This window comes from Vicinamibacterales bacterium (genome assembly GCA_036496585.1).
Taxonomy (GTDB): Bacteria; Acidobacteriota; Vicinamibacteria; order Vicinamibacterales; family 2-12-FULL-66-21; genus JAICSD01.
Genome location: DASXLB010000039.1, coordinates 1 through 57,671 on the forward strand (window position 1 = coordinate 1; position 57,671 = coordinate 57,671).

Here is a 57,671-nt window from a genome sequence, read left to right on the forward strand (position 1 = left end):
GCCTCCGCCTCCTGAGGACGATTGGTCGCGCGCAGCAGCACGCCGAGATTGCTGTGAGCCGCGACGTGCGACGGGTTGAGCGCAATGGCCCGCTGATAGGCGGCGATCGCCTCGTCGAACCGCGACGCCCGCTGCAGCACGATCGCGAGGTTGTTGTGCCAGTCGGCGCGGCTGCCGTCGAGTGCCAGGCTCTGCGCGATCAAATCGACGGCCTCGCCGCTGCGGCCCTGCTGGTGCGCCAGCACGCCGGCATAGTGCATCGCCCGGACATCGCTCGGCGCGACGGTGCGAATCTCGCGAAACATGATCGCGGCCGCGTCGAAGTCCCCTTGCCGCTGCAACTGGATCGCCAGATCAATCGCCTCCTCGACGGTCAGCTCGCGCGTTGGCTCCTCGGGCTGGTCGCCGAGGGGTTCGCCGAGCACGTCCTGCATGCGGTTGCCCATCGCCGACTCATTCGAACCGGTACTCGAAATCGCCGTTCGCGACCTTGAGCTGGATCCCCTTCAGCGACTGGCCTTCCAGCGTCCGCTTCAAGTACTCCTGGCTGATCTCCGGGAGCACCGTATTGGTGAGGATGGCGTCGATCATGCGGCCGCCGCTCTCGACCTCGGTGCAGCGGCTGACGATCAGCTTGATCGCGTCTTCGTCGTAGGTGAACGGAATCTTGTGGTGATCCGTCACCCGCCTGGCGATCCGCCCGAGCTGCAGCCGGACGATGTTCGCGAGCATCGCGTCGCTGAGCGGATAGTAGGGAATGACCACCAGCCGTCCGAGCAGCGCCGCGGGGAATTTCTTGAGCAGCGGCTCGCGCAGCGCCTTGGCGATGCCCTCGGGATTCGGCATCAGCTCGGGGTCCTTGCACATGCTGGCGATGAGCTCGGTGCCGACGTTCGAGGTCAGCAGGATCACCGTGTTCTTGAAGTCGATGTAGCGCCCCTCCGCGTCCTCCATCCAGCCCTTGTCGAAGACCTGGAAGAACAGCTCGTGCACGTCGGAATGCGCTTTCTCGATCTCGTCGAGCAGCACGACGCTGTAGGGGCGGCGGCGCACCGCCTCGGTCAGGATGCCGCCTTCGCCGTAGCCGACGTATCCGGGCGGCGAGCCCTTGAGCGTCGAAACGGTGTGCTTCTCCTGGAACTCGCTCATGTTGATGGTGATGACGTTCTGCTCGCCGCCGTAGAGCGCTTCGGCCAGCGTCAGCGCCGTCTCGGTCTTGCCGACACCCGACGGTCCGCAGAGCATGAACACGCCGATCGGCTTGTTGGGGTTGTCGAGTTTGGCGCGCGAGGTCTGGATGCGCCGCGCGATGATGTCGAGCGCATGCCGCTGGCCGATGACGCGCTGGTTCAGCGTCTCGGCGAGGTGCAGCAGCGAGCCGACCTCGTTCTTGACCATGCGGCCGACGGGAACGCCGGTCCAGTCCTGGACGACCGACGCCACCGCCTGTTCGTCGACGCTCGGCAGGATCAGCGGCGACTCTCCCTGCAGCGTCGTGAGCTGCGACTGGAGATCACGCAGCTCGGCGAGCAGCGTGGCGCGCTGCTCCGGCGCCAACGCCGGCGCGAGGCCTGCCGATGCCGGCGCCGCGTCTGCGGCAGCCGGTGCGGCAGCGCCCGGCGTCACCGGTGGTGCCGGTGCCGCCGCGGCTGTCGCGCCCGCCTTCGCGGCCTCTTTCGCCGCCGCCGCGCTGCCGTCGGCGGCGGCGCGCAGGGTGGCGCGAATCTCGAGGACCCGATCGGCGAGCTTGCGCTCCGCTTCCCAGCGCGCTTCCAGCTCGACGCGCCTGGCGTTCGCCGCCGTCAGCTTGTCCTCGCACGCCTTGCGGCGCGCCTCGACCTCGACACCGACCGACTCCTCGCGGTTGATGATCCCGCGCTCGATCTCGAGCCCTTCGATCGTGCGCCGGCAGTCTTCGAGCTGCGCCGGCACCGCGTGCTGGCTGATCGCGACGCGCGCGCAGACCGTGTCGAGCAGGCTCACCGCCTTGTCGGGCAGCTGGCGCGCCGGAATGTAGCGGTGCGACAGCCGCACAGCCGCCTCGAGGGCTTCGTCCAGCAACTGCACCCGGTGATGCTTTTCGAGCGTCGACGCCACGCCGCGCACCATGAGCGTCGCCTTCTCCTCGCTCGGCTCCGACACCTGGACGACCTGGAAGCGGCGGGTGAGCGCCGGGTCCTTCTCGATGTACTTCTTGTATTCCGCCCAGGTCGTCGCCGCGATCGTGCGCAAGGTGCCGCGCGCCAGCGCCGGCTTCAGCAGATTCGCCGCGTCGCCCGTGCCGGCCGATCCGCCGGCGCCGATCAGGGTGTGGGCCTCGTCGACGAACAGGATGATCGGGACGGGCGAGGCCTGTACTTCGTCGATCACCTGGCGCAGGCGGTTCTCGAACTCGCCCTTCATGCTGGCACCGGCCTGCAGCAACCCGATGTCGAGCGTGTAGAGCTGCACGTTCTTCAATGGCGGCGGGACGTCGCCGGCGGCGATCCGCGCGGCGAAGCCCTCGACCACCGCGGTCTTGCCGACGCCGGCCTCGCCGGTCAGGATCGGGTTGTTCTGGCGGCGCCGCATCAGGATGTCGACGATCTGACGGATCTCCTCGTCGCGCCCGCTCACCGGATCGAGCTGCCCCTTCTTCGCCCGTTCGGTGAGGTTGGTGGCGTAGCGCTTGAGCGCTTCCTGCTTGCCGAGCTGTGCCGGCGCCATCGCGCCGCTGGCTTCGCCGGGCGCCGCCGTCGACGAGGCGTCGGTCGCCCCCAGCGCGTCCTCCGGCGAGCCGCCGACGATCTTGGCGAAGCCGTCGGTCAGCGCGTCCGACTTGATCGCGTCGAAGTGCTTCGAGATCGCGAGCAGCGCGTTGCGCAGCGACGGCGTCTTGATCATCCCGACCATCAGATGGCCGGTCCGGATCCTCGACTCGCCGAACATCAGCGACGCGTAGACCCAGCCGCGCTCGACGGTGTTCTCGATGTGGGTCGAGAGATCCGAGATCGCCGTCGCGCCGCGCGGCAGGCGATCGAGCGCCTCGGTCAGATCCTTGGCGAGCCGCGACGAATCCACCTCGAAGTGGCGGATGATGCGGTGCAAGTCGGAATCCTGTGCGTTCAGGATCTGCTGGATCCAGTGCACCAGCTCCACGTAGGGGTTGCCGCGCAGCTTGCAGACGACGGTCGCCCCCTCGATGGCCTTGTAGGCGAGGCTGTTCAACTTGCCAAATGACGCAGATCGATTGATTTCACTCATGCAGCGGCTCGATTGTCACCAACACACCATTCACCATCGAGGATCAGATCGGCGGCATCTTCGCGGCCGCGCCGTCTGCCCAACCACGTCGTCCAGCCCAGCTGCCCGGCGCGGCCCAATTGCAGGACCGGTACTTCGCCGGGCTTCAGATGGAGCCGCACGTCCCAATCCAGTTCGAAACTGAGGTAGAAACGCACCCAGTCGACCAATTCGCGCAGGCGCTTGCCGCCGCGCGCCACATGGCCGCCGCGAATCGTCGACGGCAGAAAGGATTCGTACTCCGCGAGGGTCAACGGCCCGAGATGAATCCTGAACTTGCCCTGGCGATCCCAGACGCGGGGGCCGAGCACGGCGCCGTCGCCGAGCGACGATCCGGGACGACCGAGCCGGGTGCGGGTCGGCGCCTCCAGTACGAGCCAGTGCGCCACGAACTCCTCGATGCGGGCCTCGACCCCGAAGAACTCGGCGACGATCTGCGCCAGCCCCTCGGCGTTGCGGACCTGTCGAATGAGCGTGCCGGTGTGAAACAGGCGCGCCAGGTCGGACACGCTGTCGCGATCGCGCAGCGCGTCGGGGGCGATGCCGACGAACGAGCCGACGTAGACGCGGAACCGATCGCGGCCGGGGCGATCGCGGTTGACGTGCGGCTGCGCCTGGGCCCAGGCCCGATAGAAGAAAGCGATGAACCGGTGGTGGAACAGGTCGAGGAAGTTGCACAGCGCCCGGTCGCCGGCGTGGCGCAGCCGCTCGCGCGCGTACTCCGTGATGTGGAGCGGAAGCGGGCCGTTCGGCCCGAGCAGGCCGAAGAGCCGGACCTGCAGCCGCGGCGGCGCGCCGTCGCGGCCGAACTCGAGCGCGGCGATCGGCGCGGGCGGAAACGTCAGCTCCGGCGGCTGGCCGAACCGGATCGCTTCGTCGATCGGACGCAGCGCCGTCCCCCACAGCGGCTTGTCGGCGTACAGACACTCGAGCCGCCGCAGCGCCTGGTAGAAGTCGTAGCGGTACGGCTCCTTCGACAGGGCGTCCAGAAAGCTCAGAGTGTCGGCCTGGTTCCCCAGTTTGGCATCCATCGATTGATCTCGCCCCGGCTCTGCGAGCGGAGCACCGTTTCCGTCACGGCGTTGATCGATACGTAGCGCGCGAAGTAGCGGTCGAGCACTGCGCCGAGGAGAAAGGCGCTGCTCCCCTCGAACGCCATTTCGTCCACTTCCACGCTGACCTGCACGCCGCGTCCGAAGGCGATCGGCCCGCGGCCCGGCAGCCGCCGCACCACGCGGTTGGCGTTCACCGAGAGGATGCCTTCGATCTGGCGACGCGCCGAGACGTCGGTCGTGGTCGCGTACAGCTCGAGCAGATCGCGAAGCGCCTTGGCTCCCTGCTGTCCGGTCGCCCCGACGAGGGACAGATAGTTGAGCGACAGGTGGCTGATCGCACGCCAGGCGATCGCGCCGTCCGCCACCGGTGAGAATGGCCGGCTCGGACCGCTGATCACGCGCACCGAGGTGACCGGCGCGGCGATGTTCAGCGAAAAATCGGTCTGGCCGAGGCCGAGCGGCATCTGGAGCGCCAGGTCGCGATTCGTGCAAAGGGCGCGGATCGACAGCTGCCGGAGATCGGCGCTGAACGGCGCCTGCTTGGAATCGACCAGCGACAGGAACACCTCGCTGCCGACGTAGCCCGAGCGCGTGCGGCGCCGCTGGTCGGGCGGAATCACCCGCAGCTGCCGCCGCGTCGTGAAGTACGCCGATTCGTCTCGGACATCGCGGCTCGACGACTCGTAGAACGGCAGGAACTGCTGTTCGCTGTCGTCTCCCGTACCGTGGCCGATCACCTCGGTGATCTGATAGATCTCGAAATCGAGCGGCCGCGTGCGGTCGGCCACGACGTGGAACTCGTAGGTGGAATCGCTGACGTGGACGCGATCGATGCGTGACTTCTCGAACAGGTTGACGGCCGGCGTACAGAACAGCCGCAGGTTCGACGCGTCCATCACGCTCTCGAGCGTCGGATCGCCGCGGCCGAGCAACACGACGATTTCCACCTCGCCGCCGCCGGCCCGCCGCAGGCTCGCGTCAAGTCCGGTCAGCTCGACGAAGCGGAAACGCTGCGGCAGCGCGAAGTATTCCTGCAGCAGCCGATAACCCTGGAACGACCGCAGCCCGAGCGGCAGCAGCGCCTCGTCGTCGGCGAACCCGACCGGACGAATGGTCGAGGGCGGCAGCAGCGTGAAATCCTGCGGCCGGCCCCCGACCGGCCGGACCAGCACGCCGAGGCCGCTCGACAGCAGGAGCTCCAGCAGCTTGTAGGCCACGTCGTCGCGGCCGCCCAGATAGAAGCCGAGGCGCTGGATCGACGTCTGCTCGAACTTGAGGCCTGCCGTCGTCTTGAGCCGGATACGGACACCGCCCCGAATCGGCTGCGACAGCGACAGCGCGTTGAGGGGCAGATCCGGGGCGTAGGAGAAATAGGTCGCCGAGGCGACTTCGACCGGCAGCAGCGGCACGTCGTGCGCGGTTCGGAACTCGCACGCCGTGGCGTCGTCGGGCCCCTGGATCGAGAACAAGGTGGTGCCGCGCGGCACGACACGGTTGCCGTCGGCGAGCGTCGGCTCGTTCTTGTCCGGCTGCAGCTGGGCGACGAGCATCGACGGCGTCGGCGCCAGATAGTGCGGGTAGATGATCTCGAGCAGCGCCTGGGTGAAGCGCGGAAACTCCGCGTCGAGCTTCAGTTGCACGCGTGCCGCGAGGAACGCCGCTCCCTCGAGCAGCCGTTCGACGTACGGGTCGTCGACGATATCGACCCCGCGGATGCCGAGTCGCGCCGCGATCTTCGGCGACTGCGCCGCGAACTCGGCGCCCATCTCGCGCAAATGCTGGAGCTCGAATTCGTAGAGCTGGAGCAGGCGCGGGTTCATGGCGAGGCCCGCGTCTCGGCTACGTCGGCGATCTCCACCTTGCCCGTCTCGAGGTCGATCTCCGTGCGCACCAGCAGATCGATGGGGATCGGCTGCGCCCACAGCTGCCCCGAGATCTCGATGCCGATGACGTTGTGATTCTCGAACTCGCCGACCTCGATCGCCTTGACGCGCAGCGATGACGCCAGCAGGCGCGGTTCGTAGTCGAGGATGGCCTGGCGGATGCCGCGCTCGAGGTCCGAGACTTCGATCGAGGTAGCGGTCTCGCCCGACAGCGCCGGCAGCCCGTAGTTGATGACCGATCGCCGCGCCAGCGGAAACACGGCCGCGTCCATGTTGGCGTCGAGCCGCGTCGAGTTGAGCAGCCAGGCGAGATCGCGGAGGACGGCCTGTCGCAGCTGGCGCTTGCTGATGACGCGCTGCGCCCGGGGCTCGAGCTTCTGTTCGGGTTCTTCGTCCGTCAACCGATCCAGCAGCGCGGGCTGCAGCTGGTCTTCCGGACTACGCGGGTCAGGCATGGTCGGCGGTGGCCGCGGCGTCGGCGGCTGCGCCGTCGTGCCGCAGCGAGATCGCGCGGATCTCAAGCATCGGCACTTCGCCGGCGTCTGTCGCGAACACTCGCTGGCCGACTCCGGCGTATGCATCGTCGGCAAACGGCTCCCAGATCGTCTTGCGCGCCAGGGCGACCGCGCCGTCGGCGGACGACTCCGATCCGGGGTAGCGGGTCGGAATCAGCGCGAGCGATTCGCCGCCGTTTGCGAAGTCGACGTGGGCCGGCATCCAGATCAGATCGCGTAGGTCTTCCGGCTTCTCGAACGCGATCATCTTGATGCGCGAAAACGGCACCCAGTAATAGCGTCCGTTGACGATCGCCTCGACGACCGGCCCCAGTCGCGAATCCGCGTCGGCAATCCACTCGAACGGCGTGCCGTCGATGTCGCCGCTCGAGCCGGGCGCCTGCTCGAACGCGCGGCCCCGCAGATCCTCGGCCTGCGCGGTCTCGCCGCGGCCGGCGCGAAGCCGCGATTCGATGAGCAGCGCGAGCCATTCGTCGGGCTCGCCGAGAATCATCGGCGACTTGCGTCCCGCGAAGACCTCCTGGCGGACCGCCTCGCACCGCACCGCCTCGCCGTACATCTGCGCCATCGGCAGGGCGAGCGGGTCCATCTCCGACGACACTTTCAGCTGATTGAGCGCGCGCTCCCAGTCGCCGAGCACGCACAGGAGCTGGAACAGAAACACCCGCAGCTTGGCGTCGGACGGCCGCGCGCGGACGTCCTCCTGCAGCCGCGCCAGCGCGGCGTGAGGGTCGCCGTCCTTCAGAGCCCGCTCGGCAGCGCCAGACAATGTCATGATCTAGCTCGTCTCGCTCCACTGGTCTTCGAACGAGGTCGCCCCGAGCGGCAGGCCGTCGCCACCCTGAGGCGTGTACTCCACGGCGATCTTGTTGAACGAGAAGCTCACCCGCTCGATCAGCGTCGAGCTTCCCGAGGCATCTCCCGCGTCGACGTCCAGCGACATCACGCGGCCGTCATTGATCGTGATCTTCAGGTACTCGATCTTCGAGCCGCCGGTCTTCCTGAGCGTCAGGATGCCCTCCTTGATCGGCTCGTTGCCGCGCAGCGCAGACATCAGGGCGGTGGAGGCCTTGTCGACTTTCTTGACGATGCGCAGCTCGCGCATCGTCGCCTTGCCGGTGGCAGGCCCGCCGCCAAGCGAAGACTTGCCCTGCATGCCCCAGGACCAGCTGAGCACTTCGATTTCGTTCTTGTGCTTCTGATCCTGGGACTCGCCCTGAATATCGCCGTGCTTGGCCCCTTTGACCTTGAAGAACATGTCACCGGTGCCGAGCTGCTCCTTCGTGGGTGCCACGCGAGTACTCCTGCTGGCTTACGCTTCCTTCTGGGCCTTCAGGTCGTACTTGAAGTGGATCCCGGCATCGAGCGAGCCATCCGCCTTCTGCGGCTTGTACTCGACCGCCACCTTGGCGAACGCCAGCGTCACGGTCTCCGTCGCGCCGCCGTCGCCGCTGTGGCCGGGCAGCACGCTGGTGACGATGAGGTCGTTCATCTTGATGACTAGGAACTCCTGCTGTCCCTTGCCCGACTTGCGGTGGGTGACCGTGCCCTCCTTGAGGTGCACGCCGGTCGCGCAGGACTGCATCAGGATCGGCGACGCCTTGTCGACCTTGTGCACGAACGACAGATCGTGGAAGGACGCCTTGCCCTCGCCGCCGCCGCTGCCGAACGCCATCGATCCCCGGTTGTCGACACCCCAGGAGAACGACACGACTTCGATCTCGTCCTTGTGCTTGTCGTCGAGCGATTCGCCCTTGATGTCGCCGAGCTTTGCGAAGATGTCCGATGCCATGGTTTCAACGCTCCTTCACGTGAATAACGGTCTCCCGGGTGGATCCGAACAGCGCCTGTCCCTTGCTCGAGTCGTCGGGCTCTAACCGGCCTTCGCCGACGGGAGCTTGGAGACGAGGCGCAGCGAAACGGTGAGTCCTTCCAGCTGATAGTGCGGGCGCAGGAAGAACTTCGCCGCATAGTAGCCGGGATTGCCTTCGATCTCGGTGACCTGCACTTCGGCGGCGGCCAGCGGCTTCTGTGCCTTGGTCGTCTCCGACGAGTGCGCCGGATCGCCGTCGACGTAGTTCATGATCCACTTCTGCAGCCACACCTGCATGTCGTCGCGTTCCTTGAACGACCCGATCTTGTCGCGCACGATGCACTTGAGGTAGTGCGCGAAGCGGCAGCATGCAAACAGATACGGCAGCCGCGCCGCGAGGTTCGCATTCGCGGTGGCGTCGGGATCGGTGTACTCCGCCGGCTTCTGCACCGACTGCGCGCCGATGAACGCCGCGAAATCGGAGTTCTTGCGGTGCAGCAGCGGCATGAAGCCGTTCTTGGCGAGCTCGGCCTCGCGACGATCGCTGATCGCGATCTCGGTCGGGCACTTCATGTCGACCCCGCCGTCGTCGGTCGGGAAGGTGTGGACCGGGAGCCCCTCGACCGCGCCGCCCGATTCCACGCCGCGGATCCGCGAGCACCAGCCGTACATCTTGAACGAACGGTTGATGTTCGTCGCCATCGCGTAGGCGGCGTTCGACCAGGTGTAGCGGCTGTGATCGGCGGCGCCGGTGTCCTCCTCGAACGCGAAGTCCTCGACCGGGTTGGTCTTGGCGCCGTAGGGCAGGCGCGACAGGAAGCGCGGCATCGCCAGCCCCAGGTAGCGCGCATCCTCCGACTCGCGCAGCGAGCGCCACGCCGCATACTCCGGCGTCGTGAAGATCTTGGTCAGGTCGCGCGGGTTGGCCAGTTCCTGCCACGTCGCCATCTGCATGATGGTCGGCGAGGCGCCGGCGATGAACGGCGCATGCGCCGCCGCCGCCACCTGCGACATCTCGCCGAGCAGCTCGATGTCGGGCGCCGTCTGATCGAAGAAGTAGTCGCCGACGAGACAGCCGAACGGCTCGCCGCCGAACTGCCCGTACTCCGCTTCGTAGACCTTCTTGAACAGCGGACTCTGGTCCCACGCCGTGCCCTTGTAGCGCTTCAGCGTCTTGCCCAGATCCAGCTTGCTGATGTTCATCACGCGGATCTTCAGCATCTCGTCGGTCTCGGTGTTGTTGACGAGATAGTGAAGCCCGCGCCACGCGCCTTCCAGCTTCTGGAACTCCTCCTGGTGCATGATCAGATTGATCTGCTCGGTCAGCTTCTTGTCGAGCTGCGCGATGATCGCCTCGATCGACTTGACGACGTCGGTGCTGACAAGCTTCGTCTGCGACAGGGCCTGCTCGGCGAGCGTCCGCACCGCCCGTTCGACGGCATCCTTCGCCTCGTCGGTCTTCGGCTTGAATTCCTTCTTCAACAGCGAGTCGAAATCGCTCGCTTCGACGGCCCCGATGGCCGATGTCTGCTCCTGCTGCGCTTTGGGGTCTGCCATGGCTGTTCTCCGTTACAGGTCCCGTCAGGACCCGGAGGATTCCCCCGGATTCTTCGACGCGGCAAGCGTTTGCAGCAGGGCGGGATCCTGCAGAAGCTTGGCGACCAGATCCTCCGCCCCGGTCTTGCCGTCCATATAGGTGATCAGGTTGGCCAGCTGCTTGCGGGCTTCGAGCAGCTTGCTCAGCGCGTCGACTTTGCTGGCGACCGCCGCCGGCGAAAAGTCGTCCATGCTCTCGAACGTCAGCTCGACGCTCAGGTTCCCCTCACCGGTCAGCGTGTTCGGGACCTGGAACGCCGCACGCGGCTTCATCGCCTTCATGCGGCTGTCGAAGTTATCGACGTCGATGTCGAGGAACTTGCGATCGGCGACCGGGGCCAGCGGCTCGGCGGGCTTGCCGCTCAGATCCGCGAGCACCCCCATCACGAACGGCAGCTGGACCTTTTTTTCGGCGCCGTACAGCTCTACGTCGTACTCGATCTGGACGCGGGGCGCCCGGTTGCGTGCAATGAATTTCTGACTGCTCGCCTTCGCCACGGAATACCTCCCTCAGGGATAGCGCGTTACTCACTCATTCTTCAGGCCGCCGGCGGCCCTCGCCACCGTCAACGCGTCGGGCGCGATGTCGGCCAGTACTTCCAGAAAATCCTTCGCCACCAGACGCTTGGCGCGCTCGACAAACAGCGGGATCGGGCTCGACGGCTCGCTGCGCCGGAAGTAGTCCGCCACCGCGTCCAGAGCCCGAATCGCGTCCGCGCGCGAGTTGATCACCCCGGCGACGAACCCTCCCGGCCCCTCGCCAGCCTGTCCTTCGCCTGGTGCTCCGCCGACGAACTCGACCCGCGTCGCGAGCTCCTCCTTATATATCCGGGAGAGCTTGGCGAATTGTGTCAGGAGCGGCCCGAAATCGGGGGCCACCTCAGGCCCGCCTTCGCTCCGCATCTTGGCATCGATGGCGTTCATCGCCGCCATCCCGTCGGTGACCCCCTGATCCGCGGTGGTCAGCTCGTCGAGCGGGATCTCCTTGAAGGCCATGCGGATAGCGGCTTCGTCCGCCTTGGCCTCGAGTGGGCCCGCCTGCGCCATGCCCCGTGCCACCTCGATGTCGCGCAGGCTGTAGCGGCCGTGCTGACGGCTGGTGACGAGCGGCAGCCGCCACACCCGGTCGACCATCGCCATCGGGTCGGCGAAGCAATTGAGCGCGTTGCGCCGGGCAACCGCGTCTTCGTCGAGCGCCGGGTACACGGTGGGCCAATACGTCTCGAGCCACTTCGAGGCCGTCGTCAGAGTCTCGGCAAAGGACGTCAGCCCATCGGTCCTGAGCGACGCCATCGCCAGATAGGCCAGCAGTCGTAAATCCTTGCTTTTTCCGAGCGCCTCGAGCGCATCCGAGCGGACGCGTCCCCATTCGAGGGGGGCGCGGGTCTTGGCGGCTTCCTTGTCGCTTTCCTCGGCGTCGGGCGCGGCTTCGGGCGAACGGGACTGGCCGAACAGACGGAGCGCGTCGAAGGCGACGAGCGCCCCTGTGTCGTCAGGGTTCTGTCCGCAGGGTTGCTCGCCGCCAAGCGGCGCGAGCAGCGCCTGAGCGTCCCAGCCAGCACTCATCGAAAAGGAAGCCTCTCTTCCCGGGGGTTGAGGTTCCGCATTCTATCCGAAAACGGCGACGGCATCGCGACCGGGTCGAACTGGTGCTTCCGGAACAGTCCCCGATGGGACGTCAAGCGCGGGAGAGCGTTCCCTTTCGCGCCACCGTACATTCCGCGACGCCCCTCCGCTAGTGCTGCACTTCCGCAATCAGGACGGTGACGTTGTCCGGGGCCCCGGCGTCGAGCGTCGCCTGGATCAGGCCGTCCACCGCGGCACGAATATCCGGGGTCGCCATCAAGGTGCCAATCTGCTCCACCGTCAGGACGCGCGTCAGGCCGTCCGAACAAAGCAGGAAGCGATCGTCCGCCAGCACCGAGTCGCGATGGACGTCGAGCACCAGATCGGTGTCCATGCCGACGGCGCGCGTGATCACGCTCGACTGCAGCGGGTTCGATCCCTCCAGCTCCGCGAGGCTGTGATCGCGCGTCAGCTGCTCGAGCGTGCCGCCACGCCAGCGATACACGCGGCTGTCGCCGGCCCACAGCACCGCCGATTTCGGACCGCGGACGAGCAGGACGACGACGGTGCTGCCGGCGCGCTCGGTGAGCGCAGCGTGCATCGACGACCGCACCAGATGATCGTTCACGTCCTGGACGCGCTTCATCGCGTTGTCGACGGCTTCCTCGAACGTTCCGTCGAGCGGAAATTCGGCGAGCGCGTCGCACACCATCCGGCTCGCCACCTCGCCGTGGCTGTGGCCCCCCATGCCGTCGGCGACGGCCCAGATACCTGCCTCGGGGCGCTCGACGAACCCGTCCTCGTTGTTGGTGCGGGCCCGCCCGACGTCGGTGGCGGCCGCCGAGTGCAGGTAGAGGGCGCCGGCCGGCTCGATCGCGGCCGTGTTCGACAGCGTGATCTCGCCCGACACCCGCGTCGGCAGCGACTGCCACTGGTGCGCCGGCCACGCCCCCTCGAGAAACGCCGGATACAACGTCGGCGGGGGCAGACCCTTGACGATCAGGCAGCTCGGCTCGACCACCGCCGACCCCTCGCTCCACCAGAGCACCAGCGGCCGGTACTTCGATTCGAGATGCAGCGAGAGGAGCTGCTCGAACGCGCTCCGGACGTCGGAGGACGTGCCGAGCGGGAGATGCCAGGCGCGCGGACTGTCGGTCAGAATCGCCGTCGCCTCCGCCTCGAGCGCCAGCGACGGCGGCAGCGCCAGCGCTCCGAGCTCCTGCTCGAGCGCCGCCACCCGGCGATCGAAGCGGTCGAAGTCGACGCGCTCGGTCGCGAGCGTCTCGATGACCAGATGCTCGGCGGTCTCGAAGAACCGGTCGGAGTTCGAGGCGGCGCTGACGAGCGGGGTCTCCGCCGGCAGCTCGGCGACGAGGGTCAGCGGGAAATACCGTCCGACCTGATCGACGCTCGGCGCCACGACCCCGAGCACGGGGAGCGGTCCGCACGCACCTGCCGCGCAGGCAAACCGCCAGGCCGGACTGGTGAGATACACGTCGAGCCAGCGGCCGCCGAGCGCCGTCTGGCTCGACGCGAGACACTCGCGCAGCCAGCCGTCCCACGCGTCCACGAACGCGTCCGAGACGCGCCGCCGCAGGAAGTCACCGTGGCTGGGCAGCTTGCCGTAGAACCCTACCTGCATGGGTCGCTCAGGACTCGCAACTGAATTGCCGCCAGGTCGCCGACGTGAAGGGATTGGCCGCGGCGCTCGATGGCTCGACGGTGATGTGGACGCGGTGATAGCGGTTCTTGACGTTGAGCAGCACGTGCTGCGGATCGGGGACACCCTCGCGGTATTCGTCGATCAGGCGGAACCACGCCCACGGCCCGCCGTACGCCTTGGTCGGATCGTAATAGCGGCTCTCCCACGCCGTCGTCGCGGAGCCGGCCTGAGGTCCCGGCCACACCCCCGGCTGCCGGAAGTGCTTGTCGTCGAAATTCTGTCCGTCCAACGCCAGGACGAACCGCGTCGCACTGCTGTCGAGATCGCTGAAGGTGACGAAGAACCGCACCGACGGCGTCTTCGACCCGGGCTGGAAGAACATGTCGCGTATCGCCTGTGCCGCCTGGAACTGGGCGAGCAGGGTGTTCGACAGCATCACCGATCCCGGCCGCCACGCCCAGACGGGCCCGGTCGTGTCGACTTGCTTGGCGAGACGATCCGAGAAGAACTTGTCGAACGCGCCGTCGAAGCCGAAGACCGTACCGAGGTCGGCCGGCTGCACGTCGACGTTCGAGTTGGCGAACGGATACTTGCCGGCAATCAGCGTCTGGCAGGCGGGCACGACCGTCTGCAGATAGAGGTTGTGGAGCTCCGACGTCGCTTCCTGGTTGACGGTGCCCTCGCTCCCTTCGCCGATCTGCGCGACCAGCGTCCGCAGACCAGGAGGCAGCACTTCCGTCTGCTGCCGCAGCGTCTGCATCAGCACGCGGAACGCCGGATTCGACAGAATCTGCACGGGACTGCCGCCGGCGACGTCGGGACCGAGCGTGTCGAGCTGCTGCTGGATCTCTCCGAGCGTCTTGAGGATGCCGTCGAGCTGCGTCTTGCCGGCTTCGCCCGCCGTGAGCTGCCGCGCCCACTGGAACTGCGCGGTGACGACCGTCCCAGGATTGACCGCCGCCATCCCGACGGCTCCCTGCACCGGCTTCATCAGATCCTCGAACTTCTGCTTGACGGACTGCGTCGCCTGACCGAGCGCGCCGGTCGGAGCCGACGCGGAGGATGCCTGCACCAGCGTCGTGTTGTCGGCGACGACGCGGAGCAGACCGCGGAGCGGGGACGTCGGCCCGGCGAGCAGCTGCAGCGCGGCGTCGAGCTGCGGAATCGTCGGGAACGTCGCGAACTGCAGATCCTCGAGCACCGCGTTCCAGGCCCGGATGTAGTCCTGCTCGTAGAGATTGGTGACCGTGGACACGAGGGAGCCCGCGTTGGCGAGCGCCCCCGTCGCGCTGTCTCCCCACACCCAGGAATCGTCGGCCATCCGCTTGAGCAGGACGGCGCGCCCCTCGGTGGTGATCTGCTTGAACGTGTCGCGGGTGTAGAGCGTCGGCATCGGCGTCGACAGCGGCACCCCGCTGCGGCGCCTGAACACGGTGTCGGCGCCGATGCCCGCCTGCTGATCGAGGCGCAGCCCCTGCGCGCCGGGCGGATCGGCGTAGATGCTCTTGATCTGGTTGTAGAGGATGCGCGCCATCGATGCCTGCTGGATGCTGGCGCGCGCCTGGGTGACGAGCGGACCGTCGAGCGCGACGGGCCGCAGCGTGCCGGCGTTGTCGAGAAGGCTCTTGAAATGCTGCGACGCCGCCTGCGCGATTGCCGGATCGGTCGCGTGCCACTCGAGATCCGCGAGCATCTGCAGGTGATCCTTGTCGAGATGCTTGGGTTCGCCCAGCATCAGGTATCCCTTCAGGTACTCGTAGAGCTTTTCCGGCTGCGTCGAGTACTGGCGCATGCGCGCGTGGATCTGCGAGGCGAGTCGCGGCAGCAGGATGCTGTCCAGTTCGCGCATGTAGGCGTCGCGAGCCGAGTTGCCGATCGCCCCCCCCTGATACAGCCCCCATCGCAGCAGCAGCGGCGTCGTGTCACGGTAGCGATTCGCCGAATCGACGACGCCGCGGATCGCGTCGAGCCGCGCGACGATCAGCTCCAGCGGCGAGGCCGGCGTGACCTTGGCGGTGTGCTCGAAGGTGTCGATGTCGGCGGCCGCCTGCGTCAGGTACTCGTGATTGCTCTTGTAGCTGACCGACAGTGCGACCACGCCGGCGGTGGCGAGAATTCCGGTGGCGGCATAGGCGCCGAGCTGGGCCGAGGCCTTTCGCAGCTCGAGCTGCCGGTTCACTCCGGCGAGCCCCGACTCGCCGATCATCACCGTCTTCAGCAGCGTTTCGACGAAGTACGCCTTGCCCGGCCCCTGCGGCGCCATGACCGCCGCGCCGGCGCCGAAGCGGCGGCCGATGCTGCCGAGCAGACGATCGATCGGGGTGCCTTCCTGGGTGCCGCTGGTGAAGTACACGCCGCGTAGCAGGATCTGGCCGCCGAACTCCCGCGAGGCGAAGACGTCGGTGAGCCATTCGGAGAGTGGCTCGCGCATCGTCGACATCTGCTGCGGGAACCCGAAGATCTTGGTCCGCCGCCGCGTGTCCCGCGCCTCCTGCATGCGGTCGACCACACGCTCGTTCAGGCGAGCCATCAGCGAATCGAACTCGGCGGGAAATACGCCGGGTCCCTCGTTCGCCACCGATTGTCCGTAGGGGAACGTCACCCCCCAGACCTGGGCGCGCCCGTCGGTGCGCAGGTCGTCGAAGTACTCGGCGAAGCCGTCAACGAGGTCGCACTTGGTGACCATCACGTACACGGGCAGCTGGATGCCGAGTTCGCGGCTGAGCTCTTCGAGGCGCCGCCGCGCCGCGTCGACATGCGCGCCGCGCGCCGAGGGGCCGCCGACCAGCAGGTCCTGCGCGTTGATCGTCAGGATGACGCCGTTGACCGGGCGGCGCGCGCGGTACTTGCGCAGCAGCGCCAGGAACTCGCTCCACCCGACGCTGTCGGAGGCCGCGTCGGAATCCTGGGTGGTGTAGCGGCCGGCCGTGTCGAGGAACACCGCCTCGTCGGCGAACCACCAGTCGCAGTTGCGGGTGCCGCCGACGCCGCGCAGCGCGCCCTTGCCGACCCGCTGCTCGAGCGGGAATTTCAGGCCGGAGTTGAGCAGCGCCGTCGTCTTGCCGGAGCCCGGTGCGCCGATGATCACGTACCACGGCAGGTCGTAGAGGCTCGTGCCGGAGGTCCGCTGCTGCTCCTTGAGCGCGCCGACCGCCTCCTCGAACCGCTCCCGCAGCTTGACCACTTCGGCCGGTGTCGCTTCCTCCTGGGCCTGCGGCCGCGGCGCCGCGACCGCCGCCAGCAGGCGATCCCCGGCGCGCATCGCGCGCAGCCGCTTGAGCAGCCGCCATGCGATCCAGCACCCGATGACCACGCCGATCGCGATCAGCCGGTTGGTCGGCGGATCGAGCGGACGCCAGTCGGCAAACGCGAAGTACGGTCCCGCGAACCAGATGAAGACGACGATCAGCAGCAGGCCGATCAGGATGACGACGGTGCGTTTCAGAAAGGCGAACATGTCTCGCTCAGCCTTCGCGAAGATGAATGATCTCGACGCGCCGGTTGCGTGCGCGGTTCTCGGGGGCCGACTCGGGACGGTACTTCGGCTCCGACGAGCCCATGCCCTGCCACGTCAGACGGGCGGGATTGTTGATCGCCTTCTTCAGGATGTTGGCGACGCTGACCGCGCGCTCGCGCGACAGCTCGAAGTTGTCGTGGAACTGGAACGATCGGATCGGCTGATCGTCGGTATGCCCGACGATCAGTACGCGGCCCGGCACCTGGTTGAGTGCCGCCGTGATGCGGTCCAGCGTCGCCTCGTAGGCCGGGTTGACGGTGGCGCTGCCGGAGCCGAACAGATCGCCGCTCGGCAGCGTGATCACCGTGCGGCCGCCGTCCTCGTCGACGCGCAGGGCGCCGGCGGCTTCCTGGGGGGCGAGCAGCCGCTTCAGCGTCGGCCCGGCGACCGGCGCGGGCGGCGGCGGCACCGCGAAATCCTCGATGCCGACGTGCGCCAGCTGGGCCTGCAGCGGATCGGCCTGATCCGACAACGCCGACCGGTAATAGACGAACGCGGCGGTGAGGATCACCGCGGCGGCGGCGGCGATCACCCACCACGGCACGTAGCGAATCAGCCGGTTGCGCTGATCCTCGAGACCCCGCCACTTGAGCGACAGCTCGGGAGACGCGGCGCCGCGCAGTCCGCGGATCGTCCGGAACAGCTCGTGCTGCAAGTCCTGCAGCTGTTCCTGACCGCGATCGACCATCTGATACTTGCCGGTGAAGCCGAGCGCGAGAATCAGGTGCTGCAGCTCGAGCAGATCGAGGTGGCGGGCCGGATCGGCCGAGATGCGGGTCAGCATCTCGAAGAACTTCTCGCCCCCCCACGCCTCGCGGTGGAGCGCGACGAGCACCGGGTGCTGCGACCACTCGCTCTGCGCCCCCCAGGGCGTCGAGAGCACGGCCTCGTCGAGCGCGGCGCAAATCGCGTAGCGCGCCGCCAGCACGATCTCGGTGCGGATTCCGGCCGCGCGCGCTTGATCCTCGAACCGGCGGATCTCTTCGAGGACGTGCCGCCGCAGGCCGGCGACGTCCATCGCGGCCGGCGCGCTGCGCAGCTGTCCGGTGAGCAGCAGCAGAGGAATCGCCGCCTGCACGAGCGGATTCAGTCCGAGCCCGAGCGACGCGCGCGCCGCGTCGGGAATCGCCTCGACGTCGGCGGGCCGCACCGCCGGACCGCGGTGCGTCGGCGGATCCGGCATCCCGCGCCGGCCGGCGCCGGGCCTCGGGCGATGCGTCAGATCCGACGGCTGGAACGGATCGTCGTTGTCCGCCATCAAGAATCCTTCAGCCGCGGATCGCCCAGAATTCCATCGCCAGTCCCGGGAAGTCGCCGGAGACGTAGATCGCCACGCCGCCGGACCCCTTCATTTGGTCCCACAGTTCATGACTCTGATCGAGTTCGAAGTACGCGTAGCCGGCGTGGTAGGGGATCTGTCGCGGCGCGACCGGCATCGCCACCACCGGCACACCGGGCAGGCCCTGCCGGACCAGATCGCCGATGCGCTCCGCCGGCGCGATCTTGACCTGCGCCGGGAACCGCTGCCGCAGCGTCTCGGCCGGACCGTCGGCGTGCGCCGCGAGGATGAACACCGCCGAGGTGAGCAGCGACCGGTCGGGCACGATCGCGACGCTGATCCCGAACTTCCGCGGTTCGAGCGGAATCGGGATCGCGTTCTGCGTCATGACCTTGCTCATCGATTCGCGCAGCGACGCAATCACCGGATCGAACGTCTCCTTCAGGTGATCGTGGCGGTACATCGGAAACTTCGGGGTGCGCTTGGCGGTGGTCGTGAAGGTCGCGAGCTCGCCGGCCGCCGCCACGCAGAACCGGTACAGCGCCTCCGGGTGCACGGCCGCCGTGTCGGCGAAGTGCGCGAGCACCGGCTCGTAGCGGTTGATCGCCTGCAGCATCAGGAAGTCGGCCAGCTCCGACGCGGCGCCACGGCTCGTCGCCGCGACGCGGCCGCCGAGCGCTTCGCCGCGCTGGTGGAACAGTCCGAGCAGTTCGGTCGCCAGCGTCGCCAGCCGCGTCGCCGCGCGCAGCTGCAGGATCGTCGGGATGAACGCGTCGTCGAGCACGACCTGCTGGTCGGCGCGGCACTCGACCACCCTCGCCAGCGGGATGCAGGCGTAGGCCTCGGTGACCTCGCGCTGCGGCAGCAGCCGCGTCCTGAGCGCCGAGACCTCGACGGTCGCCGGCTCGCCGCCTCCAGCCGCGACGTTGGCGACCTGGAATTCGCGGACCTCCTGGCGGATCAGATCGTTGACGCCCGCCGTCCGGCCGGACTCGACCTCGCCGGCCCGGCGCAGCGGCACCGCGAGATGGATGCGCTCGTCGCGCAGGTCGGCGCCGACGTCGAGCGGCGGTGGCAGCGGATCGTCGTCCGGCATCCGGAACGGGGTGCCGTCGGGCAGCACGCCGGCCAGGCGGCGCAGGCCGATCTTGCCGATCTTCAGGAAGTCGCGCTCGAATTCGACCTCGGTGAAACCCCAGCTGTAGGGGATCAGCGACTGGCAGCGCGCCTCTACGTAACGCTCGAAATAGCGATCCTGCTGCTGGAAGTGCTGCGGCTGCAGGAAGAGCCCTTCGGACCAGACGACGCGGTTGTGGGCGGACATCGGCGTGTGCCCCACAATCTACAACGAATGGGTCACGATCGCTCGTCGCCCGGATCCGACCCGTCGCGCGACCCGCGCGCGTGGCGCTGCGCCTTGAGCTGCCGGAACTGCTCCTCGTAGGCCTTCCGGAACTGCTCGCCGAACAGCCGTTCGAACGCCGCCTCCGGATCCCGGGCCAATTCGCCGCGCCTGGCGCGGTACAAATCCCAGTAGCGCATCTTTGCCGGCACGAGCGCCAGCGAGCTCTTGCCGAGCTGGCTGTCGAACTGCTCCTGCATCTTGTCGGGATCGGTATCGGCCAGCATCGTGTCGAACGCCACCCGCATCCCGGCGAGCATCGCCAGCTGGTGGTCGCGGAGATCGTCGAAGGCGTCGGCAAACGCCTCCACCGGGCGCAGGTAGGCGGGGTTGCGCTTGACGAGGAGGTTGTGCAGCGCGTCCTCGACGTTGACCGAGAACTTCAGAGGGTTGTTGTCGGCCTGGCGGAAGATCGTCTGCTGCATCCGGAACTCTTCCTTGATGCGCTGGCGGGACTGGAGGACGTCCATCAGCCCGGCGACGACGACGTTGAGAATCTGCCCGATGTTGCGCGTCAGCTCCGGCGTCACGACCGCGTCGGGGATGCCGGCGCCGGCCAGCAGGTCGGCGAGATCCGACGGGGCGCGCGAGGCGGCCGCTGGCGTGCGCGGCCTCGGCGGCGGTGGTGACGCGACTGGCGCCGCGGCATGGGGCGGCTCAGACGGGAGCGGCGGAGCCGCCGGCGCCTTCGACGCCGGCGCGATCGGCGGACGCGTGCTTTCCGGATCCACGGGCGCGGCGACCGGCGGCGGGACCTCGCGCGGCGGCGGCAGGGGAGCACTCGCCGGGTCGGTGGGCGCCGAGAACAGATCGTCAGCCGGAGGAGGCGCGGGTGGCGCCGCGGGTTCTCTCCGAGCCACCGGGGGCGGCACCGGCACGGCTCCCGACGGCGGCCGCTGCGGATCCGATCCGCCGCTCTCGCGCCGCCGCCGCCACACCGCCGAGTCGCCCGGTCTTGGCCGCAGCGGCGCGGAAGACGGCGGCCGCGCCGGCGCGATCGGCGGGGCAATCGGCTCGATCGGATCGTCGGCGAGCGGGTTATAGCCGGCCGGAATTGCCGGCGCGGCGGCCGGCGTCTTCGGCGGCGGGCCCGGCGATGGCATGATCACCGGCGGTTGATAGTGCTGTCCCAGACTGCCGGGATCGTCCGAGGGCAGCTCGGCGCGCTTGCGCGGCGCCGGCGCACCGACCGGATCGAAGAACTTCAGCGGATCGACCTCTCCCGATTCCGCCCTGTCCGGGAGAATGGCGCCGCCGGGGAGCGGCGACGAGGAGGGCGCCGGCGTCAGCCGGAACGGATCGTCGTCGGCGAACGGATCGCCCGCCGGCGCGCGCGCCGCCCCTCCCTGGTCGATCCAGATCGTCATCTCGTACGGCTCGATGAAGAGCCGATCGCCGGACTTCAGCGGGTAGGGGCGATTGCGCACGAGGCGATTGTCGGGTGCGTTGACGCACACCCCGTTGCGGCTGGCGTCCTCGATGTAGAACGCGCCATTCGTGAAGGTGATGCGCGCGTGCAGGCCCGACACCTTGTTGTGCGGCAGCACCCAGGCGTTGGTGGCCGCCCGTCCGATGGTGCCGCCTTCCTCGCCGAAGACGTGGGTGGCGTCGGACGACCGAGCTCCCGTCGCGTCGCTCAATTCCAGGGTAAGGGTCACCGCCAAAGCGCCTCTGGCCGCCAGTGTACCGCATGCGCGGCGGCGCGCGCGGCGGCGCTGCCGGGCCGGTGGCATAATTGGCTGCGGTCCGAGGCCGGCAGGCCCATCTCGACGACTCACCAGCCGACGCCTGCCGCTGTCCCGACCCGTCGCGGCGCGATATGCAACGTTGCGTAATGGATACGTAGATTAACGTGAGGACCGCGATGGCTCGGAGCTCGGCGACGGCGCGGCGGCGGCAGGGCGCGGCCCTCGCGGGTGCCGGCACGCAGGGTGCAGGAGGCGGGGACGCGGCCGCGGACCGCCGGCACCTGCCCGGCAAAATCGCGCCCGCGCTCGACACGATTGTAAGCCGGTGTCTCATTTCAGCGGCGGGAGGATCGCATGAACCGTCTAGTCCACCTGATTGCGGCGTTGACGATGGTCGTCGCAGCGGCGGCCCCCGCCTCCGCCCAGACCCCGCCGCCGGCTGGCCATGTCAAGAACGTGTCGGGCTCGGTGACGATTGTCCGCGGCCGGGTCGCGACTCCGGCGAAGGCGGGCGACGCCGTCTACGCGAACGACACGCTGCGCACTGCCGCCGACGGCGCCGTCGGGATCACGCTGCGCGACGACACGCGCGTCTCGCTCGGGCCCGACAGCGAGCTGAACATCGATCACTACGTGTACGCGCCCGGCGAGGGCGGCCTGGGCATGGTGCTCAAGTTCGTGCGCGGCGTCGCGGTCTATGTGTCTGGCCGCATCGCGAAGCTCGCCCCCGATTCGATCCGGCTGGAAACGCCGTCGGCCATCGTCGGCGTCCGGGGCACGACCGTCGCCATCCGGGTCGGCGCCTAGCGGGGCGGCCGGCCGTCGTGGCTGGATGGCCCAAGCGGAGCGGATGGCTGCTCGGCGCACTGCTCGCATTGGTAGCGATGGCGGGCTGCGGAGCGAAGCGCGCCGCGCCGGCCGCGCCGGCGCAGCCTCCGGCCCCGGCGCTGATCGTGCTCCTGCCCGATCCCGAGACGCACGTCACCGGCCACATCCGCGTCGGCAACGAATTCGGGTCGATCGATCTCACGACGCCGCGGGCGTCGGTACGCACGACGGCGTCGGCCGCGCCAGGCCCGGCCGTGACCTTGACCGACGAGGAGGTCACCCGACTCTTCGGCGCGGCGCTCGCCGCGCTGCCGCCGTCGCCGCGGCACTTCACGTTGCAGTTCAAGTTCGAGTCCGACGCCTTGACCGACACCTCGGCGGCGCTCGTGCCCGACATCCTCGCCGCGGTGAAGGCGCTGCCGGTGCCCGAGGTGATGATCGTCGGGCACACCGACACCATGGGCGACCGGAAATCGAACGTCGCGCTCGGCCTCAAGCGCGCGACCGCGGTGCGCAGCATCCTGGAGCAGGCGGGCCTGTCGCCGACGCTCGTCGAGGTGACCTCGCACGGCGAAGCCGATCTACTCGTCAAGACGCCCGACAACACGCCGGAGCCGCGCAATCGCCGCGTCGAGATCACGGTGAGGTGAGCGTGCGGTGCTGAAGCTGACGGCCCCCCCGCGGCGTCGTCTCGTCCTGCTGAGCGGCGTCGTCCCCGTGCTGTTTGCGGCGATTCTCGCGATCTACCGTCCGCCGCTGTTCGCGCGTCTCGACGATGCGGTCTACGACATGGCCGTGCGATCGGCCGGGGTGCGCCCGCCGCTCGATCGCGTCGTCGTCGTGGACGTCGACGAGCGCAGTCTGGCCGCGGTCGGCCAGTGGCCGTGGCGGCGCGACGTCATGGGCCGGTTGATCGCCGGCATCCGCGAGGCCGGCGCCGCGGTGACCGCCATCGACGTCATCTTCGCCGAATCGGATCGCCACGATCTCGGTCCTGCGGCGCAGGGCCACGTCGATCCCGCTTCGCCCGACGCGGCGCTGGCCGGTGTGCTGCGCGACAGCGGCGCCGTGCTCGGCTACGGCTTGATGTTCGACGCCGGTGCGCCGGTCGGACGCGGGTGCGCGCTGCATCCGCTGCCGCTGGTCATCGTCAGGCCGGGCGGCGACGAAGAGACCGAGCCGTTCTTCCATGCGACCGGCGTCGTCTGCAATCTTCCGGTGCTGACCAACGCGGCCGCCCGGTCGGGATTCCTCAACGCCGCGCCTGACGCCGACGGCATCCTTCGGCGCGCGCCGCTCCTCGTCGGACTCGGCGGCCGCGTCTACCCGAGCCTGGCGCTGACCGCCTACGCCGCGCTCGCCGGCGACGCACATCCGACGCTGCGGGTAGCGACCGTGAATGCCGCGACGCTGTCGATCGGCGATCTCGCGATACCACTCGACGGCAAGGGCAACCTGCTGCTGGGGTTCCGCGGCAAGCGGCGGACGTTCCCGTACGTGTCGGCGGTCGACGTGATTAACGGGACCGTCCCGCGCGACGCGCTGCGCGGCCGTCTCGTGCTGGTCGGCACGACAGCACTCGGCACGCGTGAAGTGGTCGCCACGCCGTTCGACACGCAGTTCGTGGGCGTCGAAGTCCAGGCCACCGCCATCGACAACCTGCTGCAGCGTGATTTCGTCCACCGCTCGCCGTACGGCACGTCGATCGACACGGTGATCGTCGTCCTCGCCGGCGCCGCGGTGGCGACGCTCGTCGCGCTCTCGGGGGTGACCGCGGGCCTGCTCAGCGGCGCCGCGCTCGTCGTCGGGTTCTGGTGGGCTGGGACCTGGCTGCTGGCGACGCGCCATCTGTTCGTCTCGTCGCTGTCGCCGTCGGTGGCTGTCGTCGTCACGCTCGCGGTGACGACGCTGGCGCGATTCACCGTCGAGCGCGGCCGCGCCCGGCTCGCCGGTGCCGAGAAGACGACCGCGCAGCGATTGATGGTGCAGACACTGCTCTCGCTGACGGAAGTCCGCGACGCGGAGACCGGCCGCCATTCGCTGCGGACCCAGCAGTACGCGCGCCTGCTCGCCGAGCCGCTGGCCGCGCACCCGCGCTTTCACGACTTCCTGACCCACGAGCACATCGAGCTGCTCTGCCGCCTGGCGCCGCTCCACGACATCGGCAAGGTCGGCATTCCCGACCGCGTCCTCAACAAACCCGGACCGCTGACGCCAGAGGAATCGCTCGAGATGCGGCGGCATCCCGAGCTGGGGCGCGACGTGATCGTCCGCGCCGAGGCGCGGGTCGGCGTCCGCGACGACGCGACGCTGCAGATGGCCAAGGACATCGTCTACACCCATCACGAACGGTGGGACGGCAGCGGCTACCCGCGCGGCCTGCGCGCCACGCAGATTCCGATCGCCGGGCGGATCATGGCGCTCGTCGACGTCTACGACGCCACGCGTGCGCGATCGCTCTACCGTCCCTGCCTGTCACACCAGCAGGCGGTCGACCTCATCGTCGGCGGCCGCGAGACCCATTTCGATCCCGACGTCGTCGACGCCTTTCTGCGTGTGTCGAAAGCGTTCGAAGAAGTATCGATCGCTGTCGGCGCCGGGGCGTGAAGGGGCGCCGCAGTCGGTGCCGAGGGTGCTAATGGTGCCAAGGGGGCCAAGGGTGCAGGTGCGGAGGGTGCCAAGGGGCTAAGGGTGCTGGTGCCGGGGTGCTCAGGCGCCCTTGGCACCCGCACCATTAGCACCCCTTGGCACCATTAGCCCCCTTGGCACCCTCCGCACCAGCCCCTTGGCACCCTCGGCGCCGTTAGCACCCTTAGCACCTTCGCGCAGGCCCCTACAGCGTCCGCCGAGCCATCCACTCGCGGTAGAGCGAGTCGTTGACCGTGTAGCGGCCTGCCTCCTTCATGACGATGTCCTGCTTGACGAGCGCGGCCAGGGCCGTCTGGACGCTCGACGCGGCGGGCAGCCGATGCCGCAGCCGCACGCCGGCCGACAGCAGTTCGCGCCCCTCTTCGAGGACGATGGCGCGGAGCACGGCGCGCTGCGCGAGCGTGAGCCGCTGCCAGGCCTCTTCGAATACCGTGTGCTGCTCGTCGAGCAGCCGTCCGAGCGTCAGGTGCAGATCGTCGAGTCCGGCGGTCCGTCTTCCCGCCGCGCGGACGTCGTCCCACGCTTCGTGCGCCAGACGCTGCACGTCGTAAGGCACGTTGCCGGCGAGCTCGACGATCGCCGCGCCGAGCCCGTCCTCGACGCGGATGCCGGTGCGCGAGAACTTCGTCTCGATGAACGCCGCGAACAGCCGCTCGTCGATCCTGCCGAGACGGATCACCGGACCGGCCTTGTAGAACGGCCGCCGCGGCGTCAACATCCGTTCCATCAGCGACGGCTCCGATCCGGCAAAGACGTAGCCGACCGATCGCTGTTCCTGCACGGCGGCCCGCAGCGCCTGCTCGACGTTGCCGCCGTCGAAGGCGGCGATCGCCTGGAATTCGTCGAGCGCGACCGCCAATCGCTGCCGGCGAACCTCGGCGAGGCGGCCCGGGAGGGCGAAGACTTCCGCCGCCAGTCGTGCCGCGTCGCGCGGCGAGCGCACCCCGGGGAAGGTGAGGGCGACGCGCGACGGGCCGCTGCTGTCGATGCGCAGCTCGGGGCGCACGCCATTCAGCAGCTGCGCCGCCCACCGGCGCAGCCCGCCGACCGGCGTATCGGCGGCGAGCAGCAGCGCGCGGGCGTAGGCTTCGAGGAACGCGACATACGAGCTCGAGGCGGCGACCGTCACCTCGATGGTCAGGAGTCCCTCGGCGGCGAGCGTCTTCATGACGCCGCGGATGAGCGACGACTTGCCGTAGCGCCGCGGCGAGATCAGAAACACCTTCTGACCTTCCGCCAGATCGCGCCGCAGGCGGTCCCGCTCCGTTTCGCGATCGGCGAAGGCCGAGGCGGGGATCACTTCGCCGTAGACGAACGGGTTGACCGTGCCCATGACGGCAGTATACGTGATCGTTATGCAGTTCTGCGTAATCGAGCCGGCCGCCGCCCCTAGAGCGCCGCCAGCGCCGCCGCGGTGACGCCGGCGGTGGTGCCGTGGCCGCCCAGATCGGGCGTCAGCGCGCCGCCGTCGGCGAGCACCGACCGCACGGCCTGCTCGACGCGCGCGGCGGCGAGGGTCTCGCCGAGGAACTCGAGGAGCATCGCGCCGGCCAGCATCGCCGCCAGCGGGTTGGCGACGCCCTTGCCCGCGATGTCCGGCGCCGAGCCGTGGACGGGCTCGAACAGCGACGGCGCGGTGCGCGCCGGGTTGAGATTGGCGCTCGGCGCCAGTCCGAGGCTGCCGGTGATCGCCGCGCTCAGGTCGGTGAGGATGTCCCCGAACAGGTTCGACGCGACCATCACGTCGAAGTCGATCGGCCGCCGCACCAGGTCCATGCACGCGGCATCGACGAGCAGCGACTCGGTGCGGATGTCGGGGAAGTCGCGGGCGACGGCGCTGAACACCCGATCCCAGAACGCCATGCTGTAGCCCTGCGCGTTCGATTTGGTCACCGAGGTGACGAGCCGCTTGCCGTGCCGGCGCCGCGCCAGCTCGAACGCGAAGCGGATCACCCGTTCGGTGCCGTGCCGGGTGAACGTCGCCGTCTGCATCGCGACTTCGAAGGGCGTGTCTGGGTAGAGCCCGCCGCCGATCTGTGCGTATTCCCCCTCGGTGTTCTCGCGGACCACGACGAAGTCGATGTCGCCGCCGTTACGGCCCACCAGCGGCCCCCGCACCCCCGGGTAGAGCACCGCCGGCCGCACGCAGGCGTACTGATCGAAGCCGCGGCGGATCGGCAGCAACAGGCCGTTCAGCGTGACGTTGTCCTGGATGCGCGGGTCGCCGACCGCGCCGAACAGGATGGCGTCGAACGGCCGGAGCAGATCGAGCGCGTTCTCCGGCATCATCCGCCCGTGATCGAGATAGTGCTGCGAGCCCCATGGAAAGTGCTGCCACTCGCAGCGGAAGCCGCCTGCGGCGGCGGCGTCGAGCACGGCGATCGCCGCGGGCGTCACTTCCTGGCCGATCCCGTCGCCGGGGATGACGGCGATGCGATACGTCTTCATGCGATGCTCACCACAAGCCCAAGACCTTCCACCAGAGAAACCCGATCGGCAGCCAGATCGCCAGGTGCGCGAGCGACACGATGAAGCCGATCCGCCACCACGCCGGCTGCGACACATACCCGGCGCCGAACACGATCGGCGCCGGCCCTGTCCCGTAGTGCGTCATCGCGGCGTTGACGTTCGACAGCACGCCGAATGCCACGGCCGCGACGAGCGGCGGCGCGCCGAGCGCCATCGCCGTCGCGAAGAACGCCGGAAACATCGCCGTGACGTGCGCGACCAGGCTCGCGAACGCGTAGTGCGCGTAAAGATACACGATGAGCATGACGACGAGCGCCCACCACCAGGGCCAGCCGTGGACGGCCGTCGCCAGCCCCTGCGCGAAGGCCTTCGGGAAGCCCGCCTTCTCGAGCTGACCCGCGAGCATCATCAGGCCGCCGAACCAGACGAACACGTCCCACGCGCTTTTTTCTTCGATGATGTCGCGCCACTCGAGCACGCCGACGAGGAGCAGCATCGCCACGCCGAGCATGGCGGCCGTGGTCGGCGAGATCGCGAGCCAGTCGCCGGCGATCCAGAGCGCCAGCACCACGCTGAAGACGATCAACATGCCGCGCTCCCGTCCCGACAACGGACCCATCGCCGCAAGCCGCTCCGCGGCAAGCGTGCGGGCGGCCGCGGTATCGGTGCGTTCCGGCGGCGACAGGCGGTAGACGAGGTACGGAATGGCGATGAGCGCGACGATGCCGGGAACCGAGGCCGCCACCGCCCATAGCGTCCAGGTCAGCCGCACCGCGGATCCCTGTCGCACGATGTCGGCGACGAGCGGATTGGGGGCGCACGCCGTCAGGAACATCGCCGAGACGACGAGGTCGCCGTGATAGAGCGTGAGCAGCAGGAAGCTGCCGATGCGCGACGCGGTAGGGCCCGGTTCCGAGTCGAAGACGCGCGCGACGTTGAGCGTGATGGGGAAAAGGATGCCGCCGGCGCGCGCCGTGTTCGACGCCGTCATCGGCGCCATCACGAGATCGGCGAGGACGATCGAATAGCCGAGGCCGAGCGGGCTGCCGCCGACCCGCTTCACGATGCCGTAGGCGATGCGCTCGCCGAGGCGCGTGACGACCAGCCCGCGCGCGAAGAGAAACGCCGCCAGGATCAGCCAGACGGTGACATTGGCGTAGCCCGAGAGCCCGTCCTGAATCGAGAAGAGCCGCAAGAGCGCGCCCATCGCGATCGTGCCGATCATCAGCGCCCCGGCCGCGACCGGCCGGGTGATCAGCGCGCAGATCGCGGCGGCAAAGAGACACAACAGGCTCCAGCTGCGCGTGTCGAAGTGACCGTGCGGGAGCACCCAGATGAGGCCGGCCGTGGCCAGCGGCACGATCCAGCGCCAGGACGAGGGCATCGGCGCGCCTATCGTATGTCACCGCGGCCAAACGGCAGCGGAGCACGGAACCGGCTCAACGGCTAGGATGCGTGGCTGGACGAGTCGCGTGCTGACGGCGCCGCGTCAGAATCTGATCCGGACGCCGGCTGCCACTTCAACCCCCCCGGCCTTGACCGTCTGGTGACCGATCGTGGCGTCCTCGAACTTCACGTCGCCGGTGCTGTAACGAATCAGACCCCCGATCCCCACCGCTGACGATCGTGGATACGAAATGTCGACGCCCGCGTTGAATCCCACCGCCGACTTCGACAGGGATTTCGTCGTCGCGCTGGCGAACGTCGCGGCGTCGAACGGATAGGTCTCGCTGACGTTCACGCCCGACACGAAGTCCTGCTTGAGATTGAAGAACGTCGGTCCGCCCATCACCTTGACGTCCACGGCAGCGATCGGCAACGCGTACATCAGATCGACGTGCACGTCCTGTTCGTCGTGAGTGACGTCGCCGGGTGATGAATTTTGTGACAAGCCCGGATCGCGCGTGAGCCGGCAGACGGTGCGCCGGTACTGCTTGGTGACGCGCCGTCAGCGTGCCGCGAGGCCGCGGTTCTTGATCATCGGCTCGATCTGCGGATCGTGACCGGCGAAGTCGCGGAACATCACGCCGAGATCGAGCGTGTTGCCGCGTGAGAGGACCAGGCGCCGGAAGCGGTCGCCGTTGGCGCGGGTCAGGCCGCCGTGCGCGTCGAACCACGCGGCGCAGTCGTCGGCCAGCATCTGCGTCCAGAGATAGGCGTAGTATCCGGCGGCGTAGCCGTTGCCCCAGATGTGCAGGAAATAGCTGGAACGGTAGCGCGGCGGCACCTGCGGCAGATCGACGTGGGTCCTGGCAAGCGCGGTCTTCTCGAACGCGTCGACGTCCTGAAGCGGCGCCTTCGGATCGAGCGAATGCCACTCCATGTCGAGCAGCGCTGCGGAAATCAGCTCGGTCATGTTGTAGCCGGCGTTGAAATCGCGCGCGGCCAGGATCTTCTCGACCAGCGCCTTTGGCATCTTCTCCCCGGTCTTGTAGTGAACGGCGTAGTGCGCCAGCACCTCCGGGTTCAGCGCCCAGTGCTCGTTGAACTGCGACGGGAACTCGACGAAATCGCGCGCCACGCTGGTGCCCGACAGCGTCGGATAGCGCTGGTCGGCGAAGAAGCCGTGCAACGCGTGGCCGAACTCGTGGAACATCGTCACCACGTCGTCGGCGGTCAACAGCGCCGGCGCACCGGCCGCAGGCTTGTCGAAGTTGGCGACGTTGTAGATGACCGGCCTCGTCTCGAGCAGCTTCGACTGGCCGACGAAGTTGTCCATCCAGGCGCCGCCGTTCTTGTTGTCGCGCTTGAAGTAGTCGGCGTAGAAGAGCGCCAGCGGCGCGCCGCTCGCGTCGTTGACCTCGAACACCCGGACGTCCTTCTCGTAGACGGGCAGATCCGTGCGCTCTTTGAAGGTCAGCCCGTACAGCTTGTTGGCCGCGAAGAAGACGCCGTCGGTGAGGACGCGATTCAGCTCGAAGTACGGCTTGATCTGCGATTCGTCGAGGTCGAATGTGGCCTTGCGAACCTGTTCGGCGTAGTGGTCCCAGTCGTACGCTTCGACCTGGAAGCCGCCGTGCTGGGAGTCGACGAGCGCCTGCAGGTCGACGGCTTCGCGGCGCGCGCGCGCGGTCGCGGCGGGCGCGAGCTTGCCGAGAAACTCGTCGACCGCCGCCGGCGTCTTGGCCATCTGGTCCTGCAGCTTCCAGGCGGCGAAATTCGGGAAGCCGACAAGCGCCGCCTGCTGCGCGCGCAGTTGCGCCAGGCGCGAGATGGCGGCGCGCGTGTCGTTGGCGTCGCCGTGTTCGGCGCGCGTCCACGAGGCCTCGAACAGGCGGCGGCGGGTGTCACGGTTGTCGAGCGACAGCAGCGGCGGCTGCTGCGTGGTGTTCTGCAGCGTGATCAGCCATTTCCCGTCCAGGCCGCGTTCCTTCGCCGCCTGCGCGGCACCGTCGATCTCCGCCTGGCTCAGTCCCGCGAGCGCCGCCGGCGTGTCGAGGACGACGGCCCCCGCCTTGGCCGCGGCGAGCAGCTGGTTGGTGAATTTCGTGCCGAGCGTCGCGTCCTCCTGGGTCAGCTTCGCGAGGACGGCCTTGTCGGCCTCCCCCAGCTTCGCGCCGGCGAGAATGAAGTGCTCGTGGTACCACTCGACGAGGCGCAGCGCCTCGGGGCTGAGCTTCAGCGCGGCGCGCCGGCCGTAAATCGCCTCGACTCGGTTGAACAGCTTCGCGTTCAGGAAGATCTCCGACTGGAGCGACGCAAGCTTCGGCGCCACTTCCTCCTGCGTCTTCTGCAGCGCGTCGTTGGTGTTGGCGCCCGTGAGGCCGTTGAAGATCATCTGCACACGCGTCAGCATCTGGCCGGTGCGCTCGAGCGCGTCGATCGTGTTGTCGAAGGTCGGCGGCGCGGCGTTGCCAGCGATCTTCTGGATCTCGGCACGCTCTTCCTTGATCCCGGCCTCGAGCGCCGGGAGGAAGTCAGCGTCCTTTATCTGGTCGAACTGCGGCGCATGGAAGGGCAGGGTGCTCTTTGACAGCAAAGGATTGGCGCGCTCCTGGCCATGGATGAGGCAAAGGCTGGTGCCGGCCAGCACGGCGGTCACCAGCAAGCGGCGGGTGGACTGCATCCTGCCATTTTCTCCGATTCCCGCGCGCCCGGGGGTCGGTAGAATCGGCCCGTGCCCGGACACCAGTGCTACCACTGCAAGCAGTTCGTCGCGGAGGGGGCGCCGCACGATTGCTGGACGACGACGGAAGCGGCGCTGACGATGGAGTTGACGTCGGATCTCCGGGACGCGTGGGAACGGCTGCGGGAGTCGGCCGTCGAGCTCGGCGAGCAGCGCATCTACGCGTCACACAACTCGATCATGTTCTCGCGCAAGGCCTGTCACTTCTTCGTGCGGCCGAAGCGCGCGTTCCTCGAGCTGACGGTCTTTCTCGGGCGCGCCGTGATGGCGCCGCAGATCCAGCGCGTGCGGCAGAGCTCGCGCACGAAGTGGACGCATGTCATCCACATCCGCCATCGCGACCAGGTGGAGGCGCCCCTCACCGACTGGATGCGCGAGGCCTACGACCTGGAGGGAGCGAAGGCCGCGACCCAGGCGACGGCCAAGCCTGTGCCGCGCGCCGCGGTGAAGTCCGAATCGGGAAGGCCGTCGGTCAGGAAACGGCGAAAGGGTAGCGCGTCACGTGGAAAAACCCGGGCGCCGCGAACGGCAGCGCGTCGATCCGGTCGAGCCCCCCGCCGTGGGCGGGGATGAGCGTGCCCGGTAACTGGCGGACTATGCTGTCCCCCGGGAATGGCGGAGGAAGACCCGACGCTCGTCGACGAACAGCGCGTCATGGCGCGCGTGACGCGGCGGTTCGTACCGCTGGCCTTCATCTGTTACGTCGTCGCTTATCTCGACCGCGTCAACGTCGGGTTCGCCGCCGGCGAGCTGCAGCGCGATCTCGGCTTGAGCGCTACAGCCTATGGTGTCGCGGCGGGCCTATTCTTCCTCGGCTACTGCGTCTGCGAGGTGCCGAGCAACATCATCCTCGAGCGCATCGGCGCGCGCCGCTGGATCGCCCGCATCATGATCACCTGGGGACTCGTCGCGATGGCAACGATGTTCGTGCGCGACGCGCGGACGTTCATGATCGCCCGCGTCCTGCTGGGCGTCGCCGAAGCCGGCTTTTTTCCCGGCATCGTGCTTTTCTTCACCTACTGGTTTCCGGCATCGGAGCGCGCGCGCACCGGCGCGTGGTTCATGACCGCCTCGCCGATCGCCGTCATCGTCGGCGCGCCGCTGTCGACGTGGATTATGCGGCTCGACGGCGCGTCGGGCCTGCACGGCTGGCAATGGCTGTTTCTCATCGAAGGCGTGCCCGCCGTGATCCTTGGCGTCGTGGTGCTGGCGACGCTGACGGACCGGCCGGAACAGGCGCGCTGGCTGGCGCCGGAGGAGCGCGCCTGGCTGGCGAGGCGGATGGCCGGCGATCGGGCGGCGCGCGAAGGGACCGACCGGGCGGCGGCCGTCGACTTCCGTCACCCGGCTCTCTGGCTGTTGTGCGCCGTGTTCTTTCTCAACTCGATCGTCAACTACGGCATGTTCCTGTGGCTGCCGAAGCTGCTCGCCGACGTCACGCACATGAAGGGCTTTGCGCTCAGCCTCACCACGGCGGTGCCCTTCGCGGCGGCGCTTGCAGCGATGGTCGTCGTGGCGCGCATCTCGGATCGGAGCGGCGAGCGCCGCCGCGTCGTCGCGGCCTGCGCGCTCGTGACGGGCGTCGGGCTGGTCGTCGCGGTGCTCTTCCAGCGGCAGACGCTGCTGCTCGTCGCCGGGTTTGCCATCGCCCAGATGGCGTTGCGATCGCTGGCTGGCGTATTCTGGGCGCTCCCGCCGGAGCGGCTCGGTCCGCGGGCCGCCGCCGTGGGTATCGGATTGATCAACGCCGTCGGCGGCGTCGGCGGCTTCATCGGGCCGGCGCTGATCGGGGTGCTGCTCGACGCGACCGGCGGCTATGCCGGCGGCCTGCTCGCGCTGACCGGCGTCCTCCTCGCCGAGGCCCTGGTAGCCCTCCAGATATGACCATGACATCGACACCGCCGCGCCGGACCGGGATGGGCCTGAGCGCCGACTCCTTTCAGTCGATTCGTTTCGCTTCGCCGCAGCGGCTGCTCGCCGCCGACCGGCTGATGGAGCTGTCTGCCTCGCTCGGCATGGCCGGGGCGCACGGCGGCATGCCCGACATCAGCTTCGAATGGGCGCGCCACACCCGCGAGATCAAGGAACGGCTCGGCGCCTACCTCGAGATCCAGACGTTTCTGCCTCGCGACGGCGAGGATCCGGCGGTGTTCGAGCACGCCGTGAAGGTGGCGAAGGAGGCCGGCGCGTCGAGCCTGCGCGCCGTGTGCCTGCTCGGGCGGCGCTACGAGATGTTCGAGTCGCTCGCGGCGTGGCAGGCGGCGGTGGCGGCTTTCCACAGACAGATCGCCGCGGCGGTGCCGATTGTCGAGACGCACAGGATGCGGCTCGGCATCGAGAACCACAAGGACTGGCGCGTCGATCAGCAGGTCGCGCTGCTGAAGCAGTACAGCAGCGAATACGTCGGGGTGACGCTCGACACCGGCAACAACCTGTCGATCCTCGACGACCCCGAGGAGACCGTCGAGAAGCTGGCGCCATGGACGTTCAACACCCACTTCAAGGACATGGCGGTGGAGGAAACCGACGACGGGTTTCTCATGTCCGAGGTGCCGCTGGGCGAAGGGATGCTCGACCTGCCGCGGATGGTGAACGCGATCCGGTCGGCGCGGCCCGACGTCCACTTCTCGCTGGAGATGATCACGCGCGATCCACTACGGGTGCCGTGCCTGACCAAGAAATACTGGTCGACGTTCGACGACGTCCCGGGTGTGGACCTGGCGCGTTTCCTGACGCGCATGCGCGGCTGCCGGCCGCGTTCACCGCTGCCGGCGATCAGCGGGCTGACCGACGAACAGCGCTACGCGCTCGAAGTGGATCTCGTCGATCGCTCGATTGCCTTCGCGAACGCGCACCTGAGCCTGTAGCGTCGCGATCGTTTCGAGTCGGCTACTGCAGGCCGCCGCGCACCGACGTGATGCGCTGCGTGTTGAAGCCGAGCCAGTGCATGCGCCCGACGTAGCGCGCGTGCTCGACCTTGATGCAGCGATCCATGATCACCGTGAGGCCGCCCTCTTCGGCGATCCTGGCCCCTTCCTCGTTGATCACGTTGAACTGGCACCAGAGTGTCTTCGCGCCGATCTGCACCGCCTCGCGGGCGATCGCCGGCAGCGCTTCGGGCGCGCGGAACACGTTGACGATGTCGACCGGCTCGGTGATGTCGGTCAGGGCGTTCCGGCTCGGCTCGCCGAAGACGTCCTTCTCGCGCGGATTGACCGGGATGACGCGGTAGCCGTGCCGCCGCAGGTAGAAGCCGACGAAGTGGCTGGCGCGCAGCCGGTTGCCCGACAGCCCGACGATGGCCACGGTACGTGAGGTGTGGAGCACGCGCTGGATCGTCAGCGGATCCTGGTAGCGGGTGAGGTCGAAGGCGGTCATCGCGCGACCTCCGCCGCGGCGGCGGCACGGGCAAACCCCTGCCGCAGATCGCGGATCAGATCGTCGATCGACTCGATGCCGACCGAGAGGCGGATGGTTCCAGGGCCGACCCCGGCAGCCCGCAACTCCTCGTCGCTCAACTGCCGGTGCGTGGTGCTGGCCGGATGGATGATCAGGCTCTTGGCATCGCCGACATTGGCCAGATGCGACCAGAGCGTCACGCCGCGGATGAAATCCTGGCCGGCGTCGCGGCCGCCGCTGCAGTCGAACGAAAACACGGCGCCGGCGCCGAGCGGCAGGTACTTCTGCACCAGCGGGCGGTAGCGGCTGTCCGGCAGACCCGGATACGTCACGTTCGACGCGAGCTCGTGCGACGCCAGGAACGCGGCAACCGCGGCGGCGTTCTCGACGTGGCGCGCCATCCGCAGCGACAGCGTCTCGAGCCCCTGCAGGAACAGGAACGCGTTGAACGGGCTCATCGCCGCGCCGAGATCGCGCAGCGTCTCGGCGCGCAGCTTCATCAGGTAGCCGTAGGTTCCGAACGTCTCGTGGAACTGCAGCCCGTGGTACGCCGGCGACGGTTCGGCGACGACCGGAAACCGCCCGTTGGACCAGTTGAACTGACCCGACTCGACGACCACGCCGCCGATGCTGGTGCCGTGGCCGCCGATGAACTTCGTCGCCGAGTGCACGACGATGTCGGCGCCCCACTCGATCGGCCGGCAGAGGTACGGCGTGGCGAACGTGTTGTCGACGATGAGCGGAATGCCGTGCTCGTGTGCGATCGAGGCGACCGCCTCGATGTCGAGGACGTTGCCGGCCGGGTTGCCGATCGCTTCGGCGTAGAACGCCTTGGTGTTGCTCCGGACCGCCTCCCGCCAGGCCGCCGGATCGTCGGGGTTGACCCACGTCAGTTCGACGGAGAGCTTGCGCAGCAGGTGCTTGAGCTGATTCACCGTGCCGCCGTAGAGCGCCGCCGACGACACGACGTGATCGCCGGGCATGAGCATGGTGAAGAGCGCCGCCGCCTGCGCCGCGATGCCGCTCGCGAACGCCACGGCGCCGCAGCCTCCTTCCAGGCTGGCCACGCGCTCCTCGAACACCGCCACGGTCGGATTCATGATCCGCGAGTAGGTGTTGCCGTACTCCTGCAGGTTGAAATACGCCGCCGCCGACTCGGGATCCTCGAACACGTAGCTGGTCGTCTGATAGATCGGCACGGCGCGCGCGCCGGTATTGGGATCGGGACGCTGGCCGGCGTGCACCTGCCGCGTCTCGAAACCGAAAGGGCGGAGATCGTCCATGACGGATGTGCTCCTACTCTGCGAGGAACGCCTGGATGAGAGGCGTCTGGCGTGCCTCTTCCAGCAGGAAACAGTCGTGACCGTACGGCGCGTCGATCACCTGCACGTCGACGCGCTTGCCGGCGGCGCGGAGCGCGGTGGCGACCGCCTCGGAATCCGCCGGCGGATACAGCCAGTCGGAGCTGAACGCGATGAGCAGCGTCCTGGCCTGGATCGGCCGCACGGCCGCGGCCAGACTGCCCCCCCCGTGCTGCCGCGCGAGATCGAAGTAGGAGAGCGCCCGCGACATGTACAAATAAGTATTGGCGTCGAACCGCTTGACGAACGTGTCGGCCTGATACCGCAGGTAGCTCTCGACCTCGAATTCCGGCTGCGTGAGCGTGTAGTGAATGTCGGGGCCCGACTGCAGCCGGCGCGCGAACTTGGTCTGCAGCGCCGGCGCCGACAGATAGGTGACGTGCCCGATCATTCGTGCCACGCCCATGCCGGCGTTCGGCGAACGGCCGCTGCCGTAATAGTGTCCGTCCTGCCAATCGGGATCGGTCACGATCGCGTGGCGCGCGATCGCATTCCAGGCGACTCCCTGCGGCTGCAGCGCGTGCGTGCTGGCGATCGGCACGATCGCCCGCACCTGCCCGGGATAGGCGACCGCCCATTCGAGCGCCTGCATGCCGCCGAGTGATCCGCCCGCGACCGCGGCGAGCTCGTCGATGCCGAGCCGGGTGAGAAACGCCCGCTGCGCACGCACCATGTCGGCGACGGTGACGACCGGAAAATCCGATCCGTACGGTCGTCCGGTCTCCGGATTGATCGACCACGGCCCGGTCGTGCCGCGGCATCCGCCCAGCAGATTGGTGCTGACGACGAAGTAGCGGTCTGTGTCGAAGGCCTTGCCGGGCCCGATCATCCCGTCCCACCAGCCGAGCCCCTTGCCCCGGCTGCCGTCGCGCTCGTCGGCGCGGAATCCGTCTCGCGTGCTCTCGGTCGGGGCCCGCGCGGCGATGCCGGCGGCGTGCGCGTCGCCGCTCAGCGCGTGGCAAACCAGGATGACGTTGTCGCGCGCCGCCGACAGGCGCCCGTACGTTTCGTAGGCGATGCGCACGCCGCCGAGCGTGCGGCCGCAGTCGAGCGGCAGCGGCTCGGGCAGATCCAGGAATTCAGTGTCGACGGTGCCGACCGAGCCCGCCGCGGCTCCGGGGGCTCGCATGGCCATCAGTAAATTCTAATCTCATCCGAGGGGCTTTGCCCCTCGGACTCCCCTGCACGCTCTCTGGCTCGCCGCTTCGCCGGCTCGCGCCGTTCGCGTGGCTCACTCGCGCCGCTCGTTCGCGCGCCGAGGGGCTGTGACGCTCGGACTCCGGTCCACGCGGTCTGGCTCGCCGCGTCGCCGGCTCGCGCCGTTCGCGTGGCCCGCCCACCGCTTTCGCTCGCGGTGTATGATTCGAAGCTTCCCCGGTCCGGAATGGGATCCGTTTTGCTGCGAGGAGGCTCATATGGCTGCGTCGAGCGTGAACAATGGGGTCAACGTACAGGCACTACTGGACGCCCGGGAAGCGCTGAAGGCGGCTCCGGCGGCGACGAAGTTCATGTGGAAGGCGTCGTCGAAATGGCAGAACGGCACGCATAGCCGCACGACCATCCAGGGATTCCACGGACTCGGGCAGGACCAGTCGCACAAGCGCGAGTTCGCCTTCGATGCCGACCACCCGGAAATCTTTGCCGCCAACGACAACGGCGTGACGCCGGTCGAGTTCCTGCTCGTCGGCCTCGCCAGCTGCCTGACCGCCGGCATCGCCGCCGTCGCGCAGAACCGCGGCATCCAGATTCGCTCGATCGAAGCCGACGTCGAGGGCTCGATGGACATCCAGGGCATCCTCGGCATGGATGCCGACGTCCGCAACGGCTACGACGGCATCAAGGTGAAGTTCAAGATCGACGCCGATGCCTCGCGGCAGGACATCGAAGCGCTGGTGGCGCAGTCGCAGAAGCGCTCGGCGGTCTACGACGCGATCGCGAACCCGACCAACGTCACCGTCGAAGTGCTGTAACCGGCGCGGCTCCCGCGCTCCGATTCCCACGATCGGAGCACCGCCAGGCCGAAGGTGCCGAACCGGCGGTGGCTTCGCGCGTCGTCGGGAGTTGGGACTTGGCCCTTGTCAGCTGAAATCGTCACCAGCGTCGTGATCGGCGCCGGCCACGCCGGGCTGGCGGCGAGCCGCGGCCTGACCGACCGCGGGATCGATCACGTCGTGCTCGAGCGCGGCGAGGTGGCCAACTCGTGGCGGCGCGAGCGGTGGGATTCGCTGCGGCTGCTGACGCCGAACTGGCAGGCACGGCTGCCCGGTTTCCGCTACGAGGGCCCCGACCCCGACGGCTACATGACGGCCGCCGATGTCGCTGCGTTCATCGAGCGCTTTGCTGCCGCATCCGCCGCTCCCGTGCGCACGCTGACCGAGGTGAAGTCGCTGCGCCAGGAGGGCGACCGCTACCGTGTGACGACGACGACCGGCGAACTGCGCTGCCGGACGGTGATCGTCGCGAGCGGGGCGTGCAACGCCGCCAGCCTCCCGGCCTGCGCAGCAGACACGCCGCCGGCGCTCGTGCAGTTGAGCGCGTTTCACTACCGCAACCCGTCGCAGCTGCCCGAGGGCAAGGTCCTGGTGGTTGGCGGATCGGCGACCGGCGTCCAGCTTGCCGACGAGATTCATCGATCCGGCCGCCCCGTCACGCTGTCGACAGGCGAGCACGTGCGGATGCCGCGTACCTACCGCGGCCGCGACGTGCTGTGGTGGATGGAGGCGTCGGGCCTGTGGGACCAGCGCTACCAGGAGATCGACGATCTCGCTCGCGCGCGAAGCCTGCCGTCCCCGCAGCTGGTCGGGACGCCCGAGCGGGCCACCCTCGACTTGAACGCCCTCATGCGCGCCGGGGTCGAGATCGTGGGACGCCTCTCGATGATCCGCGACGGGCGCGCGCTCTTCTCTGGAGGACTGACGAACGTCTGCGCGCTCGCCGATCTGAAGATGAACCGCCTGCTCGAGACGTTCGACGCGTGGGGAGAACATCGGAACGTCGAGGCCGGACCGCCGGAGCGCTTCGCGCCCACCCGCGCGCCCGATGCCTCGCGGCTCTCGATCGATCTGCTCGGCGGCGACATCCGCAGCGTCGTCTGGGCGACCGGCTTCCGTCCGGAGTACGGCTGGCTGCACGTGCCGGTCCTCGACGCCAAGGGCCGGCTGCGCCACGACGGCGGCGTCGTCGTGGCGCCCGGCTTGTACGCGGTCGGACTGCCGGTGCTGCGTCGCCGCAAGTCGAGCTTCATCCACGGCGCCGAAGACGACGCGCGCGACATCGTGGCCCATCTTGCCGCCTACCTGGATTCCGCGGCCGGCGCCGCGCCGACGAGCGGGAACGGCCGGTGACCGCCGCGTCGGCCGGCCGTCCGGCGCGCTACTTTTTCTCGGGCATCAAGACGACCTTCACGTAGCGGCTGGCATCGAGCTCGCGCTGCGCCGCCTGCTGAATGTCGTTGCTGGTCAGCGCCCGGATCTGGGCCGGCACGTCGAGCGCCTGCGCCACTGCGGCGCCGTCGCCGTCTTCATAGGTCCGCGCGATCAGCTGCAGGAAGTAGCGGTTGTCCTGGCTGTTGGCTTCGTACTCGCGCAGCAGCGGCTCGCGAACCAGTCCCATCTGCCGGCCGTCGAAGCGCGTGCTCTTGACGAACTCGATCTCCTGAAACACGCGCTGTACCAACATGTCGGTGCGCGCCGGATCGCACGTCCACTCGATGCGCACGGTGTATTCCGGACGCGGCAGCTTGTCGGCGTCGGGCGCCGCGGTGATGCTGTAGGTGCCGCCCAGCTCCTGGCGAATCGTGTCGAACAGGCGCGACTGCAGCAGCATCGTCATGGTGCGCAGGCCGAGCAGGTGCTGCAGGTCGTAGTCGAACGGGCCGGAGAAGACGATCGCGACCTGGCTCTTCGGCGCGATCCCTTTCTCGACAGTCTTCTCGACGACCTTCGCGGGCGGATGGATGCCGAGGTCGCGCCAGGTCTCGTGCGTGTTGGTCGCCGGCAGGCTGGCGACGTAGGTCTCGACGAGCGGCTTGATCGTGTCGATGGTGAAGCTGCCAACGAACACGAACGTGAAGTTGCTCGCGTCGGCGAAACGCGCCTTGTAAAAGGCGAGGGCGGTGTCGAGATTCCATCGATCGACGCTGGCCGACGTCTCGGGCTGACGGCGCGGGTGGTTGCCGCTGACCGCCGCATCGACGGTCTGGTTGAACACCACGTCCGGACTGGCCTGCTGGTTGGCGAGCAGGCTGCGCGCCTGGGCGGCCATCGACGCGAATGCCGTCGGATCGGCGCGCGGCTGCGTGAAACGCAGGTGCAGCAGCTGGAACAGCGCCTCCAGATCCTGGGGCGTGCTGCCGCCGCCCATCCCTTGGTCGATCTCGTCGATGAACGGCTGCACGACGACGGCCTTGCCGTTGAGCAGCTTGTCGAGCGTGACGGCGTTGAACTGTCCGGCGCCGCCCGCCGCGATCACGCTGTCGGCGGCGCGGGCCGACGGAAAATCGGCATCGCTCGCCAGTGACGTGCCGCCCGGCGCGAACGCGCGGAACAGGATCTGGTCTTCCTTGAGCGTCGTCGGCTTGAGCACGACGGTGGCGCCGTTCGAGAGCTTCCATTCGGTCACGCCGGCGTCGGCGCGCTGCACGGTGCCGGTGATCGAGCCGGGCTTCGGCGGCGTCTCCATCAGCGTCTGTCCGGACGCCGTGTCGACCCAGGGCTCGAGCTTCTGGGTGGTCGCGGCTCTGACCGCGGCTTCGAGCTGCGTCTGCGTCGGCAGCGTCACGCCGGCCGCATCCGGTGCCGACACGAGCACCAGCCGGTTGCGCTCGGGGAACCAGTCGGCGTTCAGCGCATTGATCTCCGCCAGCGCGACCTGCGGCATGAAACGGCGATGGAACGCGAGCTCCTGCCAGATGGTCGGCAGCGCCTCGTTCTGCAGGAAGTTGCGCGTGTACTCGTCGGCGCGGCTCGGCGACTCGCGATCGGGGCTTTCGGTGACGACGCGCTCGTAGGAGAGCATCATCGCCTGCTTGGCGCGCTCGAGCTCGCTTGCGGTGAAGCCGAAGTGCGACACCCGCTGCAGCTCGGTCACCAGCGCTTCGAGCCCGCGGGCGACGCCGTCGCTGGCGACCAGCGCCTGGAGCAGGGCTTCGTCTCTGGTGCGGATCGTCGGGAACAGCGCTCGATCGGCCGCGGCGCGCAGGAACGGCGGATTGGCGTTCTGCGACACTTCGTCGAGCCGCGAGCCGAGCATCGCGGCAAACAGCTGGTCGAGCATGATGTCGCGATAGCCGCCGACCGAGCCCTGGTTGCGGGCCGGCCGCAGATTCGAGACCTGCACGACGGTGGAGGTGTTCTCCTTGTCGGTGACGAATGCGTAGCGGGTGCCCGGCCGCTCGGTGATGTCGTAGGTCGGACGCGGCCGCTCCGGCGACGGGTTGCGCAGCGTCGAGAAGTGATCGCGGATCATCTTGACCGTCGCGTCCCGATCGACGTCGCCGACCACGATCACGGCCATCAGATTCGGGCGGTACCAGTCGTGGTAGTAGCGCACCAGCGCGGCGCGCGTCGCGGCCTCGATGACCGCGGGATCACCAATCGGAGGACGGTCGGCGTAGCGCGTGCCTTCGAGCTCCACCTTGCGAATCCGCTCGCCGACCCGCTCGCCGGCGCCCAGGTGCATGCGCCATTCCGACAGCACGATGCCGCGCTGACGATCGATGCTGCTCTGGTCGAAGGTGGCGGCGCCGGCCCAGTCCTCCAGAATCAGCAGTGCGCGGTCGAGCACCCCCGCGGTCCCGGTTGGCACGCGCAGCGTGTATTGGGTGTCGTCGTAGCTCGTCGCGGCGTTCGCGTCGGCGCCGATGCTCAGGCCGAGGTCGCCCAGGAAGTCGTTGATCGCCTGGCCGGGAAAGTTGCGCGTGCCTTCGAACTGCATGTGCTCGACGAAATGCGCGAGCCCCCGCTGGTCGTCGTCTTCGAGCACCGACCCGGCTTTCACGACGAGCCGCAGCTCGGCGCGCTTGGGCGGCTTGGCGTTGGGCCTGACGTAGTAGCGAAGCCCGTTCGGCAGCGTGCCGACTGCCGCCTCCGGATCGACCGGCATCAGCTGGTTCAGCTGATACGAGGCGACTGATTCCGCCGACGTCTCGCGCCGCTGCGCGGCCGGCTGACCGGCGACCAGCCACGCGGACGAGAGGATCAGCAGGGTGAAGACAGGCACGCGGACCCGAATGCGCATACCCCCGATCCTATAGGAAGACCTCGGCCGCACCGCGTTGGTCGATCCTCTGTTCGTATTGACAGGGGCGCCTGTCCCCGGCCGCGCGCCGGCCCCTTTTGCGGCATGATCCAGTCATGTCCGCCGATCGCTACGTCGTCTTTGCCAACCTGCACGAATCGGGCTGTTTCGTGATTCCCAATCCGTGGGATATCGGCACCGCCAAGGTCCTGGCACAGCGCGGCTTTCCGGCGCTCGCCACGACGAGCTCGGGGTCGGCGTGGTCGATGGGACACCGCGATCACGGCGTGCCGCTCGACGAGACGCTCGCGCACCTGGCGATGATCGCCGGCAGCGTCGACGTGCCGGTCAACGCCGATTTCGCGGGAGGATTTGCCGACGCCGCCGACGCGGTGGGGCGCAACGTCGCGCGCGCGGTGGGGACGGGCGTGGCGGGACTGTCGATCGAGGACTCGACCGGCGATGCGGCGGCGCCGCTCTTTGACTTCGATCTCGCGGTGGACCGTATCCGTGCCGCGCGCGCGGCGATCGAAGCGTCGGGCCGCCGCGTCATGCTCACCGGCCGTTCGGAAGGGTTCATCGTCGGCCGTCCGGATCTGCGGGAGACGATCCGTCGCCTGGTTGCGTACGCCGAGGCTGGTGCGTCGTGTCTCTACGCGCCGGGGCTCGCGTCGATCGACGACGTGGCGGCGGTGGTCGCCGCCGTGGCGCCACGGCCGGTGAACGTGCTCGCGCGCTCGACCTTCAGCGTCCAGGATCTGGCGCGGGTCGGCGTGCGCCGGATCAGCGTCGGCGGCGCGTTCGCGCGCGCCGCCTGGACGGCGTTTCTCGACGCCGCACGCGAGGCCGCCGAGCACGGCACGTTCACCGCCCTCGCGCGCGCCGTTCCCGGCGGCGAGATCGACGGGCTGTTTTGACGCCGCTCAGCGCTTGAGGCCGAGGGTGCGGATGCGCTTGTGGAGAGCCGTCCGCTCGACGCCGAGGAGGCGCGCGGCACCGGCGACGTTCCAGTCGGTTTCCTCGAGCGCGCGGCGGATGCGATCGCGTTCGGCGCCGTCGCGCACCTCCTGCAGCCCCGCCGCCGGACGCGACGGAGACGGCAGCCGCAGTTCGAGCGGTACCGCGTCGACCGTCACCCGATCGCCGGCCGCCATGATCGCCATGCGCTCGACGACGTTGCGCAACTCACGGATATTGCCCGGCCAGCCGTAGCCCTCGAGCAGCGGCAGCACGTCGGGGTCGAGCGTCTGCGGCCGGACATTGTTGCGCGCGCAGAAGTCCGCGAGGAAATACACCACCAGCTCGCCAATGTCCTGAAGGCGCTCGCGCAGCGCCGGGACGCGGATCGGGAAGCCATTCAACCGGTAATACAGGTCCTCGCGAAAGCGGCCCGTGGCGACCAGCTCCTGGAGATGACGGTTCGTTGCCGAAATCACCCGCGTGGCGACGCGGATCGGCTGCTCCCCTCCGAGCCGCTGCACCTCGCCGTCCTGCAGCACGCGCAGCAGCTTCGCCTGCGACGCTTCGTGCAGATCGCCCACTTCGTCGAGGAAGATCGTGCCGCCATCGGCGAGCTCGAAGCGGCCGCGGCGCAGCCCCGTCGCGCCGGTGAACGCCCCCTTCTCGTGTCCGAAGAGTTCGCTTTCGATGAGATCGGTGGGGATCGCGGCGCAATTCACTTTCACGAACGGGCCGCCGGCAAACGGGCTCTCGCGATGCAGGTGCGCCGCCAGCAATTCCTTGCCGGTCCCTGATTCCCCCGAGAGCAGCACGGCGACGTCGGACCGCGCAACGCGCGACGCCTGCTGCACCGCCTGTTCGAAGCAGGCCGCCGACCCGATCATCCGCGGCGCCTCGCCGACCAGCTCGCGATACCGCTGGTTCTCGCGCTGCAGGCCGGCCAGCTCGATCGCGTGCTTGACGACGAGCAGGACGCGATCGCGGGCGAGCGGCTTCTCGAGGAAGTCGAAGGCGCCGATGCGGGTCGCCTCGACCGCGTCGGCGATCGTCGCGTGGCCGGAAATCATCACGGCAACGGCGCGCTCGTCATCCTGGCGGATGGCGCGGAGCAGATCGATGCCGCTGCCGTCCGGTAGCCGCACGTCCAGCAGATAGAGATCGGGACGCGGCTGACCACGCAGCCCGCGCAGCGCCGCGGCCGATTCACAGACCGTGACCCGGTAGCCCTCGCCTTCGAGAATCAACCGCAGCGATCGGCCGATGTTCGGCTCGTCGTCGACGATCACGATCTCGCGCTTGCGGTGCATGCGCCGGCCTACTCCGCGGCGGCGTCGGCCGCCGGCAGCGTGACGCGGAAGGCCGCGCCGCCCAGTTCGCCCGGGACACGCGTCACGTCGCCGCCGCACAGGACCGCGTTCTTCTTCACGATCGAGAGGCCGAGGCCCATGCCGTCCTTCTTGAAGGTAATCGTCGGCTCGAACAGCGTCGCCAGCGCGTCGGCGCTGAGACCGGGACCGGAATCGTGTACTTCGATGGCCACCCGGCCGTCGACGGTGGTCGTGCGCGCCACGATCGAACCGCCGGCGCCGGCCGCCTCGGCGGCATTCTGCAACAGGTTGGTCAGGATGCCTTTGACCAGATCCGGCGCGGCGTCTACGCGCGGGTGGCGGCCGTCGAGCTGCAGCAGGCACGACGTCTCTGGATGCACCGGCCGCAGCAGCGCGGCCCGCTCGGTCACGAGCGCGTTGATGTCGATGATCTCCGGCGCCGCCGGCGGCTCTCCGGCGAATTCCGAGAACGCGCGCACGCGGCGCTCGAGCGATTCGATCTCGCTGATGACGATCTGCACCGCGTGATCCACGAACGCGCGATCGGCGGGATGGCGCGCCTGGATCTCCTCGACGGTCAGCCGGATCGGCGTCAGCGAGTTCTTCAGCTCGTGAGCGGTCTTGCGGGCGAGCGACTGCCAGCTCGCGATTCTCGTCAGGTACACCAGCCGCTCCCGGCTGTCGGCCAGCTGGTCGGCCATCGCGTTGAACGCCGCGACGGCCATCCCGACTTCGTCGCGCGGCGGGCCGGCCGCCTCGAGGCGCCGCGACCAGTCGCCGCCGGCGAAGTCGGTCAGTGCCGCCGTCAATTGCTGGATCGGACGGCTGATGCGGTGTGCGATCACGGCCACCGGAACGAGCGACACCAGCCAGACCGCGCCGATGAGCGCGAGCAGCGCCAGCGTGAAGCCGCGATGCAAATCGCGCGCGTCGAAGTCGTTGACGATGCGCCGGGTCTGACCGAGTTCCACCGACAGGTCTTCCATGCGGATGCCGCCAAGGTCGCGAGTGTACATCTCGACCCCGCCGCCGGCCCGTCGCAGGTACTCGACGCGGCCGCCCCCCGGACCGGCGATGCCGACGCGATCGGCGTCGCCGCCGTCCCAGAAGGCGCGGATGTCAGGCGGCCACCCGTCCCGCGCGCCGGCGTCGTAGCGGATCGGCGCGATCCGCCCGCCGGCGACATCGTCTTTGAGCGCCGCGCGCTCGCGCTGGTAGAACTGCTTGCCGGTCGTCTCCAGTGTGCGCGCCAGATGATCGAGCTCGCCGGTCGTCGCGTACCGGAGACTGCGATCGAGCAGGGTCGTCGTGATCAGGACGGTCGCCGCCAGCGGCAGCAGCGTCGCCGCAAGAAACGCCGTGATCAGCTGGTGGCGGAGTCGGTTCATCGGAGGCGGAAGGGCCCTCCTTCGAGCGCCCGCGCCGGTGCGTCGGTCTTGCGCCGTCGACTCAGTACGTCGATCAGCCGCTGCAAGGTCAGGCCGCTGTCGTCGGAATCCTGCGCGCCGTCGCCGTCCAGTATGCGGTAGTCGAGGCGAATCCAGAACCGCTGCGGATCGACGCCGCCCAGCGAGGCGATCGGGACCACGAGCTTGTCGAGGCACCAGGTCTCGGCCGCCGCCGCCGTCAGATGCGAGACGGAGGCCGGAGCCGCGCCGGCCGTGGCCACCGCGAACCGCTCCTCCCAGAGATCGTAGCTGATCGAACAGACGCGGCGAACCGCCGCCGCGGCGTTGCGCGCCGGCGCCGGCAGCACCAGCGCCGTCAGCTCGACGCGCACGGTTCGCCCTTCCTTCACGCGCGCCAGCGGCTCGCCGGTGAGAAACGACCAGTCGTTTGTCCGCAGCGTGACCGTGTCGCCGGCGATCGCGATGGCCAGCCCCTGGGCGTCCGCCGGCTCTGGCTGCGACAGCAGCAGCGCCAGCACGGTCAGCGCGAGGGCCGGGCCTTTCACCACCGCAGCCTGGTTTCCGACACCCGGATGCCCATGGTGAAGACCGCGGTGACGGTATCGGTGTTGAGCGGGAAGCCGATCGTGGCGAAGACGGGTCCCGCGGAGAGCTCGAGCCCGGTCGAGACGCGGGCCCGACGATCCGCAGGCCGGTCCCAGACGGATCCAACGTCGAGGAACACGGCGAGTCCCGAGTAGCCGTACTCGACCGACGCGTAGTACATCCGGCTGCCGCCGGCCGGATCGATCGCGTACTTGTCCCATCCACGCAGGGTGCGCGTGTCGCCGAGCGTGAACCGTTCGAACAGCGGCGCCTCGCCGCTGATGTGGCCGGCCATGCCGGTGAGCGTGGCGTGATGACGCCGGTGGTCGTAGCCGTACGCCGCCTGGAACAGGTAGCGGTCGTAGACCAGATCGCTGTCGAGCGTCCGCGTGCCGGCGCGAAGCTGCATCTGCGCGTCGACCTGTTGCGACCGGCCCTTGTCCCCCCATTGCCGCCGATAGTCGAGTCCGGCAATCGCTGCGTTGGCCGCCGTCGATCCCTTCAGCGGCGCGATCGGCTCCAGCTCGGTAATCCCCACGCCGGCCGAGACGCTCAGCTCCGGCGTGAACGCGAAGCGAATCAGCGGAGTGACCGTCGCACGCGTGTCGTAGAGAGCGGGCAGCGACGGATCGGCCGCGATCGCGGCGACCGTCCGATCGCGCCAGTCCGAGTCGAACCACGACCACTCGAGACTGGCGCCGAGCCGGCGCGTGCCGAGTCGCCGTGTCTCGAACCGGACGCCGCCCCCGCCGTACTCTTCCACGAGGTCGTCGGCATCGTCGAACGCAAGGATCGGCGTAAAGCGGATCTCGCGGCTGCCGATCCCCAGATCGAGGTAACTGCCCCACCCCTGGTCCGAGTGGAACACCGCATTCGTCCGCAGCGGCTGATAGCGGAGCCACAGCGGTTCTTCCAGCCGCCTCGCTTCGTAGACGACCTGGATCCGGCCCGGCTCGGTGCCGCGCTCGATGCGCCGCGTGACGGTGTAGCGCGGCACCTCGTGCTCGAGCCGCTCCTGAAGGCGGTCGGCTTCGGCGGAGTCGAGCGGCTTGCCGACGAGCGTCTGCAGATCGTCGCGCAGCGCCTTCGAGACCGCGTCTTCGGGAAAATCCTGCAGATCCACTCGCTCGACGAGATAACGCGCGTTGACGTTCTCGTCGGCGCGCGTCTCACCGCGCAGGCCGACGATGAAAATGACGCGGGCGCTGCCGCCGGCGTCGAGCACGGCGCGCGTCGCCGAGACATGCCGCGGCCGTTCGCCTTCGATCCGCGCCGCCAGCTCGTCGAGCCGCTCCTGTTTCAGCTGGGTGCCGACGAGCGCGCGGATGTCACGGCGCAGGCCCGGGCTCAAGCGGTCGATGTCGAAGCCGCTCACGTCGACGGCGCTGATGAGGGTGCCTTCGACCGCCGCGGCGCGCTGGTCCGGCGCCGCCTGCGGTCCCATGGCGAGCAGAGAGAGGAGCAGAGCAATCATTCGCATGCCCGCGCATATGAGCAAGGGGCTTGCCCGCGCGCAAGTGCTTTCAGACTCGGAGGATAGTGGATTCTACCGCGTGCCCGCGCGTCACACCTGTGCGTCCGGCGCCACGAGACCCCGGTCCGCGAGGGCTTCGACGAGTCCGAAGGCGTCGCCGGTCGTGGCGGCTGCTGCCTTGATCGTCATCCGGTTGCACAGGAACCAAATTACGGTGCGACGCCGGCGATGTATCGTGAAGCTTCAGGGGGCGTGATGAGCCGTGCCGGTACGCGAATCGCTCTTGGTCTGGCGCTGCTTACGGCGCCGCTCTCGGCCCAACGGGCGCCAATCGCGCAGCAGTTGGCGTTTGCTCCGTACCATGCCAGCGGGATTTACGCCGTCGGCGAGACCGTCGGCTGGACCGTGACCACAGGATCGACGCCGCCTGCCTATCGCTACCGCTGGACGATTCGCCGCAACAACGCGGTGGTGCTCAAAGAGGGCATCCTCGATCTTTCGAGCGGCAGGGACACGATCGACGTCGTCGCCGATCGACCCGAGATGGTCTATGTCGCGATCGACGCCTACGCGGAGCTGGCGGCGGCGCCCACGCCCTCGGGTGAGCCGCCGCGCTTCACCGGCGGTAACACCGGACGCGACACGGGGTTCTACGCTCTCGGCGCGGCCGTCGCACCGACCGGCATCGGCGTGTCGGTCCCGCCGCCATCCGACTTCGACGGGTTCTGGGACGGCAAGCTCGCCGAACAGGCCAGGCTTCCGATCAATGCGCAGCTGACGCCGGTGCCGACCGACGTCGCGGGCGTCACGCTGCAGGCGTTCCAGCTCGACGCGCTCGGCTCCAGCGCGCACGGCTACCTCGCCAGACCCGCAGCGGAGGGCAGGTTTCCCGCGGTGATCCAGCTCCAGTACGCGGGCGTCTATGCCTTGAACGCCGCCGCCGTCGCACGGCGTGCGGCCGAAGGGTGGCTGATTCTCGACGTCGATTCGCACGACAAGCTCCCGTCGGATCCGTCGGGCAACATCCCGCGTGGCTACCAGGCGGTCGGCAACACCGATCGGGAGACGTCCTATTTTCTGCGCATGTACCTGCGCGATTCGCGCGTGCTCGACTACCTGCTGACGCGCCCCGACTGGGATGGGAAGACCATCGTGCTCATGGGCGGCAGCATGGGCGGCCAGCAGAGTCTGGCGCTTGCCGGTCTCCGCCCGGATCGGATCAGCGCTGTCGTGGTCTGCGTGCCCGCCGGCGCCGACTCCAATGGCGATCGTCACGGCCGCAGGGCCGGCTACCCGAACTGGCCGTTCGACAATTCCGACGTGATGAAGACGGCGCTCTACTTCGATACCGTCAACTTCGCGCCGCGCATCAAGGCGCCGGTGATGGCCGGCGTCGGCTTCATCGACACGATCTCGCCGCCAGCCGGCGTGTGGACGATGATCAACCGGATTGGCGGACCGGTCGAGGCGCTACCGATGATCGAATCCGAGCACGACAACCTGACCCCCGAGAAGGCGCGCGCGTGCTCGCTCCGCACGGCGGAGATACTCGACGACCTTGTCCACGGCGGTACCTTCGCGCCGCGCGGCCGCGAGTGAGGGCGCGGGCCGGGGAGCCTGCGTTACGGTGTTTTCGCCGTCAGGCGGAACAGGCCGCCGGTGGGCGTGTCTTCGATGATCCACAACGCGCCGTCCGGCCCGGTTTCCACGTCCCGAACCCGATGCCCGATGTTCCAGCGTTCGGCCGTCGCGGCGCCGCCCTTCCCGTCGAAGGTGATCCGGCTGAGCGACTGCGTCGACAGCCCGCTGATCAGGGCGGAGCCGCGCCACTTCGGGAACATGTCTCCCGAGTAGAAGAGGAGGTTGCCGGGCGCAATCACGGGCACCCAGTAGATCACCGGCTTGACGAGGTCCGGGCGCGTGTCGGGCGTCGGAATCGGCACGCCGTTGTAGTTGACGCCGTAGGACACCAGCGGCCAGCCGTAGTTCTTGCCCGGCTCGATCAGGTTCAACTCGTCCCCGCCGCGCGGACCATGCTCCAGCTCCCACAGCCGGCCGTCGGGCGCGAAGGCCAGTCCGTAGGGCGTGCGGAAACCGGTCGCCCACGTCTCCGACGGCGCCGTGTTGGGTCCGGGCAGCGTGTACGTGCTCACGACCGGCGCTGTCTTGGCCGCCTCCGTATCCGACGGCGGATCGATCAACGTCACCGACGCCGCGCCGGTCTTGCCCGCCATGGGATTGCCCGGCGCGGGCTTCCCGTCGAGCGTGAGGCGCAGGATCTTGCCAAGCGCTTGATCGGGATCCTGGGCCGGCGTCATCCGCTGGCGATCGCCCACCGTCAGGAACAGATACTGTCCGTCGGGCGAGAACGCGATCTGCGCGCCGAACTGGCCGCCCCTGCCCTTGGGCATCTCGCGCCAGATCACTTCCAGCCCCTCGAGGCTGGCTTTCCCGTTCGTCAGCGCGAGTCGCGCGCGCGCCAGCGCCAGGCTGCTCGAGTCCCCGCTTCCGGGCTCCGAATACGTGAGGTAGACGCTGTGATCGGTGGCGTAGCGCGGCGACAGGAAGATGCCCAACATGCCGCCCTGTCCGCCGTACAAGACGGGGGGCACGTTGTCGACGGGCGTCTTCTCGCCCTGCTGGGTCACCAGCCAGACCGGACCGACTTTCTCGGTAATCAGCATGCGGCCGTCGGGCAGGAACGCAATCCGCCACGGCAGCTTGAAGGTGGCGACCTGCGTCATCGTGAACGGCAGGGTCTCCTCGGCTTTCAGTTCGCCGGCGTTGACCTGGGCCCGCGCCGCGGACGGCACCAGCACCAGCACCAACAACAGGATCGCTTTCACAAGTGTCTTCATCTGGTATCTGTGCTCCGATCGGCACCATCATAGCGAACAATCCGCAGGCAGCCGTGCACTTCACGCTCGGGCTTGCCGCACATGGATCTAAGATGCGCAGCACAGGATGCACATGCACACGAAGACCAGCCTCATGTTTCGTTCACTGACGGCAGCCGTGTTGACGACGATGACGGTGGCGCTCGCGCTGGCGCAGAGCCGCGCAGTTCCCCCCAGGCCCGCGGGGCCGTGCGATATCTACGCCGCCGCAGGGGCGCCGTGCGCCGCCGCCCACAGCACGACGCGCGCGCTGTACGCCGCGTACGACGGTCCGCTCTATCGGGTGCTGCGCCAGTCCGACGGCACCGCGCTCGACATCGGCGTCGTCCAGCCTGGCGCTGACGGCGGCGGATACGCGAATGCCGCGGCACAGGACGCCTTCTGTGCCAATACCTACTGCTGGATCACCACGATCTACGACCAGTCGCCGAAGCACAACCATCTGGTGCAGGCGCCGCGCGGTGGCTTCAGCGGTCCGGCGCTGGGCGGGTTCAACAACCTGCCCGTCGCCGACATGGCGCCGGTCAGCATCATGGGCCACAAGGCCTACGGCGCGTTCATCGCGCCCGGCATGGGCCTCCGCCAGAACGACGTCAAGGGGACCGCGGTCGACGATCAGGCGGAGGGCCAGTACTGGGTGATCAACGGCCGCCACTACAACTCCGGCTGCTGCTTCGACTACGGCAACGCCGAGATCGACAGCCGCGACGACGACAACGGCACGATGGAGACGACCTATTACGGGAACGCCACCGCCTGGTTTCACGGCGGCGCGCCCGGCCCCTGGGTCATGACCGATCAGGAGAACAACCTCGTCGGATGCGTCAACCCGGGAAGCCCCTCCAAGCTCTGCGAGAGCCTGCCGAACATCTCGTCGCGCTTCGTCACCGCGATGGCGAAAGGGGAGCCGCACCACTGGACGTCGATGGGCGGGGATGCGCAGGAGGGGGATCTGCGGGTGATGTTCGACGGTGCGCGCGTCGATCACACGTATGACCCGATGCGCAAGCAGGGCGCGATCCTGCTTGGCAACGGCGGCGACAACAGCGTCGGATCGCAGGGGACATTCTACGAGGGGGCGATGACCGCTGCCGGCACCTTCCCTTCGAATGCGACCGATCAGCTCGTGCAGGCGAACGTCGTTGCCGCCAGGTACGACGTGGCGTCGCTGAGCGTGGCCCCGGCGTCGGCCGTCGCCGCGCCGCCCGGGCTGCAGACGTTCTCGCCGGGCTCGTCGCAGGACACCACCGTGACCTTCACCAATACGATGGGCGCTCCCGCGGCCGGCGTCGAGCTGACCATCGCGGTGCCGCCGCAATGGACGTCTCTCTCGTCGCCGGGCAACCTGCCGACGGCGACGATCGCCGGCCCCATCGCTCCAGGCGCGAGCGTCAGCGCGACATTCCGGATCACGGCCGGGCCATCCCCCTTCAACGGCGACCTGGTCGCGCGGGGGCAGTGGACGAACCGAACCACCGGCGCGAAGCACGCCGACACGGCGGTCGAGAAGATCCGCAACGCACCCTCGATCAAGATCAACGAGTTTCGCGTCAGTGACGGTTCGACGGCCAACGCCACGAACGCGTTCATCGAGCTGTACAACGCCGGCCCGCGCGACGCCGACCTCTCCGGCTGGACGCTGACCGAGCACCAGACGCAGCAGCCCATCTTCTCGACCGTCACCGTGCCGGCGGGGACACGCCTCGCCGCGCGCGGCTTCTACCTGCTCGGCCTGGCCGGCTCGGGCCTGACAGCGCCCAGCCGCAAGGGAGATACGGCGATCAGCGTGAGAAGCACGGCCGGCATGAACGCGGGAGACACGATCGCCGTCGATAGCGGCAGCGGAGCAGAAACCCGGAAGATCGTGGCCGTCGGCACGGCGGCCGGCGCCATGACGACGATCTGGCAGCCGCTGCCGGATGGACCGGTCATCACCATTCCCCCTGGTTCGACGAACGTGCCGGTCACGAGCGTGGCCGGTTTCGAGGTCGGACAGAAGATCGCCCTCGGCTACGGCGCGACCTATCCGGCGGTGGCCCGCGACATCGAGCGATACGAAGTCGCCACGGTCACCGCGGTGGGCAAGCCGGGTACGCAGGCCTACCTGGGTGTGGACGCGCCCGCCGGAGCCACCAACATCTCGGTGACCTCGCTCACAGGCATTACGGTCGGCGACAAGATCCGTCTCGACGTCGACAGCGTCGGCCACGGGATCGACAGGGTGACCGTGACGCGCGTTGGCACTCAGGCGAACCGGACAGCCCTGGCGGCCGACGCCAGCGCCGGCGCGACCTCGGTCAACGTCCGCAACGCGGCGAATTTCGTGGTCGGCGACAAGCTCACCGTCGGCACACCGGCAAACCACGAGACGGTGACGATTGCGGCGATCGGGACCGCGACTGCGGCCGGGGCGAGCGTGGCGGTCACACCGGCGCTCGCGCGGGCGCATCTTGCCCGCGAGTTCGTCGTCGCGCACGGAACCGGCTTGGATCTGGCCGCGCCGCTCACCTTCGCGCACGCGGCCAATCTTCCGTTCAGCGCTCGCGGCACGGGCATCACGTTCACGCCGGCCACGGCCTTTCCGCACTCGAGCAACGAGCCGGCGCAGCCGCTCGGCGGCGGCGTCACGCTCGATCGGGCGCTGACCCTGGATCACGCCATCGATGCCGTCGTGGGTGATGCGGCCGTGACCACCGCTGGCTATCAGGGCACGCCCGCGCCCAATCAGTGGTTCGGGGGGCCGGCGCTCTCGCCCGCCGCGGGCAGCATCGTGCTCCGCGACGCCGGCGGACTCGTCGTCGACAGCTTGAACTACGGGCTGCTCGTCGAGCCGTGGGCGTCTGAGGGCTATCACGGCACCTCGGGGACCGGCGAGGGCGGATGCCGCGTCCCTACGCCAGGGGCAGGCCGCGGGGGAGGCGGCGGACGGTTTGGCGCACCGGCCGCGCCGCCTGTTGCCGAACCGCACCGCAGCGCCGGGCGCTATCCGGACGGCGGCGATACCGATAGCAACTGCACCGATTTCCTGGTGCAGCCGGCCACGACTCTGCCGGTCGGGTCGGTGAGCGGCGCCACCAACGTCAAGGTCGCGGCCGTCGCTGGTTTCGAGCCAGGCCAGACGATCGCGATCGACAGCGGCTCGAACCGCGAGGCGGCGGTCATCGCGTCCGTGGGCACCGCTGGCGCGACTTCAATCGACGCCGCGACCGAGGCGGGCGCCACAGTGATCGGGGTTGCCAGCGCGCAGGGCTTTGCCCCCGGTCAGACGATCACGATCGACAACGGCGCGGCACAGGAAACGGCGGTGGTCGCCGCGGCGGCGGGAGGGCGCGGCGGCGCCAGGATCACGCTCGCGACGCCGCTCAAATCGGCGCATCCGGCCGGCGCGCACATCTCGGGCACTGGCATCACACTGACCGCGCCGCTCGCGCGCGCACACGACAGCGGGGCCCAGATCGCGAGCGGCGCTCCCACCCCCGGCGCGCCGAACAAATATGTGAGGCCGAGCGCGAAACGATAGCGCCGTCCCCACCGGCCGATTCGAACGCGGCGGCGATCCCGCTTATTCGAGGTCGTAAGCCGAACTCGACCGGCTTGGAGCAGGTGCCGGCGGGTTCTTGGGAGGCTCGATCGGCTTGACGGGAATGCGCTGGCCGCCGACGTTCACGGTATAGCGATCCTGGAAATGCTTCTTGGCTTCAGCCGGCGATACTTTGTGTTCTCGCCGGTACTTTTCGACTTCCAGGAACAGCGCGGCCTTGCCGTACTGCTTCATGTTGCTGGCGCGCTGCTGAAGAATCTGCGCCCAACCGCCGTTGTCTGCCATGAACGAGGCACCGTCGATATCGAGGTTGCCGGCGTAATCGTAGACGTCGATCTGATTGATCGGGATGCCGTGCATCGTCAAGGTGCGCAGCAGGGCAGCCGTGTTGACATCGGCCGGCTGGTAGTGACCGCTGTCGGACCGGATCGCCCTGATCCTTCCGGCCTGGATGAGCATGCTGCCGGCGAACATCGCGGCGACTCCCGACAGGTAGCTTGAATGGTAGATGCCCTTGGTCTGCAGCATGACCAGTTCACCGTCGCCGTCCCAGACCGGGTCGGCGGCGACATAGTGCTCCGCCATGTAGATGTCACGGCTCATGCTCATGGTGAAAAAGCCGAAGGTCCTGAACAGCTGCGCGTTCGGGCCCCGTTCGACGTGCGCGCGTGACGACGCGTGGGAAGAGTCGGCGAGCTCCAGGGCGTTTCGCGGGCTGTTGCGATTCCACCACGGAAACTGATAGACCAGGCCCTGCCTGAACACGAGCTTGTAGCGCGCCGCCTCGAGCGGGGACATGTAGTTCGCGGCGCCATCGGCGTGGTCGATGACGCGGCCGTGTCCGGTCAGTTCGCGCCCGAACAAGAGCTCGAGCTCGCGGGGGAGCGTGTTGATCGTGCACTTCAATCTGTCGCAGAGATAGTTCGCCGCGACGAATTTGTAGAGCGCCTCGATCGCCGGCGCACGCCCCTTGTCCATGCTCGCAGTCTTCGGGTATTCCTTCAGCCAGTAGTCGAGGGCGAAGAACAGCTGGCAGGCGGTGGCCAGCTTGACGAATCCGTCGTTGCTCCCCTGGAACTCTTCGATCAGCTTGTCGATGTTCGTGAGGACGACGTCGTGGCTGCGAACCGCGAGGGTGACGCTGCTGTCGCGGCGCCACTGATCCAGGGTGGGCATCCCTTGGTACGAGGGCATGGCTTCTTCCTCCGCGAGCGGATGGGCTCGCGCGTGCACGTTAACACAAGACGTTCGGCTAGCGCGGGGGCGCAGCCGCGAATCGCCTGAAGAAGCTGTCGGCGTTCCAGTGGGGACGCGACGGATCGTCGCTGACGCGCTGCAGCAACCCCATGATCACGCGATCGAACGTCGCCGCGGCGTCGGCATCGACCGGCTGCTGCAGGTCGTCGTTCGGCTTGTGGTACACGTCGCGCACCCAGGCGCGGCGGGTCTGCTCCTCGGGTGATCCGAACTCGTAGCCGAACTTGAACGCGAGCGCCGGAATGCCGCGCTTGATGAAGCTGTACTGGTCGCTCCGGATGAACCGGTTCTGCTCCGGCTCGCGATCGGTCTGGACGTCGACCCCCTGATCCCTGGCCGCGGCGCGGACCGTCTCGCCGAGCGTCGACTCGGCCAGCCCCTGCACCTCGATCACCTTCAATGGATAGAGCGGCAGGAACATGTCGAGGTTGATGTCCGCGACGATCGCGAGGAACGGCACGGTCGGGTGCGCGGCGAAGTATTTCGACCCCAGCTCCCCCTTCTCTTCCGCCGTCTGCGTCATGAACAGCACCGACCGCTTCGGCTTCGCTCCCGACTGCCGCAGCAGCCGCGCGATCTCGATCACCGACGCCACGCCGGACGCGTCGTCCATTGCGCCGTTATAGATGCTGTCGCCGTTGACCGGCCGGCCGACGCCGAGGTGGTCGAGGTGCGCCGACATCACGACGTACTCTTCCTTCAGCTTCGGATCTGATCCTTCGAAGATGCCGATGACGTTCGCCGATTCGATCGGCGTACGCTGGAGCGTGGCGTGCGCGCGCAGCAGGCCCGGGAGCGGGAACCGCGGCAGCGCCTTGCGATCGGCGATCAGCTGGTCGATCTCGTCGAGCGTGTGCCCGGTTCCGGCAAACAGCTTGGCGGCGCCGGTGCGCGTCAGCGTCATCGACACGACTTGACCGGCCTGGTCCTGCAGGTCGTTCTCGGCGAGTACGATCACCGGGGGGGCCTGCCCGCCGCGACCCGCGCCGCCCGCTCCGCCGGGCCTGACCGCCGGCAGCGTCGCGATCCCGATGGCGCCGGCCCGGCGCAGGACGGCCCAGCGTTCGCCGGTCGAGGTGACGTGCGACTTGACGTTGTCGGACATGTCCGCCGGCGGCGCGACGTTCGCGTAGACCGCGATCTTGCCGTGCAGATCGAGGCCGTCGAGATCGTCCCACCTGGCGTCCGGAATCGACAGTCCGTAGCCGACGAAGACCAGCGGCGCGTCGACGGTCCCGTTGAGTTCGCCGCGGGCGGTGAGGCTCGCGTCCTCGCGCAGCGTCAGCGGTTCCTCGCGACCGTCGCGGACCAGAGCCAGCGTTGTTTGATCGGGCGCCAGGGTCCGCGACTCCAGGCGCACCGGCTGACGGTACCCGCCGATACCGCCGGGCTTCAACCCGATGTCACGGAACTGCGACTCGACGTAGGCGGCGGCCTTCTCGAATCCCGGCGACCCGGCTTCGCGCCCTTCGAGCGCGTCCGACGCCAGAAACTCGACGTGACTCCACCAGCGCTTGCCGTCGGTCGACGGAAACTGGAGCAGAAGAGCGAGCAGGGCGATAAGAAAGCTGCGGAGCGGCATGCCTTCGAATTCTAGTGGATCGGCGCTGTTCGCTGGTGGATCCTTGATCGACGCATCCGAATCTCGAGCCGAGGGAGCCCATCACCAATGAAGCCCAAGAATTCAATTTGCCTCTGGTTCAACAAGGACGCACACGAGGCGGCGCGGTTCTATACCTCCACGTTTCCCGATAGCGAAGTGACCGCGGTCCATCAGGCGCCGGCCGACTATCCAAGCGGCAAGAAAGGGGACGTTCTGACCGTGGAGTTCACCGTGCTCGGGATTCCCTGCCTCGGCCTCAACGGCGGCGCGGCGTTCAAGCCCACGGAGG

General features: G+C 68.6%; 44 protein-coding genes (1 of these 44 running past the window's edge). 12 read left to right on the forward strand and 32 right to left on the reverse strand.

Features of this window, described 5'->3' with window-relative positions; all coding sequences use genetic code 11:
• The 16 genes from VGI12_12330 to tagH all read right to left on the reverse strand — a co-directional run.
• A partial coding sequence (locus VGI12_12330) for a tetratricopeptide repeat protein (protein ID HEY2433453.1) occupies positions 1 to 446 on the reverse strand: 446 nt, incomplete at its 3' end.
• 7 nt (positions 447 to 453) lie between these two features.
• Complete coding sequence (gene tssH / locus VGI12_12335) at positions 454 to 3,243, reverse strand: type VI secretion system ATPase TssH (protein ID HEY2433454.1); 2,790 nt, start codon at positions 3,241 to 3,243, stop codon at positions 454 to 456.
• A complete protein-coding gene (tssG, locus tag VGI12_12340; GenBank protein ID HEY2433455.1) occupies positions 3,240 to 4,313 on the reverse strand; it encodes a type VI secretion system baseplate subunit TssG in 1,074 nt (357 codons plus the stop codon). Before tssG ends, tssH begins: the two co-directional genes overlap by 4 nt.
• Complete coding sequence (gene tssF / locus VGI12_12345; protein HEY2433456.1) at positions 4,277 to 6,157, reverse strand: type VI secretion system baseplate subunit TssF; 1,881 nt, start codon at positions 6,155 to 6,157, stop codon at positions 4,277 to 4,279. The genes tssG and tssF overlap by 37 nt, the downstream gene beginning before the upstream one ends.
• A complete protein-coding gene (gene tssE / locus VGI12_12350) occupies positions 6,154 to 6,675 on the reverse strand; it encodes a type VI secretion system baseplate subunit TssE (protein HEY2433457.1) in 522 nt (173 codons plus the stop codon). Before tssE ends, tssF begins: the two co-directional genes overlap by 4 nt.
• Positions 6,668 to 7,510: a type VI secretion system accessory protein TagJ gene (locus VGI12_12355; protein ID HEY2433458.1), complete on the reverse strand. Its 843-nt coding sequence runs from the start codon at positions 7,508 to 7,510 to the stop codon at positions 6,668 to 6,670. Before VGI12_12355 ends, tssE begins: the two co-directional genes overlap by 8 nt.
• A 3-nt stretch (positions 7,511 to 7,513) precedes the next feature.
• Positions 7,514 to 8,029, reverse strand: a complete 516-nt coding sequence (locus VGI12_12360; GenBank protein ID HEY2433459.1) for a type VI secretion system tube protein Hcp — start codon at positions 8,027 to 8,029, stop codon at positions 7,514 to 7,516.
• A gap of 18 nt (positions 8,030 to 8,047) precedes the next feature.
• A complete protein-coding gene (locus VGI12_12365; protein ID HEY2433460.1) occupies positions 8,048 to 8,527 on the reverse strand; it encodes a type VI secretion system tube protein Hcp in 480 nt (159 codons plus the stop codon).
• Between the two features lie 81 nt (positions 8,528 to 8,608).
• A complete protein-coding gene (gene tssC, locus VGI12_12370) occupies positions 8,609 to 10,105 on the reverse strand; it encodes a type VI secretion system contractile sheath large subunit (GenBank protein HEY2433461.1) in 1,497 nt (498 codons plus the stop codon).
• Between the two features lie 24 nt (positions 10,106 to 10,129).
• On the reverse strand, positions 10,130 to 10,642 hold the full coding sequence (gene tssB, locus VGI12_12375; protein HEY2433462.1) for a type VI secretion system contractile sheath small subunit: 513 nt from the start codon (positions 10,640 to 10,642) through the stop codon (positions 10,130 to 10,132).
• A 30-nt stretch (positions 10,643 to 10,672) separates the two neighbouring features.
• Entirely contained in the window at positions 10,673 to 11,710 is a 1,038-nt protein-coding gene (gene tssA / locus VGI12_12380) for a type VI secretion system protein TssA (GenBank protein ID HEY2433463.1), read from the reverse strand.
• Between the two features lie 169 nt (positions 11,711 to 11,879).
• The gene (gene tagF, locus VGI12_12385; GenBank protein ID HEY2433464.1) at positions 11,880 to 13,352 is read right to left on the reverse strand and encodes a type VI secretion system-associated protein TagF; all 1,473 of its coding nucleotides are present in this window, start codon (positions 13,350 to 13,352) and stop codon (positions 11,880 to 11,882) included.
• A 7-nt stretch (positions 13,353 to 13,359) separates the two neighbouring features.
• Positions 13,360 to 16,830, reverse strand: a complete 3,471-nt coding sequence (tssM, locus tag VGI12_12390) for a type VI secretion system membrane subunit TssM (protein ID HEY2433465.1) — start codon at positions 16,828 to 16,830, stop codon at positions 13,360 to 13,362.
• 7 nt (positions 16,831 to 16,837) lie between these two features.
• Positions 16,838 to 18,148 carry a type IVB secretion system protein IcmH/DotU gene (gene icmH, locus VGI12_12395; protein ID HEY2433466.1) on the reverse strand — a complete coding sequence of 437 codons (1,311 nt, stop codon included), beginning with the start codon at positions 18,146 to 18,148 and terminating at the stop codon, positions 16,838 to 16,840.
• A gap of 10 nt (positions 18,149 to 18,158) precedes the next feature.
• Complete coding sequence (tssK, locus tag VGI12_12400) at positions 18,159 to 19,493, reverse strand: type VI secretion system baseplate subunit TssK (protein ID HEY2433467.1); 1,335 nt, start codon at positions 19,491 to 19,493, stop codon at positions 18,159 to 18,161.
• 32 nt (positions 19,494 to 19,525) lie between these two features.
• Positions 19,526 to 21,229 (reverse strand): type VI secretion system-associated FHA domain protein TagH, encoded by a 1,704-nt coding sequence (gene tagH / locus VGI12_12405; GenBank protein ID HEY2433468.1) that lies wholly within the window; start codon positions 21,227 to 21,229, stop codon positions 19,526 to 19,528.
• A gap of 384 nt (positions 21,230 to 21,613) precedes the next feature.
• On the opposite strand from tagH, the gene VGI12_12410 reads away from it, so the two are divergent.
• The 3 genes from VGI12_12410 to VGI12_12420 are packed head-to-tail and all read left to right on the forward strand — an operon-like array spanning position 21,614 to position 24,694.
• Positions 21,614 to 22,066, forward strand: a complete 453-nt coding sequence (locus VGI12_12410) for a FecR domain-containing protein (protein HEY2433469.1) — start codon at positions 21,614 to 21,616, stop codon at positions 22,064 to 22,066.
• A 17-nt stretch (positions 22,067 to 22,083) separates the two neighbouring features.
• Positions 22,084 to 22,737 carry an OmpA family protein gene (locus tag VGI12_12415; GenBank protein HEY2433470.1) on the forward strand — a complete coding sequence of 218 codons (654 nt, stop codon included), beginning with the start codon at positions 22,084 to 22,086 and terminating at the stop codon, positions 22,735 to 22,737.
• Between the two features lie 7 nt (positions 22,738 to 22,744).
• On the forward strand, positions 22,745 to 24,694 hold the full coding sequence (locus tag VGI12_12420) for a CHASE2 domain-containing protein (protein HEY2433471.1): 1,950 nt from the start codon (positions 22,745 to 22,747) through the stop codon (positions 24,692 to 24,694).
• Positions 24,695 to 24,920: 226 nt separating this feature from the next.
• Here the strand turns inward: VGI12_12420 and VGI12_12425 are convergent, their stop codons facing one another.
• From VGI12_12425 to dcp, 5 genes are all read right to left on the reverse strand, one after another.
• Entirely contained in the window at positions 24,921 to 26,069 is a 1,149-nt protein-coding gene (locus tag VGI12_12425) for a hypothetical protein (protein HEY2433472.1), read from the reverse strand.
• Positions 26,070 to 26,125: 56 nt separating this feature from the next.
• Positions 26,126 to 27,184 carry a 3-isopropylmalate dehydrogenase gene (locus VGI12_12430; protein ID HEY2433473.1) on the reverse strand — a complete coding sequence of 353 codons (1,059 nt, stop codon included), beginning with the start codon at positions 27,182 to 27,184 and terminating at the stop codon, positions 26,126 to 26,128.
• A 7-nt stretch (positions 27,185 to 27,191) separates the two neighbouring features.
• On the reverse strand, positions 27,192 to 28,589 hold the full coding sequence (locus tag VGI12_12435; protein ID HEY2433474.1) for a DASS family sodium-coupled anion symporter: 1,398 nt from the start codon (positions 28,587 to 28,589) through the stop codon (positions 27,192 to 27,194).
• 105 nt (positions 28,590 to 28,694) lie between these two features.
• The gene (locus VGI12_12440; GenBank protein ID HEY2433475.1) at positions 28,695 to 29,096 is read right to left on the reverse strand and encodes a hypothetical protein; all 402 of its coding nucleotides are present in this window, start codon (positions 29,094 to 29,096) and stop codon (positions 28,695 to 28,697) included.
• Between the two features lie 57 nt (positions 29,097 to 29,153).
• Entirely contained in the window at positions 29,154 to 31,271 is a 2,118-nt protein-coding gene (gene dcp, locus VGI12_12445; protein HEY2433476.1) for a peptidyl-dipeptidase Dcp, read from the reverse strand.
• A gap of 51 nt (positions 31,272 to 31,322) precedes the next feature.
• On the opposite strand from dcp, the gene VGI12_12450 reads away from it, so the two are divergent.
• Genes VGI12_12450 through VGI12_12460 form a run of 3 tightly spaced genes read left to right on the forward strand, consistent with a single transcriptional unit; the run spans position 31,323 to position 34,198 of the window.
• Entirely contained in the window at positions 31,323 to 31,904 is a 582-nt protein-coding gene (locus tag VGI12_12450) for a DUF5655 domain-containing protein (protein ID HEY2433477.1), read from the forward strand.
• A gap of 39 nt (positions 31,905 to 31,943) precedes the next feature.
• Positions 31,944 to 33,215 (forward strand): MFS transporter, encoded by a 1,272-nt coding sequence (locus VGI12_12455; protein ID HEY2433478.1) that lies wholly within the window; start codon positions 31,944 to 31,946, stop codon positions 33,213 to 33,215.
• 2 nt (positions 33,216 to 33,217) lie between these two features.
• Positions 33,218 to 34,198 carry a TIM barrel protein gene (locus tag VGI12_12460; GenBank protein ID HEY2433479.1) on the forward strand — a complete coding sequence of 327 codons (981 nt, stop codon included), beginning with the start codon at positions 33,218 to 33,220 and terminating at the stop codon, positions 34,196 to 34,198.
• Positions 34,199 to 34,220: 22 nt separating this feature from the next.
• Here VGI12_12460 and VGI12_12465 read toward each other — a convergent pair whose 3' ends face one another.
• From VGI12_12465 to VGI12_12475, 3 genes are read right to left on the reverse strand one after another with little or no spacing between them, the layout of a single operon-like run.
• Positions 34,221 to 34,709 (reverse strand): CoA-binding protein, encoded by a 489-nt coding sequence (locus VGI12_12465; protein HEY2433480.1) that lies wholly within the window; start codon positions 34,707 to 34,709, stop codon positions 34,221 to 34,223.
• Positions 34,706 to 36,013: an O-acetylhomoserine aminocarboxypropyltransferase/cysteine synthase family protein gene (locus VGI12_12470; GenBank protein ID HEY2433481.1), complete on the reverse strand. Its 1,308-nt coding sequence runs from the start codon at positions 36,011 to 36,013 to the stop codon at positions 34,706 to 34,708. The genes VGI12_12465 and VGI12_12470 overlap by 4 nt, the downstream gene beginning before the upstream one ends.
• Positions 36,014 to 36,026: 13 nt before the next feature.
• Positions 36,027 to 37,226, reverse strand: a complete 1,200-nt coding sequence (locus VGI12_12475; protein ID HEY2433482.1) for a homoserine O-acetyltransferase — start codon at positions 37,224 to 37,226, stop codon at positions 36,027 to 36,029.
• 280 nt (positions 37,227 to 37,506) lie between these two features.
• On the opposite strand from VGI12_12475, the gene VGI12_12480 reads away from it, so the two are divergent.
• Both VGI12_12480 and VGI12_12485 read left to right on the forward strand, forming a co-directional pair.
• Positions 37,507 to 38,061, forward strand: a complete 555-nt coding sequence (locus tag VGI12_12480) for an OsmC family protein (GenBank protein ID HEY2433483.1) — start codon at positions 37,507 to 37,509, stop codon at positions 38,059 to 38,061.
• Between the two features lie 105 nt (positions 38,062 to 38,166).
• A complete protein-coding gene (locus tag VGI12_12485; GenBank protein ID HEY2433484.1) occupies positions 38,167 to 39,435 on the forward strand; it encodes an NAD(P)-binding domain-containing protein in 1,269 nt (422 codons plus the stop codon).
• 28 nt (positions 39,436 to 39,463) lie between these two features.
• Here VGI12_12485 and VGI12_12490 read toward each other — a convergent pair whose 3' ends face one another.
• On the reverse strand, positions 39,464 to 42,328 hold the full coding sequence (locus VGI12_12490) for an insulinase family protein (protein HEY2433485.1): 2,865 nt from the start codon (positions 42,326 to 42,328) through the stop codon (positions 39,464 to 39,466).
• Positions 42,329 to 42,444: 116 nt separating this feature from the next.
• Here VGI12_12490 and VGI12_12495 point away from each other — a divergent pair, with 116 nt between their 5' ends.
• A complete protein-coding gene (locus tag VGI12_12495; GenBank protein ID HEY2433486.1) occupies positions 42,445 to 43,245 on the forward strand; it encodes an isocitrate lyase/phosphoenolpyruvate mutase family protein in 801 nt (266 codons plus the stop codon).
• 6 nt (positions 43,246 to 43,251) lie between these two features.
• Here VGI12_12495 and VGI12_12500 read toward each other — a convergent pair whose 3' ends face one another.
• The 4 genes from VGI12_12500 to VGI12_12515 are packed head-to-tail and all read right to left on the reverse strand — an operon-like array spanning position 43,252 to position 48,090.
• Complete coding sequence (locus tag VGI12_12500; GenBank protein HEY2433487.1) at positions 43,252 to 44,595, reverse strand: sigma-54 dependent transcriptional regulator; 1,344 nt, start codon at positions 44,593 to 44,595, stop codon at positions 43,252 to 43,254.
• 8 nt (positions 44,596 to 44,603) lie between these two features.
• The gene (locus tag VGI12_12505; GenBank protein HEY2433488.1) at positions 44,604 to 46,004 is read right to left on the reverse strand and encodes a HAMP domain-containing sensor histidine kinase; all 1,401 of its coding nucleotides are present in this window, start codon (positions 46,002 to 46,004) and stop codon (positions 44,604 to 44,606) included.
• Positions 46,001 to 46,570, reverse strand: coding sequence for a hypothetical protein (locus tag VGI12_12510; GenBank protein ID HEY2433489.1), 570 nt, complete (start codon positions 46,568 to 46,570; stop codon positions 46,001 to 46,003). Before VGI12_12510 ends, VGI12_12505 begins: the two co-directional genes overlap by 4 nt.
• On the reverse strand, positions 46,567 to 48,090 hold the full coding sequence (locus tag VGI12_12515; GenBank protein ID HEY2433490.1) for a BamA/TamA family outer membrane protein: 1,524 nt from the start codon (positions 48,088 to 48,090) through the stop codon (positions 46,567 to 46,569). Before VGI12_12515 ends, VGI12_12510 begins: the two co-directional genes overlap by 4 nt.
• A 249-nt stretch (positions 48,091 to 48,339) precedes the next feature.
• Here VGI12_12515 and VGI12_12520 point away from each other — a divergent pair, with 249 nt between their 5' ends.
• Positions 48,340 to 49,683 carry an acetylxylan esterase gene (locus tag VGI12_12520; protein HEY2433491.1) on the forward strand — a complete coding sequence of 448 codons (1,344 nt, stop codon included), beginning with the start codon at positions 48,340 to 48,342 and terminating at the stop codon, positions 49,681 to 49,683.
• A gap of 23 nt (positions 49,684 to 49,706) precedes the next feature.
• Here the strand turns inward: VGI12_12520 and VGI12_12525 are convergent, their stop codons facing one another.
• Entirely contained in the window at positions 49,707 to 50,942 is a 1,236-nt protein-coding gene (locus VGI12_12525) for a PQQ-dependent sugar dehydrogenase (GenBank protein ID HEY2433492.1), read from the reverse strand.
• 133 nt (positions 50,943 to 51,075) lie between these two features.
• Between VGI12_12525 and VGI12_12530 the strand changes: the two genes are divergently transcribed.
• Complete coding sequence (locus VGI12_12530) at positions 51,076 to 54,501, forward strand: arabinofuranosidase catalytic domain-containing protein (protein ID HEY2433493.1); 3,426 nt, start codon at positions 51,076 to 51,078, stop codon at positions 54,499 to 54,501.
• Positions 54,502 to 54,543: 42 nt separating this feature from the next.
• Here the strand turns inward: VGI12_12530 and VGI12_12535 are convergent, their stop codons facing one another.
• Together VGI12_12535 and VGI12_12540 are read right to left on the reverse strand one after the other, a co-directional pair.
• Positions 54,544 to 55,716: a hypothetical protein gene (locus VGI12_12535; GenBank protein HEY2433494.1), complete on the reverse strand. Its 1,173-nt coding sequence runs from the start codon at positions 55,714 to 55,716 to the stop codon at positions 54,544 to 54,546.
• 58 nt (positions 55,717 to 55,774) lie between these two features.
• Positions 55,775 to 57,361: a M20/M25/M40 family metallo-hydrolase gene (locus VGI12_12540; GenBank protein HEY2433495.1), complete on the reverse strand. Its 1,587-nt coding sequence runs from the start codon at positions 57,359 to 57,361 to the stop codon at positions 55,775 to 55,777.
• Positions 57,362 to 57,448: 87 nt separating this feature from the next.
• Here VGI12_12540 and VGI12_12545 point away from each other — a divergent pair, with 87 nt between their 5' ends.
• Positions 57,449 to 57,671 carry the beginning of a VOC family protein gene (locus VGI12_12545; protein HEY2433496.1) on the forward strand. Its footprint extends 254 nt past the window's final position, so the window shows 223 of its 477 coding nt (coding positions 1-223); the start codon lies at positions 57,449 to 57,451; the stop codon falls past the right edge of the window.

Excerpts from the sequence above, each read along its gene's own strand:
- VGI12_12500 (HEY2433487.1), bottom strand. The coding sequence starts at position 44,595 with ATGCACCGCAAGCGCGAGATCGTGATCGTCGACGACGAGCCGAACATC.
- VGI12_12535 (HEY2433494.1), bottom strand. The coding sequence starts at position 55,716 with ATGCCCTCGTACCAAGGGATGCCCACCCTGGATCAGTGGCGCCGCGAC.
- VGI12_12530 (HEY2433493.1), top strand. The coding sequence starts at position 51,076 with ATGTTTCGTTCACTGACGGCAGCCGTGTTGACGACGATGACGGTGGCG.
- VGI12_12505 (HEY2433488.1), bottom strand. The coding sequence starts at position 46,004 with ATGAACCGACTCCGCCACCAGCTGATCACGGCGTTTCTTGCGGCGACG.
- VGI12_12465 (HEY2433480.1), bottom strand. The coding sequence starts at position 34,709 with ATGACCGCCTTCGACCTCACCCGCTACCAGGATCCGCTGACGATCCAG.
- VGI12_12425 (HEY2433472.1), bottom strand. The coding sequence starts at position 26,069 with ATGGGCACGGTCAACCCGTTCGTCTACGGCGAAGTGATCCCCGCCTCG.
- icmH (HEY2433466.1), bottom strand. The coding sequence starts at position 18,148 with ATGGCGGACAACGACGATCCGTTCCAGCCGTCGGATCTGACGCATCGC.
- tssH (HEY2433454.1), bottom strand. The coding sequence starts at position 3,243 with ATGAGTGAAATCAATCGATCTGCGTCATTTGGCAAGTTGAACAGCCTC.
- VGI12_12520 (HEY2433491.1), top strand. The coding sequence starts at position 48,340 with ATGAGCCGTGCCGGTACGCGAATCGCTCTTGGTCTGGCGCTGCTTACG.
- VGI12_12460 (HEY2433479.1), top strand. The coding sequence starts at position 33,218 with ATGACATCGACACCGCCGCGCCGGACCGGGATGGGCCTGAGCGCCGAC.
- tssA (HEY2433463.1), bottom strand. The coding sequence starts at position 11,710 with ATGAGTGCTGGCTGGGACGCTCAGGCGCTGCTCGCGCCGCTTGGCGGC.
- VGI12_12365 (HEY2433460.1), bottom strand. The coding sequence starts at position 8,527 with ATGGCATCGGACATCTTCGCAAAGCTCGGCGACATCAAGGGCGAATCG.
- VGI12_12430 (HEY2433473.1), bottom strand. The coding sequence starts at position 27,184 with ATGAAGACGTATCGCATCGCCGTCATCCCCGGCGACGGGATCGGCCAG.
- tssE (HEY2433457.1), bottom strand. The coding sequence starts at position 6,675 with ATGCCTGACCCGCGTAGTCCGGAAGACCAGCTGCAGCCCGCGCTGCTG.
- VGI12_12470 (HEY2433481.1), bottom strand. The coding sequence starts at position 36,013 with ATGGACGATCTCCGCCCTTTCGGTTTCGAGACGCGGCAGGTGCACGCC.
- VGI12_12515 (HEY2433490.1), bottom strand. The coding sequence starts at position 48,090 with ATGCGAATGATTGCTCTGCTCCTCTCTCTGCTCGCCATGGGACCGCAG.
- VGI12_12490 (HEY2433485.1), bottom strand. The coding sequence starts at position 42,328 with ATGCGCATTCGGGTCCGCGTGCCTGTCTTCACCCTGCTGATCCTCTCG.
- VGI12_12355 (HEY2433458.1), bottom strand. The coding sequence starts at position 7,510 with ATGACATTGTCTGGCGCTGCCGAGCGGGCTCTGAAGGACGGCGACCCT.
- VGI12_12435 (HEY2433474.1), bottom strand. The coding sequence starts at position 28,589 with ATGCCCTCGTCCTGGCGCTGGATCGTGCCGCTGGCCACGGCCGGCCTC.
- VGI12_12480 (HEY2433483.1), top strand. The coding sequence starts at position 37,507 with ATGGCTGCGTCGAGCGTGAACAATGGGGTCAACGTACAGGCACTACTG.
- dcp (HEY2433476.1), bottom strand. The coding sequence starts at position 31,271 with ATGCAGTCCACCCGCCGCTTGCTGGTGACCGCCGTGCTGGCCGGCACC.
- VGI12_12475 (HEY2433482.1), bottom strand. The coding sequence starts at position 37,226 with ATGGCCATGCGAGCCCCCGGAGCCGCGGCGGGCTCGGTCGGCACCGTC.
- tagF (HEY2433464.1), bottom strand. The coding sequence starts at position 13,352 with ATGCAGGTAGGGTTCTACGGCAAGCTGCCCAGCCACGGTGACTTCCTG.
- tssK (HEY2433467.1), bottom strand. The coding sequence starts at position 19,493 with ATGTCCGCCCACAACCGCGTCGTCTGGTCCGAAGGGCTCTTCCTGCAG.
- tssM (HEY2433465.1), bottom strand. The coding sequence starts at position 16,830 with ATGTTCGCCTTTCTGAAACGCACCGTCGTCATCCTGATCGGCCTGCTG.
- VGI12_12495 (HEY2433486.1), top strand. The coding sequence starts at position 42,445 with ATGTCCGCCGATCGCTACGTCGTCTTTGCCAACCTGCACGAATCGGGC.
- tssF (HEY2433456.1), bottom strand. The coding sequence starts at position 6,157 with ATGAACCCGCGCCTGCTCCAGCTCTACGAATTCGAGCTCCAGCATTTG.
- VGI12_12540 (HEY2433495.1), bottom strand. The coding sequence starts at position 57,361 with ATGCCGCTCCGCAGCTTTCTTATCGCCCTGCTCGCTCTTCTGCTCCAG.
- VGI12_12455 (HEY2433478.1), top strand. The coding sequence starts at position 31,944 with ATGGCGGAGGAAGACCCGACGCTCGTCGACGAACAGCGCGTCATGGCG.
- tssG (HEY2433455.1), bottom strand. The coding sequence starts at position 4,313 with ATGGATGCCAAACTGGGGAACCAGGCCGACACTCTGAGCTTTCTGGAC.
- VGI12_12525 (HEY2433492.1), bottom strand. The coding sequence starts at position 50,942 with ATGAAGACACTTGTGAAAGCGATCCTGTTGTTGGTGCTGGTGCTGGTG.
- tssC (HEY2433461.1), bottom strand. The coding sequence starts at position 10,105 with ATGGCAGACCCCAAAGCGCAGCAGGAGCAGACATCGGCCATCGGGGCC.
- VGI12_12410 (HEY2433469.1), top strand. The coding sequence starts at position 21,614 with ATGAACCGTCTAGTCCACCTGATTGCGGCGTTGACGATGGTCGTCGCA.